The 57,671-nt window shown below is 44.5% G+C and carries 41 protein-coding genes and 1 tRNA gene (2 of these 42 only partly in view); 18 read left to right on the forward strand and 24 right to left on the reverse strand.

All coding sequences use genetic code 11. From position 1 onward, the window contains the following. The 7 genes from HYN49_RS04885 to HYN49_RS04915 form a co-directional block, all read right to left on the reverse strand. A protein-coding gene (locus HYN49_RS04885) for an RHS repeat-associated core domain-containing protein (RefSeq protein WP_108903079.1) crosses the window boundary here: on the reverse strand, positions 1-3,268 show its 5' portion. 1,382 nt of this gene lie to the left of the window's left edge; only the first 3,268 of its 4,650 coding nucleotides appear in the window; the start codon lies at positions 3,266-3,268; the stop codon falls past the left edge of the window. Positions 3,269-3,312: 44 nt separating this feature from the next. After that, on the reverse strand, positions 3,313-3,759 hold the full coding sequence (locus HYN49_RS04890) for a DUF2147 domain-containing protein (protein ID WP_108903080.1): 447 nt from the start codon (positions 3,757-3,759) through the stop codon (positions 3,313-3,315). 1 nt (position 3,760) lies between these two features. After that, positions 3,761-8,437 carry an RHS repeat-associated core domain-containing protein gene (locus HYN49_RS04895; RefSeq protein WP_108903081.1) on the reverse strand — a complete coding sequence of 1,559 codons (4,677 nt, stop codon included), beginning with the start codon at positions 8,435-8,437 and terminating at the stop codon, positions 3,761-3,763. A gap of 45 nt (positions 8,438-8,482) precedes the next feature. Continuing rightward, the gene (locus tag HYN49_RS04900) at positions 8,483-10,000 is read right to left on the reverse strand and encodes a hypothetical protein (RefSeq protein WP_108903082.1); all 1,518 of its coding nucleotides are present in this window, start codon (positions 9,998-10,000) and stop codon (positions 8,483-8,485) included. A gap of 152 nt (positions 10,001-10,152) precedes the next feature. Further along, the gene (locus HYN49_RS04905) at positions 10,153-15,081 is read right to left on the reverse strand and encodes a hypothetical protein (protein ID WP_146185054.1); all 4,929 of its coding nucleotides are present in this window, start codon (positions 15,079-15,081) and stop codon (positions 10,153-10,155) included. Between the two features lies 1 nt (position 15,082). Beyond that, entirely contained in the window at positions 15,083-15,697 is a 615-nt protein-coding gene (locus tag HYN49_RS04910) for a hypothetical protein (RefSeq protein WP_108903084.1), read from the reverse strand. Then, complete coding sequence (locus HYN49_RS04915; protein WP_108903085.1) at positions 15,681-16,217, reverse strand: OmpH family outer membrane protein; 537 nt, start codon at positions 16,215-16,217, stop codon at positions 15,681-15,683. The genes HYN49_RS04910 and HYN49_RS04915 overlap by 17 nt, the downstream gene beginning before the upstream one ends. A gap of 218 nt (positions 16,218-16,435) precedes the next feature. Between HYN49_RS04915 and HYN49_RS04920 the strand changes: the two genes are divergently transcribed. The 5 genes from HYN49_RS04920 (at position 16,436) to HYN49_RS04945 (ending at position 22,585) form a co-directional block, all read left to right on the forward strand. Continuing rightward, the gene (locus tag HYN49_RS04920; protein WP_317045870.1) at positions 16,436-16,741 is read left to right on the forward strand and encodes a type IV pilin protein; all 306 of its coding nucleotides are present in this window, start codon (positions 16,436-16,438) and stop codon (positions 16,739-16,741) included. Positions 16,742-17,261: 520 nt separating this feature from the next. Next, positions 17,262-18,668 carry a GspE/PulE family protein gene (locus HYN49_RS04930; protein ID WP_108903088.1) on the forward strand — a complete coding sequence of 469 codons (1,407 nt, stop codon included), beginning with the start codon at positions 17,262-17,264 and terminating at the stop codon, positions 18,666-18,668. Between the two features lie 30 nt (positions 18,669-18,698). Then, complete coding sequence (locus tag HYN49_RS04935) at positions 18,699-20,852, forward strand: type II secretion system protein GspD (RefSeq protein ID WP_108903089.1); 2,154 nt, start codon at positions 18,699-18,701, stop codon at positions 20,850-20,852. Continuing rightward, the gene (locus tag HYN49_RS04940; protein WP_108903090.1) at positions 20,853-22,046 is read left to right on the forward strand and encodes a hypothetical protein; all 1,194 of its coding nucleotides are present in this window, start codon (positions 20,853-20,855) and stop codon (positions 22,044-22,046) included. 29 nt (positions 22,047-22,075) lie between these two features. After that, on the forward strand, positions 22,076-22,585 hold the full coding sequence (locus HYN49_RS04945; RefSeq protein WP_146185055.1) for a general secretion pathway protein: 510 nt from the start codon (positions 22,076-22,078) through the stop codon (positions 22,583-22,585). A 361-nt stretch (positions 22,586-22,946) separates the two neighbouring features. Here HYN49_RS04945 and HYN49_RS04950 read toward each other — a convergent pair whose 3' ends face one another. From HYN49_RS04950 to rseP, 3 genes are all read right to left on the reverse strand, one after another. Then, the gene (locus HYN49_RS04950; RefSeq protein ID WP_108903092.1) at positions 22,947-24,530 is read right to left on the reverse strand and encodes an ice-binding family protein; all 1,584 of its coding nucleotides are present in this window, start codon (positions 24,528-24,530) and stop codon (positions 22,947-22,949) included. A 545-nt stretch (positions 24,531-25,075) separates the two neighbouring features. Then, positions 25,076-25,149, reverse strand: a tRNA-Asn gene (locus HYN49_RS04955). Between the two features lie 85 nt (positions 25,150-25,234). Continuing rightward, entirely contained in the window at positions 25,235-26,578 is a 1,344-nt protein-coding gene (gene rseP, locus HYN49_RS04960) for an RIP metalloprotease RseP (protein ID WP_108903093.1), read from the reverse strand. 160 nt (positions 26,579-26,738) lie between these two features. Here rseP and HYN49_RS04965 point away from each other — a divergent pair, with 160 nt between their 5' ends. Further along, positions 26,739-27,779, forward strand: coding sequence for a Gfo/Idh/MocA family oxidoreductase (locus HYN49_RS04965; RefSeq protein ID WP_108904958.1), 1,041 nt, complete (start codon positions 26,739-26,741; stop codon positions 27,777-27,779). 94 nt (positions 27,780-27,873) lie between these two features. Continuing rightward, positions 27,874-29,085 carry an MFS transporter gene (locus HYN49_RS04970; protein WP_108903094.1) on the forward strand — a complete coding sequence of 404 codons (1,212 nt, stop codon included), beginning with the start codon at positions 27,874-27,876 and terminating at the stop codon, positions 29,083-29,085. Between the two features lie 137 nt (positions 29,086-29,222). Here HYN49_RS04970 and HYN49_RS04975 read toward each other — a convergent pair whose 3' ends face one another. Next, the gene (locus HYN49_RS04975; protein ID WP_108903095.1) at positions 29,223-31,136 is read right to left on the reverse strand and encodes a M1 family aminopeptidase; all 1,914 of its coding nucleotides are present in this window, start codon (positions 31,134-31,136) and stop codon (positions 29,223-29,225) included. Positions 31,137-31,367: 231 nt separating this feature from the next. On the opposite strand from HYN49_RS04975, the gene serS reads away from it, so the two are divergent. The 6 genes from serS (at position 31,368) to proC (ending at position 37,889) form a co-directional block, all read left to right on the forward strand. After that, positions 31,368-32,639, forward strand: coding sequence for a serine--tRNA ligase (serS, locus tag HYN49_RS04980; RefSeq protein ID WP_108903096.1), 1,272 nt, complete (start codon positions 31,368-31,370; stop codon positions 32,637-32,639). 78 nt (positions 32,640-32,717) lie between these two features. Further along, positions 32,718-34,496: a tetratricopeptide repeat protein gene (locus HYN49_RS04985; RefSeq protein WP_108903097.1), complete on the forward strand. Its 1,779-nt coding sequence runs from the start codon at positions 32,718-32,720 to the stop codon at positions 34,494-34,496. Positions 34,497-34,520: 24 nt separating this feature from the next. Then, positions 34,521-34,844 (forward strand): DUF4286 family protein, encoded by a 324-nt coding sequence (locus HYN49_RS04990; protein WP_108903098.1) that lies wholly within the window; start codon positions 34,521-34,523, stop codon positions 34,842-34,844. A 138-nt stretch (positions 34,845-34,982) separates the two neighbouring features. After that, positions 34,983-35,762, forward strand: coding sequence for a 16S rRNA (adenine(1518)-N(6)/adenine(1519)-N(6))-dimethyltransferase RsmA (rsmA, locus tag HYN49_RS04995; protein ID WP_108903099.1), 780 nt, complete (start codon positions 34,983-34,985; stop codon positions 35,760-35,762). After that, on the forward strand, positions 35,752-37,101 hold the full coding sequence (gene mgtE, locus HYN49_RS05000) for a magnesium transporter (protein WP_108903100.1): 1,350 nt from the start codon (positions 35,752-35,754) through the stop codon (positions 37,099-37,101). The genes rsmA and mgtE overlap by 11 nt, the downstream gene beginning before the upstream one ends. 11 nt (positions 37,102-37,112) lie before the next feature. Beyond that, positions 37,113-37,889, forward strand: a complete 777-nt coding sequence (gene proC / locus HYN49_RS05005) for a pyrroline-5-carboxylate reductase (RefSeq protein WP_108903101.1) — start codon at positions 37,113-37,115, stop codon at positions 37,887-37,889. 15 nt (positions 37,890-37,904) lie between these two features. Here proC and HYN49_RS05010 read toward each other — a convergent pair whose 3' ends face one another. From HYN49_RS05010 to HYN49_RS05040, 7 genes are all read right to left on the reverse strand, one after another. Then, positions 37,905-38,405 (reverse strand): anthrone oxygenase family protein, encoded by a 501-nt coding sequence (locus tag HYN49_RS05010; RefSeq protein ID WP_108903102.1) that lies wholly within the window; start codon positions 38,403-38,405, stop codon positions 37,905-37,907. Further along, a complete protein-coding gene (locus HYN49_RS05015; protein WP_108903103.1) occupies positions 38,402-38,692 on the reverse strand; it encodes a c-type cytochrome in 291 nt (96 codons plus the stop codon). Before HYN49_RS05015 ends, HYN49_RS05010 begins: the two co-directional genes overlap by 4 nt. Positions 38,693-38,801: 109 nt before the next feature. Then, positions 38,802-39,605 carry a helix-turn-helix transcriptional regulator gene (locus HYN49_RS05020; RefSeq protein ID WP_108903104.1) on the reverse strand — a complete coding sequence of 268 codons (804 nt, stop codon included), beginning with the start codon at positions 39,603-39,605 and terminating at the stop codon, positions 38,802-38,804. A gap of 162 nt (positions 39,606-39,767) precedes the next feature. Then, the gene (gene lepA, locus HYN49_RS05025) at positions 39,768-41,564 is read right to left on the reverse strand and encodes a translation elongation factor 4 (RefSeq protein WP_108903105.1); all 1,797 of its coding nucleotides are present in this window, start codon (positions 41,562-41,564) and stop codon (positions 39,768-39,770) included. Positions 41,565-41,616: 52 nt separating this feature from the next. Continuing rightward, a complete protein-coding gene (locus HYN49_RS05030) occupies positions 41,617-43,500 on the reverse strand; it encodes a hypothetical protein (protein WP_108903106.1) in 1,884 nt (627 codons plus the stop codon). Positions 43,501-43,671: 171 nt separating this feature from the next. Continuing rightward, complete coding sequence (locus HYN49_RS05035; RefSeq protein WP_108904959.1) at positions 43,672-43,896, reverse strand: CDGSH iron-sulfur domain-containing protein; 225 nt, start codon at positions 43,894-43,896, stop codon at positions 43,672-43,674. Positions 43,897-43,906: 10 nt separating this feature from the next. After that, a complete protein-coding gene (locus HYN49_RS05040; protein ID WP_108904960.1) occupies positions 43,907-44,386 on the reverse strand; it encodes a CYTH domain-containing protein in 480 nt (159 codons plus the stop codon). An 81-nt stretch (positions 44,387-44,467) separates the two neighbouring features. Between HYN49_RS05040 and dinB the strand changes: the two genes are divergently transcribed. The 3 genes from dinB (at position 44,468) to HYN49_RS05055 (ending at position 47,209) form a co-directional block, all read left to right on the forward strand. Then, positions 44,468-45,550, forward strand: a complete 1,083-nt coding sequence (dinB, locus tag HYN49_RS05045; protein ID WP_108903107.1) for a DNA polymerase IV — start codon at positions 44,468-44,470, stop codon at positions 45,548-45,550. A gap of 76 nt (positions 45,551-45,626) precedes the next feature. Continuing rightward, a complete protein-coding gene (locus HYN49_RS05050; protein ID WP_108903108.1) occupies positions 45,627-46,142 on the forward strand; it encodes a PAS domain-containing protein in 516 nt (171 codons plus the stop codon). Between the two features lie 29 nt (positions 46,143-46,171). Next, positions 46,172-47,209, forward strand: coding sequence for an aldo/keto reductase (locus HYN49_RS05055; protein ID WP_108903109.1), 1,038 nt, complete (start codon positions 46,172-46,174; stop codon positions 47,207-47,209). Here HYN49_RS05055 and HYN49_RS05060 read toward each other — a convergent pair whose 3' ends face one another. The 4 genes from HYN49_RS05060 to HYN49_RS05075 all read right to left on the reverse strand — a co-directional run bounded on the left by HYN49_RS05060 (position 47,210) and on the right by HYN49_RS05075 (position 52,293). Continuing rightward, the gene (locus tag HYN49_RS05060) at positions 47,210-48,577 is read right to left on the reverse strand and encodes a PQQ-dependent sugar dehydrogenase (protein WP_108903110.1); all 1,368 of its coding nucleotides are present in this window, start codon (positions 48,575-48,577) and stop codon (positions 47,210-47,212) included. 168 nt (positions 48,578-48,745) lie between these two features. Then, on the reverse strand, positions 48,746-50,359 hold the full coding sequence (locus HYN49_RS05065) for a DUF4139 domain-containing protein (RefSeq protein WP_108903111.1): 1,614 nt from the start codon (positions 50,357-50,359) through the stop codon (positions 48,746-48,748). A gap of 59 nt (positions 50,360-50,418) precedes the next feature. Further along, entirely contained in the window at positions 50,419-51,579 is a 1,161-nt protein-coding gene (locus HYN49_RS05070; RefSeq protein ID WP_108903112.1) for a vWA domain-containing protein, read from the reverse strand. 18 nt (positions 51,580-51,597) lie between these two features. After that, a complete protein-coding gene (locus tag HYN49_RS05075) occupies positions 51,598-52,293 on the reverse strand; it encodes an SIMPL domain-containing protein (protein WP_108903113.1) in 696 nt (231 codons plus the stop codon). Positions 52,294-52,439: 146 nt separating this feature from the next. On the opposite strand from HYN49_RS05075, the gene HYN49_RS05080 reads away from it, so the two are divergent. After that, positions 52,440-54,272 carry a tetratricopeptide repeat-containing sensor histidine kinase gene (locus HYN49_RS05080; protein WP_108904961.1) on the forward strand — a complete coding sequence of 611 codons (1,833 nt, stop codon included), beginning with the start codon at positions 52,440-52,442 and terminating at the stop codon, positions 54,270-54,272. Further along, positions 54,269-55,018 carry a LytR/AlgR family response regulator transcription factor gene (locus HYN49_RS05085; protein ID WP_108903114.1) on the forward strand — a complete coding sequence of 250 codons (750 nt, stop codon included), beginning with the start codon at positions 54,269-54,271 and terminating at the stop codon, positions 55,016-55,018. The genes HYN49_RS05080 and HYN49_RS05085 overlap by 4 nt, the downstream gene beginning before the upstream one ends. On the opposite strand, the gene HYN49_RS05090 is transcribed toward HYN49_RS05085, so the two are convergent. Together HYN49_RS05090 and radA are read right to left on the reverse strand one after the other, a co-directional pair. Further along, entirely contained in the window at positions 55,015-56,979 is a 1,965-nt protein-coding gene (locus tag HYN49_RS05090) for a transglycosylase domain-containing protein (protein ID WP_108903115.1), read from the reverse strand. The two genes, HYN49_RS05085 and HYN49_RS05090, sit on opposite strands and share 4 nt — an antisense overlap. 12 nt (positions 56,980-56,991) lie before the next feature. Next, a protein-coding gene (radA, locus tag HYN49_RS05095) for a DNA repair protein RadA (RefSeq protein WP_108903116.1) crosses the window boundary here: on the reverse strand, positions 56,992-57,671 show its 3' portion. It continues 679 nt past the right edge of the window; the window shows 680 of its 1,359 coding nt (coding positions 680-1,359); its start codon lies beyond the right edge, outside the window — the gene reads right to left on this strand; the stop codon is at positions 56,992-56,994.

The following is a 57,671-nucleotide window of genomic DNA, read 5'->3' on the forward strand; positions in this document are numbered from 1 at the left end:
CTGCGGCCTGCGGATTGATGTCGTTGACATAGGAGGTGCTGGTTACTGCATCTGTGACGCTGGCGAGCTGGTTGGTCCCTGTGGTGGGGTAGTTGTATGTCAGGTTGTCGACGACCACTGCGGTACTGTTGGTGCGCTGGAGCTTTGTTATGTTGCCGTTTGGATCGTACTCGAGGGCTTTTTCCTGATATTGGTCCGGGTATGTCGGGTTGGGCGTGATGACCCCCGAGGCATTGGTGAGCCCGAAGGCTGACGAGGTGAGGTAATTGTTCTTGTCGTAGTTGTAAAGGTACGCCTTCTGCTGTGCCGTTACGGACCCTGTCTGCCAGTCCATCAGCGAATTCTTTGTGGCCGATCTGGTGGCCTTGATGTTGCCGTTGTAATCAGGGGTTATGCTTGGCGAGGTGATGATGTTTGTACCTGCCCTGTTGTAGTCACCGGCATAGTAATCGATGGACATCCCGAAGAGGTCCGGTACGACATTGGCATTTGGTGTGCCCGGAACCCCGTCCCGTCCGGGATCCTTTAGTTGCTCAAGGCTGGGGTGGTTGATGCTCTTTAGGCTTCCCCCGAGGGTATAGACATAATCCATCCCCTGTGCGCCCTGTGCGATATTTACCCTCTTGAGCTCCCCCGTTTTGTAATAGGTGTATTCAGCCTCCGTGGAAAGGGGGTTGTTGCCCGAGGCGGTTTCTACTTTGGAAAGCAGGCCGTTCACGGTGTAGGTGTATTGATGTGTAAAACGTTCCCCGGTATTGTTTTTCTGGTAGGTCACTTTTGCGATATTCCCTTTATGGTCAAATTCGTAGTCGATTGTTTTTACGACAGGAACATTTCCGCTGCCTTCAATGCCTCGGATATATTTCGCCATCCATTCTTTCCTGTTAAAAATATCATAGCTAAACCAACTGATGGCATCGACAGTTCCCGGAATTGTGCTGGACTCATCATATATCACGGCGACCATACCCGTTACATTATGCTGTGTGTAACTTGGTGCCAACGCCGCTAAAGTGAGATTGGACGGTATCTGAATTGATGCTAACGCATTATTATCAGCATAGTCATAAATTACAAATGACCTCTCGCTTCTTGTTGTTCCGCTTAAAGAAGCTGTATTGTCAGCATTTGCCTCAGCGTCTGTCCATATTGTTGCATTGCCTGATAGCACGCCGCTTTCGACGGGCCTTCCGTAATCGTCATAGTTGGTGTAGGAGACCTGGTTGGATGCTGCCTGCAGCGCATTTTGGGAATACCTGATGAGTCCGTCCCTGCGGTAGGCGTATCTAGTGGTTCCCTTGTCCGGATTGACGGATTGTATGACCTTTCCGGCGGTGTTGTAGGTGTAGCTTGTGGCAAAATTGGGTGACCCCATATAGGAAGGCACCGCCGATATGGCCACCGTTGCTGGGTTTGCCGGGTATGCTGCCTTAAACCCGTTAGGCTGTATTGTTTTCCTGAGCCGCCCGACCTTGTCGTATATATTTAGCGCATAGTCATAATAATTGACCTTGTAGGCTATGCCCTTTGCCCCGTATGAGGTGGTTACGATGCTACCCGATGTACCTACATATGTCTTTGCGTCCGTGGTTGGGATTGCCTTTGCCGCCACGCGGTATGCATGCCCGCCAGTGAGCGGAGTCGCTGCAATACTGCCTGTCTTAAGGTCATATACGTCGTATAGGGCATCGCCTCCCAGCAGGGTGATGTCCGAGGGCTGTATGCCTGAAGGGATGTGCACATCTATATATCCCTGTGTACCGATTACTGATATTACCGGATATGGATTGACTGAATTTGAGGCCCCGGCCCTTGCACTGGCCAACACCTTGCCTTCCCCATCGGTGAATGACACCGACTCGTTGCCGTTGGCATCTACCTTTACGGCTTTATAAAAACGTGTAACGACCTCTTCATATCCGCTGTTCACGGGGCCGTCGAAAAAGTCCCTCCCGAAGGCATAGTACATCTCCTGGGCTGCAGGGACGGTATAGGAGTAGCCGGTCTTCCATTCCCCTGCGACCTGGTTTCCGCCCACCGTGCTGATGATCTTGCCGGGGTTGAGCTTGTCGTAATTGGCTTCGCTGTAAGGCTGCTGGGCCGTTGGCTGGTATGGCTCGATGGTATTGCTGTTGGCGTAATAGGTGTCCAGTGCGACGGACTTCACGATGGGGTTTGAAAGGAAGTTCATCTTCTCGAACTCAAAACAGGAGATCGCCGGATAGGATTCCCTGTATTTGCGTCCCATGCCGTCATAAATGGTTTCGGTTCCCCATATGATGTTGTTGTTGAAGTCCTGGGTCAGTGAAACGGAGGGCTTGCCCAGGGCATCGAAATAATTCCTGGATTGCCCGTCGAGATCTCCGGTCTTGATGTCAAACGACATCGATTCCTTATAGTTCTGCTCATTGGAGTAGTTATGCACATAATACAGGTACGGGTCTATAGGATGTAACGGAACGTTCAAGCCTGCGGGCAGCGCCATCGGTGTGGCGAGCCCTACCCCGAAGGATACGCCGCTGTTGGTGTAAAAACTGTTCGGGTCGTTGCGGTAGATCACGTTGCGGAACTGGTTTGTCTGCACCTCTACCCATGCACCCGGCGCAGGCCATGACATAAATATATATATATACCCAATCTCGCCATTGAAGAAATATCCGTTGGCATTGTCTATCTTAGGCTGTATCTCGATCGTGTATCCCCCGACATCCATGTAATCAAGGGCATGTTCACGGCTGGTGCTGCCGTTAAGGTACGATACCTCGTCAGCGATTTTTCCCTGTGGGGTGACCAGTGTGACCTTGTCGACCTCGTTGAAGAGTACCATACGGTTTTGCAGGATGATGTCCTGCTCCGGATTGGTTATGTTTGGCAGTGGGAAGAGTTCCAGGAATTTCTGCCGGCCTCCGATGACGCTCTGGGTCCCGAATCCCGGTGCATAAAACCCATTGTAGGTGATGATCTTGAAGCCCCCGGGCTGTATGATCAGGTTGTTGCCCTGCCCGTCGGTGGTGTTGAATGTGTAGGAGGTGTGGTTGTCATCTATGCGCCAGCCGTTCAGGTCGATGGGCGTATCGGAGGAATTGTAAAGCTCGATGTATTCGCCGAAGGAATGGAAACGGGCCTCGATGTCCTCACAATAGTGGGTGTCGAAATAAATCTCTGAGACCACGACCCCGCCATAGCCTGAGGTAAGGCATTGCTGTCCATGGGACCTAAGGCCAAGGAACAACGCCAGTAAAAATATTATCTGAAACTTATTTTTCATTATCTCCGGATTATTAACAGAAACATGGATTTAATATATTTATGCTATTCTGCTTTTATGAATTCGTATTTATGCATATCATCAGGATCTCCAATCCAAGTAAACACCTGCAAGGGTTTCTCTCGCGTGCCACCTTGGATTTCGAAAGTGATATCAATCTTATGGCTGCGTCGCTTTCCGTCTTCAATATAGGTTTTATCGATGCCAAAATTACTGTAAAGCGCTTCGCTGTGTAATCGTAAACTGTAATCCCCGTCGTTTTTTACTAACTGCCATTTGCCGCTAAAATCAATGGCTTTCCCGTTATCTTCATTTGAATCTAACTTTCCGATATCTACCTGTTTGGCAATATAGGTGCCGTCAGTATTTAGTTTTATTACAGCATTGTCGGATGAAGATTTCCAGATTCCCACAAAATCTGCCTTTGCCATAACTCCGGTGCAGGCTGATAGGATTGAAAATAAAAAACCGGCAATTATGATTTTCTTCATTTTACAATTTCAGGTTTTCTGTCCAATTAAAATGCTGGCTTGTTTTAGATCCCCAACCTTTCGAAAATGCATCGTTTATGTATTTACCCGCCGTTTCTTTCCAAATAGGCAGATATCCAAGCACAGGAGGCCTCGAAGCTGACTGCATAGTAGAGGAATTGTCCACTGTAAATTGTACCGTTGCAATACCGGTACTTCTATTTATGCTGGTAACTTCCCAATGTAAGGAATAGGAACCGAGATAAGTAACCGCTAAATTCCCCGTAAGTCCCCCGGTTGCCAAAGTTGAATAATCTTTGATGTATAATCCGACACCTCTTATTCCCCCAAGTTCATAATTGTTTTTACCTGTTAATGCTCCTCCATTGTCAATATTCTGCAATATTTCCCTTCTTGCTTTTTCAACATTATCATGCTTTCTTAACATTTCTGTGAAAACATCACCATTTGTAAAATACCGATCTCTTGGGCCTTTGCCTGTTAGCCATTCTACGCCTACCCTGAATGGGGTTATTGTATGGCTTGATTCAAATTTATAAAGGTCATATCGTTTTCCTCCGAATGTTGTAGTTAGTTCTACTCCATCAGAAATTTCATTTCCAAGTGCCTTAGAATATCGTATTCCCCAGTCACCTTTAGTTTCAGATTGGAAAATTGTTCCATCCTTACCATCAAAAAGCCCATGGAGCCAAGCTCCGAATCGTGTTTTCCAGCCTCCATCCGGATCGATATTCGCAGCAGGGTTGTTGCCCATACCGAGGTAAGGGGAGAAGTGCTGCCCATACGGGTCAGGCGACATCCACCTTCCGAGCCTTCCGTCCCAGAGCCTTAGCTTGAAGGCCTCCATTTCGGTTGACTGGTCGATTTCCTGTCCCTGGAATGCATACCTGTATGCATTGGCCGAATTCCTTCCGGCAAGTTGCTCCCCGAACGGGTAGTAATCGGCGAAGGCGTTCATTGCCACGTTGTTTGGATATGGGTTGCCTGTTTTTTGTATTACTGCCCTGACGTTGCCCAGATGGTCCGTGATTTCGTAATTCCTTACCTCAGGGTTCGGCGATACGGCCTTCATGCATATCCCCAGCCTTGAGATACCATAGATGGGCATCTCCTTCTGTACGACCGACGATGGGCTCGATGCGAGGCTGGTATAGAGTGCCATGAGGTTCCCGCTGAGGTCCGATACGTAATAGTCGGTGCTGTATAGGTTGGCCGTCCCTGTTGTGAAGTTCTCCTTTTTGATGCGCTGCCCCTGCTCGTTGTAATAGATCCGCATTACGGGGAATGCCGATGCGAAGGACAGGTTGCCTTTCCTTACTTCGGTGACCAGGCCCTGTGTGTTGTAGGTGTAATGGGTGGTCTCGCTTTTGTCGAGTGTCATCTGCCCGAGGGCATTGTATACATAATTGCCTGCGGCCTGCGGATTGATGTCGTTGACATAGGAGGTGCTGGTTACTGCATCTGTGACGCTGGCGAGCTGGTTGGTCCCTGTGGTGGGGTAGTTGTATGTCAGGTTGTCGACGACCACTGCGGTACTGTTGGTGCGCTGGAGCTTTGTTATGTTGCCGTTTGGATCGTACTCGAGGGCTTTTTCCTGATATTGGTCCGGGTATGTCGGGTTGGGCGTGATGACCCCCGAGGCATTGGTGAGCCCGAAGGCGGACGAGGTGAGGTAATTGTTCTTGTCGTAGTTGTAAAGGTACGCCTTCTGCTGTGCCGTTACGGACCCTGTCTGCCAGTCCATCAGCGAATTCTTTGTGGCCGATCTGGTGGCCTTGATGTTGCCGTTGTAATCAGGGGTTATGCTTGGCGAGGTGATGATGTTTGTACCTGCCCTGTTGTAGTCACCGGCATAGTAATCGATGGACATCCCGAAGAGGTCCGGTACGACATTGGCATTTGGTGTGCCCGGAACCCCGTCCCGTCCGGGATCCTTTAGTTGCTCAAGGCTGGGGTGGTTGATGCTCTTTAGGCTTCCCCCGAGGGTATAGACATAATCCATCCCCTGTGCGCCCTGTGCGATATTTACCCTCTTGAGCTCCCCCGTTTTGTAATAGGTGTATTCAGCCTCCGTGGAAAGGGGGTTGTTGCCAGATGCAGTTTCTACTTTGGTAGTAATCCCATTTATATCATAAGTATATTGATGCGTAAAACGTTCCCCGGTATTGTTTTTCTGATAAATCACTTTTACGATATTCCCTTTATGGTCAAATTCGTAGTCGATTGTTTTTACGACAGGAGTATTTCCGCTGCCTTCAATGCCACTAATATATTGAACGATCCATTGTAGCCTGCTATAAGCATCATAACTGTACCAGGTAATTGAGTTTATTGTATTGGGTATACTAGTGGATTCCTTATAGGTTATTGACACATTAGCAGAAGTATTACTTTGCTGATATGAAGGCAACAGTGTTGAAAGTGCAAGCGAGTTCGGGATAGGAATTGATAATTGACTACTATTTTGTGTTAAATCAAAAATATTAAAAACCCTCTCGCTTCTTGTTGTTCCGCTTAAAGAAGCTGTATTGTCAGCATTTGCCTCAGCGTCTGTCCATATTGTTGCATTGCCTGATAGCACGCCGCTTTCGACGGGCCTTCCGTAATCGTCATAGTTGGTGTAGGAGACCTGGTTGGATGCTGCCTGCAGCGCATTTTGGGAATACCTGATGAGTCCGTCCCTGCGGTAGGCATATCTAGTGGTTCCCTTGTCCGGATTGACGGATTGTATGACCTTTCCGGCGGTGTTGTAGGTGTAGCTTGTGGCAAAATTGGGTGACCCCATATAGGAAGGCACCGCCGATATGGCCACCGTTGCTGGGTTTGCCGGGTATGCTGCCTTAAACCCGTTAGGCTGTATTGTTTTCCTGAGCCGCCCGACCTTGTCGTATATATTTAGCGCATAGTCATAATAATTGACCTTGTAGGCTATGCCCTTTGCCCCGTATGAGGTGGTTACGATGCTACCCGATGTACCTACATATGTCTTTGCGTCCGTGGTTGGGATTGCCTTTGCCGCCACGCGGTATGCATGCCCGCCAGTGAGCGGAGTCGCTGCAATACTGCCTGTCTTAAGGTCATATACGTCGTATAGGGTATCGCCTCCCAGCAGGGTGATGTCCGAGGGCTGTATGCCTGAAGGGATGTGCACATCTATATATCCCTGTGTACCGATTACTGATATTACCGGATATGGATTGACTGAATTTGAGGCCCCGGCCCTTGCACTGGCCAACACCTTGCCTTCCCCATCGGTGAATGACACCGACTCGTTGCCGTTGGCATCTACCTTTACGGCTTTATAAAAACGTGTAACGACCTCTTCATATCCGCTGTTCACGGGGCCGTCGAAAAAGTCCCTCCCGAAGGCATAGTACATCTCCTGGGCTGCAGGGACGGTATAGGAGTAGCCGGTCTTCCATTCCCCTGCGACCTGGTTTCCGCCCACCGTGCTGATGATCTTGCCGGGGTTGAGCTTGTCGTAATTGGCTTCGCTGTAAGGCTGCTGGGCCGTTGGCTGGTATGGCTCGATGGTATTGCTGTTGGCGTAATAGGTGTCCAGTGCGACGGACTTCACGATGGGGTTTGAAAGGAAGTTCATCTTCTCGAACTCAAAACAGGAGATCGCCGGATAGGATTCCCTGTATTTGCGTCCCATGCCGTCATAAATGGTTTCGGTTCCCCATATGATGTTGTTGTTGAAGTCCTGGGTCAGTGAAACGGAGGGCTTGCCCAGGGCATCGAAATAATTCCTGGATTGCCCGTCGAGATCTCCGGTCTTGATGTCAAACGACATCGATTCCTTATAGTTCTGCTCATTGGAGTAGTTATGCACATAATACAGGTACGGGTCTATAGGATGTAACGGAACGTTCAAGCCTGCGGGCAGCGCCATCGGTGTGGCGAGCCCTACCCCGAAGGATACGCCGCTGTTGGTGTAAAAACTGTTCGGGTCGTTGCGGTAGATCACGTTGCGGAACTGGTTTGTCTGCACCTCTACCCATGCACCCGGCGCAGGCCATGACATAAATATATATATATACCCAATCTCGCCATTGAAGAAATATCCGTTGGCATTGTCTATCTTAGGCTGTATCTCGATCGTGTATCCCCCGACATCCATGTAATCCAGGGCATGTTCACGGCTGGTGCTGCCGTTAAGGTACGATACCTCGTCAGCGATTTTTCCCTGTGGGGTGACCAGTGTGACCTTGTCGACCTCGTTGAAGAGTACCATACGGTTTTGCAGGATGATGTCCTGCTCCGGATTGGTTATGTTTGGCAGTGGGAAGAGTTCCAGGAATTTCTGCCGGCCTCCGATGACGCTCTGGGTCCCGAATCCCGGTGCATAAAACCCATTGTAGGTGATGATCTTGAAGCCTCCGGGCTGTATGATCAGGTTGTTGCCCTGCCCGTCGGTGGTGTTGAATGTGTAGGAGGTGTGGTTGTCATCTATGCGCCAGCCGTTCAGGTCGATGGGCGTATCGGAGGAATTGTAAAGCTCGATGTATTCGCCGAAGGAATGGAAACGGGCCTCGATGTCCTCACAATAGTGGGTGTCGAAATAGATCTCTGAGACCACGACCCCGCCATAGCCTGAGGTAAGGCATTGCTGTCCATGGGACCTAAGGCCAAGGAACAACGCCAGTAAAAATATTATCTGAAACTTATTTTTCATTATCTCCGGATTTTTCTTAGTTAGCACTTTTACTTATAAAGTACGCTAGGCTCTGGTAAGCACAAAACTGTCTAAAGGATTGTTTACCAGTAATCTGTCAAGAATGTCGGTCGCACTGGTGACATCTCCCAAAGCCATGTGTGCGAAGAAAAGCTGATAATAAAGGGAGATATTATCCTTAAATTTGTCTTTAGATTTATTGTCTGCTAACTGTCCTACCAAGCCAAGATTAGGATCCTTCGACTCCATTTCCATTCTTTCTATTTCACTCACTTCTTTAGCTCCAATCAGTAAAATATTTTTTGACATTGCAGGATTTTGTTCCATAAATATCTTAGAATAAAAGAGAATGAGTTTATTGTTGACACTTATTGTCGGGGTCTTGACTTTCATCATCAATCCCTCAATCATTAACTGTGCCTCAGACGACCTTGAAAGAAGGAGTAGGATTTTTACGATTTTGATAACCACTTCGGTCTCGTTCTGGAAGGAAAGCGACCAGTTTTCTTTAATGTCCAAACCTATTAAAAGCGCTTCATCCAAAACTTCTGTTCCGGCCTGCTGTTTTTTATATGAAAGTTCCATAGTATCCATAACGCCGAGGTAACCATGAAACGTCCCGGAGGCTGCAGCAAATCTTTTGCGGACATCGATAAAATCGAAAAACCTGTTGTTAGAATAGTAAAGCAACCTGAGTTTCCTCAGTGAATTAGGGTCTTTATAATCTATCTCAAATAGTTTCACCGCATTGTCGAATTCTTCGACGGTGGTTAAAGTGCCTCTTTTTTGCAGGATATCGTAGTATTTCTTTTTCTGCAACAGCATATTTATCGTTCGCTCTTCAATTTCCTTGTTTTTGAAAAGTTCACGTCGTTGCTTAGTGTCGATTTTTTTGATAAGCGCATTTATTTCTTCATCTGTTTTTTGATTGATGGCCGCTTTATATGTATTCCTGTTTGCATTTTTAAGATTTTTGAATACGCGGTTTACTTTATAGCCGGGTATGAGGGGCGCAATGGCTATTTTAGCAAGTACTTTTTCATATCCGACGGACAGGTATTTTTTGGTATTGTCAATGCTAATCGCCCTTTCGTATAACTTTGCCGCATCCTGCAACAACGATGGCGAACTTATTTTAGCCTGATAATCAAGCGCCAATAGCTTGTTCCCAAGCTCCAATCTCATCAAGGAACGGGCGGCCCTGTCATAAAAAGCTATGACCCCAGGGTTTAGGGCCATTCCATTTTTGAATAATTCTACACTCAACAACGGAAGCCCTTGTGCGCAGTAAACGTTATCAAGGCCGTCATAAAAGCGAATAGCGCGTGGCGCAAGACTGATACAGCGTAGGTATTGGGATTCTGCATCAACAAAATTCTTGTTGTAAAAATTTTGTTTAGCTGTTTTAGCAAGTAAGAAAGCAGTTTGAAAATCATCATCGGTTGTTTTACCTTTGATTTTTGCTAAAGAAGATATCGCATTGATTTTCTGGACGGGCAGGAGCGTAGCCGCTATTCCCAAAGAAGTTAATCTGATAAAATCTTTCCTAGTAAAATTATCCATTTTAAACTAAAATAAGGAAAGAAAAGGAGAAGGGTTGATTATTTAGAATAGCCAAACCAAACGTACATGCTCATCGCATAACTTCTTTAATTAAGATACTTCTCCTTATGCTTTCAAAGTTAATATTTTTTTTTTAACGTGCAACTTTTTTTTTAATTTCCTTTATAGTTAATCCTGTTTTCGGATTTTAATTTAAAACCTCCGGTTAATCCATTTGTAGCGTCATCAGCCACCTCAACGTATGTTCTGAATAATCTTCCTGCATTGTCATATTCGAAGCGGGTTGCCAGGCCGTTATTATTTATTATGTAAGAAAGTTCATCCCACTGGTTGTAGACATATCCCGAAATTGTTGAAGCAATAGGGCGAATCATCAAATCGTCGTAATACACTACTGCTCCTGTATCAGATGTAAAATATATCCAGGTTTCGCTCGCTGGGACATCGATAATCTTGGTAAGTAATACCCAATCTCCCGCTTTTACCTGTTGTGATAGTGGGAATGTAAAGGAATTGGTGTTGTTTTCTGAAACTACCAGTTTGGCGCTGCTCACCTGGTCCTTATGAACCCAGACTGATACTTTATATTTTCCGGGTTTGTGATTATTATTTGGCTCATTACGCATCACTACACCAAATTTTTGGCCGGACGAAGTGGTAACTGCGTATGTTCCGGTGTGTGCCAGGCCAGGAACCCTTGAGGCCCCATCCTGTATCCTTACTTCAGGATCCAGATAAAAGTTGTACTTGATGTATTCGGCTCCGGAATAGAACATTTCATGATATCCCGCGTTACCCACGGCAACAACTTTAGAATCATTATCACCCATTTTGGTCGCCGCCTTATTTCCGTTCATATCTTTAAGCTCAAGAGATTGTGAGAAATGATCGTAAAGCGTAATCTGGGAGGTAAGTTTCCATTTTGAATTTGAAGGTTGTCCTACACCGACAGTCCAGTCAAAATTGTCATCAGTGGCACTGTCATAATTGGCAAACATTCCGTTGGAATCCAATACACCGTCCCATACATAAGATTTGTCTTTTCTCCAGATCGGTTTCTCGTTGGCTGGGTTTGAAGAATCTCCGCCAATGTCTTTATAGGTCCAGATGTTGCTCCAGGTCGTGATGCCAACTCCGGTCTCCTTCCATGTTCCGTTGTCGAAAATGTAAGAATATTGGGCCGCACTCTGCGACAGCATATTTGTATTATCAATATTATCGACCTTGCTTCCCATTTGCTGATATTTGGAATAAGCGGGGAGGATTCTGGTCCTTAGCGATTTTCCATCGCTGGAAGTTGATAATTGTTCTTTTGAAACACCTGATATAAGGTCATAATCCTTAAACTCTGTGGTATAAGTATAGCTGTCTTTCTGTTCTGTAGAGGATTTCAATATACTTGGATATTTGATCCTTGTTGAAGAATTGACAATCCACTTATCCTGCAATGTTGCACTTACATAATCCACAGTTTTATAGGTTTGGTATGACTGTTGGGTTATACCCATGTTGTTAGGGATTGCATCGGTTGTTTTATAATAGGAATTGGAGATTTTGTTCAGCATGTGTCCCTGGGAATTAAAGGTTTTCACCTCTAACAGTTGTCCTATAGAAGCAAGATTGTCCTTTACAGTAAATGCTGCTACACTTACACCCTTGTTAGCTGTGGTGTTGGTGTGCCCGCTAACCGTTTTGGCAATTTCGTAGATGTCGTCATACTTGATTTGGTTCGGTGCTTTGGTCTTGATGATGTTAAACTTATATTGCACCTTGCCTTCAGGCTGTTCCCCTTCTTTGTGGTTTTTTATGCTCACGTATTCATACATAATCCTTGGAGCAGGCAGTTCTGAACTATATGGCAATTCCTTGGCAAGATTCTGTGCAAATGGAATATAGCTGGTGTAGCCTATGCCGTCTTCGTTTTCACCATATTTATAGTCGGTGATGTAATTGTTCGTGCCGTCAGAAACTTTCAGGCTGGCCACCCTTACGCCACCCGCAGCAAACACGCTTGTCGAAGGAAGGTCAAGCTTGACTTTTATCTGATGGTAGTAATAATCATTGCCGGCATATGCGATCGCGGCATTTACATTATTCATATTACATCCATGCTGGCCGGATTGCGTGTAACCATGGTGGTCGGCTCCCCAGTATATGTCATCGTCAAATTGTACACGATATTTACCATTGCCGTAGGATAAATCTATATGTCCCGTGCTTTCATACCTGAAATAATAAAACAGGTTGTTGAAACAGACATAGTCTCTTAATAGCGAGATGTTTACAGTTTGGCCTAAAAGATTCGGGAAAACATTTGCACTGCCTATATCTATGATAACACTCTTATTTGAAAAATCGGTCGCAGACGCATAAGTTGGCATAGTACATTTAAACCTCACCGGATTCATATTTGAAAATTCCAGCTTATTCGGAGTGACACTCCTGAAAGTATTATTTTCATAGTTGATCCCAATAGTGCCCCCTTCAGGAGTGGTTATCCTTTTGAGTGAATATTCCTTCGGGCTTGTGCTCAGATAACCCCAGCCATCATCTTTTTCATAATTATGGTAATTGTTGTAAATGTCATTTATATAGTCGAATTTATATGGAGGGAGGGCATAATTCCCACCTTTACCCATGAACGTTACCTGTTTCAGCAATAGGGCCGCCTCGCCTACGAGGCTGAATTGGTACCCCATATTAACAACCTTAATGGCTTTTGGCATGAGTGCCATATAACCGTCGTTTACATCAATGACATTGTCGTAACAATTATAAGTTGCAGTTTCGGTTTTGTCAGAATGATTGTTGCTTTCATATTTAATCTCAACACTCTGGTTCGCATCGGGTCCTGCTGCTTTGTCAAGGGTACAGTCCTCGTTTTTAAGTAGGATTATTTTGTTGAGCTTGAGCTGGGCTTGTGCCGGGACGGTAAATCGCGGAAGGACCGAATTGTTCTGCAAATCATCCACGTGTGATGCTGCATTATAAGTAAAGGCCTCAGACATCGCATCGGCTCTTGTGCTTTTTACAAATAAGGCGGTGTGGGTCCTGGTTTTGACTTTATCGAGATAATAAATCTCCTTGCGACCCCTGATCCATGTCTTTACTTCAGGTGATTCATCATCAGTGATATATTCTTTCTTGTATGGCGCTTTCCAGATAAACGCGTCGGTCCATTTGCCGTACTCGAAACTGGTCCAATAACCCAAATCGCCTTCTCCGGCTACGCCATCTCCGTTGTCGACATAGTCAGGGCCTGTAACAGATGTAAGCAGCCAGTGCGTCGCATAAGGCTCCAGCTGGCGTTTTTCGAAATAAGACTGGGTTTCTGCCGGGCTGTCTTCGATAACCCCGAATGTCCTGGTGATGATTTCCTCGTTGTAAACAGGTAATGAATAGTGGTATGTCTTGCCGTCAACGGTAGTGATCTTAAATGCCCCGATTCCTTCTTTCGGCGCGCCAGAACGGTCAAAGCCTGATGCGGTAGGCTGCAGATAACCTTGCTGCTTGAGTGCGGCATAATTGTTGTTGATCTGGTCGTTCGTGTAATATTCAATAAAATTAGAGGTTTTTCGCCTGTTCTTCGCAGCCAGTTCTACAGAGCCAGAATTGTAATAATTCAGGATGTCGGCATTTGTCGTAGTCGTATTGAAAGCGGCGGACTGTACGTTGATGTACGTACTGATCTCGTTTTCCATGTAGAAGTTCGGCCTTCCGTCAAATTTGGCATAATCAGGTATATTGGTGCTTGCGGAATTAATATTATAGTTCAGTTTATAACCCGCTTTGTTTTCTTTGCCGGTAAGCCCAAATAATACGCCGTTTTCAAAGATTGTCGAAGTCATGCTTCCGGACAATCCCTGAGCCTGAACATTATAATTGTCATAATTTGGCTGGGTGATATTGTTCGCAGCAGGATCTGAGGTGCTCGAAAACGAATTATTTGAGATCGGGATTTCATTGATATCCATGAACGCCTGTCCTACTATACTTACTACCCAGTGTCCAGGTATGTGCTCCTGTTGACCTTGTCCTGCGGTAATGGTTCTAGGAGGGACCCAGGTTGATTTTGTAATGTCTTTGACGCCATTTTGGAAATATAACGGGCCAGTTACAAAATTCTCGTCGTTGTCACCTAACCAATACTTAAATTCCTGTTTTCCGAAAGACAAACTGAAAACCCCGATAGGCGTAGGTACTACAATTGGAATACTCCAGCTGCTCGAGCTTGTGCAATAGTCGCCCATGCTGACCGTATTGTTGAATGATGAACTTATGCCCGTGCCGGCCACCGTTGCCGTAACCTGTGTGCCGGATTTTGAAGTAGACATTGAAATCCCTGTGCCTTCAGCTGCATTAGCTTCAAAGGACATGCTTCCGGATGTATTATAGCCGATGCTGAATCCGGCACCATTGCTGTTGAAACCAGCATTTACACCTACGTCTCCATTAGTAGAGGCACTTACTCCGACCGACATGCCACCTGCAAACTGTGCGCCGACACCGATGGAAGCGCCATTTGAACCTGCCGTCACGCTCACGCCAATACTGTTGCCACCTCCGACATCAAAACCTACCCCTACGCTTACATACCCGCCTAGCGCTTGATTGCTGCCCCAGTTAAAGCCCAATCCGACGGAAGCAAATCCGCAGGTATATCCAATAGATGCCGAATAAGTGGATACGGTATGGGTACGGTCCCAAAAATATTCATTAAGGTGCGAAGCATTGTAATCATCCGGATAACCGTTGACGCCGCGGTCAATCGCTCCCGGATTCAGGTTCCAGCCAAGACCGGTCCAAGAAGATTCCTGGTCGATGGCAATACCCGCGTGATAAGCAAGTGATATCGGATAGCCGCCCTCAGGGCTGGGAACGTTCATCACGGGTAATACATAGCTGTATTGCCCGGTGATCAAATTTACCATGTCCGTTGCATCTACCGGCTCAAAACTTGATGCCTCGGGAGACTTGGGCCCGTTGTTGGATGCGAATGCATTCATCGGGATCAGCGTCGGAAAAAATATAAGGAAGAAAAAAGTAGCTATCAGCCGGTGGGATTTTTTTTGCTTTATCATGCTAATTGAATCTTAAGTACGGTTGGTCTAATATTGCTTTTGTGTCTATTTTGAATTTTATTTCTCCGGTATTGAACCCCAAATCCTCAATGGCCAGGGTCAGGTAATCTTCTGAAAGGAATTTCTCGTCCTTCGGATAAACCAACAGGATGTTCGTACTGCCTGACATCCCATACATTCTGGGATAAATGAAGTCAGTCATCGCAAGAGTATCCTTTTGTTTTGTATATACATGCACTTTTTGGTCCATGCCGAAAGCAAGCTCATTTACCATGGCGCCAAACCTGGCCTTATTGCCGGCCACGTTGCTCAGCAGCTCTTTGCCGTTAAGCGACATGGAAAGGGTGAAATACATATATTGTCCATATTTGTTTCGTAAAACTTGTAATTTCTTCTCATCCGGTTTCGCATCACCAAGTTCCTGTCTCACCAGCAAATCGGTTGGCTTGTAAAGGAGTGAATATTCGGTACCTCCGATAATCTTTGTGTATTTATAACCGTTGTCCTCGTCATTGATAAATGCCCTGAGTTCTTTTTCGGTCTCAAAGGACTTGCCTGTACATGCAACGAATAACGAACACAGGAGCAATAATACAAATCTATTTTTTCGGCTCATATTCCTCGTTCAAACCTTTTAATATCTCGGCTGTCAGGTCTGAAGATTCTTCTGCATACATGATATTTCCTCCGCCACTTGCTCCAAAAATGATCTGATAGCTATGTTTTTTACCGTATTCCTTGACATAATCGTTTATGTCATTAATCACAGTCTGCGTTACTTTTTTGTCCTCATCCTGCATTTGCTTTTGCATCGCCTGTTGGTAACCGTTTATTTGCTGTTGCCTGGTTTGTAACAACTCCTGCTTTAATTTCAGTTCATTTGCACTCAGCGTTAACCGTTCTTTTTCGTACTTACCGAGTTCTTTTTGCCAACCGGCAGTGAGTGAATCCATGTTGCTCTTCATGACCGTAGCTTTCTTGTCGAATTCTGCTTTTGCAACCTTTGTACGTTTATAGCCTTCAATCAGTTTATTGACGTCAACATACACCAATTGTGTTTGTGATTTTACGTAATATAGGCAAAGTGCGGCAATAACGAGGGCGACCGCTGACAGGACAGTAGGAATTTTGTTCATTTTTGTTATTGGGTTATTTGACTACAATCTTAAAAAAAATTTTTCATATTTTAACATATTTTTCATAAGAATTTTTCAGAAAAAAAAATATATATTTGCGGATGCCTGCGTCACAAACGGAAAAACAAATAAAAAAACTTCCATCGTATAACCTACAGGAGACCCTGATAGTGCTTGCGATAATAGGAATTCTGCTATTAATAGCGCTCCCCAACTTGATGCCTCTCATTACAAAGGCAAAAAGCATAGAGGCACAAACTCAGCTTAAGGCTGTTTTCAATTCCGAACAGCAATACTATTTCATGAATTCCAAGTACAGTGCGAGCCTTGAAGAATTGGATTTCGAAAGGCCTAAGACAGTAAAGGAAAATGGTTCGGCGAATTACAATTACGAAATAATCCAAGCCAGTTCCGGAGGTTTTAAGGCAAGAGCGACTGCTGTTGTCGATTTTAACGGTAATGGAACATTTAATGTTTGGGAAATAAATCAAAACGGCAACCCGATCCAGATTACTAAAGACTAGATCCGCCATAATCATCCCGCTTTTGTTAACAGTTGTACTTAAAATCTGCATTATTGCCATTTTCATTTTGATTTTCTGGCAGGATTACCGGGACCGAATGGTGTATTGGTTCTTCTACCCGGCTGTCGGCATAATGGGATTCCTTATTCAATTGTCGCTCAATGATTTTCCCACGGCCGTTATCGGTGCTGTTATTAATTTATGCTATGTGGTCAGCATGCTTTGCATCTTATGGGTATATTATATTTTAATCAAAAAAAAAAAGTGCTTGATCATCTCGGGACCGGGGATATGCTGATGTTCCTGTTTCTGTGTTTCTGTTTTTCAGTGGTTTCCTTTTTTATATTGTTTGTGTTTTCACTCGTGTTCTCGTTAGTGCTCCACCTGGTACTGAAAACAAAATATCCGCGACATCAAAGCGTTCCCCTTGCAGGGTACATGTCAGTTTATTTTTCGGCAGTTTATGCCATTTCGCTCATCATGCATTATAATTCTATATTTATCAATTAACCAGTTTCCGATGAATAACCAGTTTGAGATACCGGTGGCACTAAAGCAATTGATCGGGGCTGATATGGCTTATAGTTACCGCATCATACCGATAGAAAATGAACATGGGAAAGTGCGTTTCAAAACTGATAATCCAGATTTGGAGGCATTATTGAAGGAGCTGACAATCGTTCTCGGATATCCCCTTGAACTGATTTCCGATAGCCGGGAAAGTATTGAACGGTTTTTAAGTTTTAATTACAGGAAATCCCAAAACCAGCTTTCGGCAATTCATTATTCCAATGATTTTCTTGAAAAGATATTAATCACGGCCCAGGAAATCGGGAGCAGCGACATCCATTTTGAGCCTTTCGAAAGCAAGGCGCGCATACGGCTGCGGCTTGACGGTAAGCTAAAAGAGCAATTTTATCTTTCCCGAGAGGAATATCCTGCCATCATCAATAAAATAAAGATACGGGCACAGCTCGATATTTCCGAAAAAAGGCTGCCTCAGGATGGGCGTATTTCTGTGACGACCGATTGGGAGGATTTTGACATCCGTGTGTCAACTATGCCCACACTTCATGGTGAGAAGTTGGTATTGAGGATATTAAGTAAAGATACCGATGCCGTCGATCTAGAAACCCTGGGGTTCCAAAAGGATGAATTGCGGATTTTTATGGAAAACATCAAAAAGCCAAATGGGATAGTGCTTATCTCAGGCCCTACGGGATCCGGAAAAACCACTACGCTTTACGCTACCTTGAAAAAACTTAACCGTCCCAATACCAACATCCTAACCGTTGAGGACCCGATAGAATATACTCTTGAAGGGATTAACCAGGTACAGTTGAAGGAAAGCATCGGACTTGATTTTGCCTCAACCCTGCGCACTTTTTTAAGGCAGGATCCTGATATCATTATGGTTGGGGAAATACGCGATGTGGATACGGCAAATATGACAATCAGGGCCGCGCTTACGGGGCATTTGGTCTTGTCGACCATCCATACGAACTCGGCCTGGGCAACCGTGTCACGCCTTATCGACATGGGCGTTCCTGCATTCCTGATAGCCAATACGTTAAATATTAGTGTAGCGCAGCGCCTGGTCAGGAAATTATGCAATAGCTGCAAACTGAAAACAGACATTTCCCAGGCAGCCTTTCCTTCCGGATTTCAAATTCCACCCACGCTCGAGTACCATTTTGAGCCCGTCGGATGCAATGAATGTTACCAGACAGGATATTCAGGGAGAAAAGCGATTTATGAAATCCTGCCCATCACCAAAACGTTGATGGGTTTTATAAAGAACAACCAGCTTAATATCGATGATTATCTCGAAGAGCACAACATCGCCACACTTAAAACCAACGCCATTAAACTTATAGAAGAGGGTATCACTTCAGTTGAAGATGTTTTTTCTTTACTAATGGATTAAAAAAATTATATTTGGATTTTGAACAGGTATATGAAAAAAATTATCGTTTTAATATTGCTTCTTTTTAGTTCACTGGTTTTTTGCCAGGAAAACCGCATACAGCAGTTAAAGTACAATCTCGATAATTTATCAGCAGATGTCCCTGGTTTAAGCCAAAAATTAAATGTAAACGTCAAAGAGAGTACCCTGCCCAGTTTCCTTTTGGCAGTTTCTGAGATACACAAAGTAAATATCAGTGTTGATACGTCTCTAAACAGCATCCTGATCATCAACAATTTTACAGATGTGACCGTGGCGGATATGCTGCTTTTTTTATGTAAGGAATATAGCTTAAGCATTGATTTTACGGGAAATATCATCGCCATAAAAAGGTATGAAAAACCTGCGGAGAAGGCATTAGAGAAAATTATCGATGTAAGATACTCCATCGATGACGAATTGCTGTCCCTGAACCTCAAAGACGACAAGCTTTATGAGGTTTTTAAAAGGATTACCGACGAAAGCGGCAAGAATATCGTTTTTTCTCCAGGTCTGGACAGTAAGCCCCTGTCTGTTTACCTGAAAAGTATCCCTTTTGATGACGCAATGAATAAGCTCGCGTTTGCCAATAACCTCTCGGTAACAAAAACTAAAGACAATTTTTATCTTTTTGAGGCGCTCGAGTCTGATGCTCCCGCCGCTACAAATTCTGTCAGCGGTACGAACACGCAAAAACCGTCAAGACCCGTGCGTTCAAGGAAATCCAATTTTTATTTTAACGTAATCGACAATAAGAAAAAGCTCCTTGACGTGGATTTCGAAAATACACCAATCTCAAATATAGTGTATGACATTGGGAATGAGTTGAATATAGACATGTTCATTTCAAATCCGCTGGAGAATGCCGGGGTGGCATCTGTGAAAGCCAAAAACATCACATTCGATGAACTTTTAGATAAGATATTTGAATCTAAAAATAATTTTGGAGCAGCAGCAACTCCGCCAGTATCGCAACCGCTGCAGGGGGGATATGTACCTAATGACAGCCAAAGTGCTGATACGTACACTTATTTCAGGAAAAACGACATCTATTTTTTCGGGTTAAAAAATCAGCTCACCCTCAGGACGATAAAGACCATACAACTGATGCGCAGGTCTATAGAACTCCTCAACGATCCGTCACAGGAAGGAAGGAGCTCCGGAAGGACCGCCTACAGCCAGAATAATTTTTATGGAAACGGAAGTTACGAGAATACTCGCAATACCAATACAAACAGCCTTAACCAGGACAATTCGGAAACCAATAAAAAGCAGCAAGGCGACATCCTAAGCCTGCTGCCGAATGAAATCAAGACAGGCCTCGATATCAAGATTGATACTGAACTGAACAGTTTTATCGTTAGCGGCCCTGCAGAAAATATTCAGAGGTTCGAGTCTTTTATCAAATACATCGATAAGGAAATTCCGGTCATTTTGATTGAAGTGATGATCTTAGACGTAAATCGGTCAGCTACTGTGGAAACCGGAATAAAGGCAGGCATAGGCGATAAGCCAGTAAAAACGAACGGAACGGTTTTTCCAACAGCGGATATCAATCTTGGTGCGACAACAATAAACAATATCATAAATCATTTTGACGGATTTGGGTCGCTCAACATTGGCAAAGTAGTGCCGAATTTCTATCTCAGCCTGAAAGCCCTTGAAACCAATGGGAATGTTAACATCCGATCCACCCCAAGGCTTTCCACGCTCAACGGTCACAAAGCATACCTTTCCATAGGCGAAACGACTTATTATGTAGTGACGAACCAAAATTTCTACGGATCGCAGATTCCGCAAACCTCTGAAATAAAGAACTACCAGCCCATCGATGCGGAACTGTCACTTTCAATCAAACCCCTGGTGTCCGGAGACGGTGAAATCACTATGGATATCAAGGTGATACAATCTAGTTTTAATGGACAAAAGATAGACAAGGATGCTCCTCCGGGAATAAATTCCAGGGAATTCAACTCCATTCTCAGGGTACATGACCAGGACATCATCATCTTAGGGGGCTTAGAAGAAAAGACCAGAAATGATTCAGGCACAGGTGTACCGCTTTTGGCCAGGATTCCTGTGATAAAATGGCTTTTCAGTTCTAGAAAAAGAGAAAATTCAAAGAAAAAGCTGTCCATATTAATTAAACCAACAGTGATTTATTAGATGTCGCGTTCCAGGCTTGAAAGAATCCTTATCGGCAACAAATTTGTGGGCATGGAATTGTTTTCGCAGAATGGCAGCGATGCGTTTACAACTGTATGGATTGAAAATAAAGCGGAAGAGCTTAACATAACAAATGCGGAACAAGGGAATAACCTGGAAGACCTCAGCATTCAGCTTGCCGGCGATTTACCTATTTCACTGGTCATCAATGACAGCCAGATTATACATAAAGAAATCAATGACGCTGAACAAAACGGCCAGCGCTTATTTTATAAAGCCTTCCCAAATGCAAAGATTGAGGATTTCCATTATGAAATCTGGAGACTGCATTCAAAGGCGATTGTCGCGATTTGCAGGAAAGAGCATATCGATAATGTTTTGGGCAGATGCGCAGCCCTCAAACTAAACATAGTAAGTGTCAGCCTTGGGATTTGCGTGCTCTCACAGCTTGAGGAATTCATAGCCGATAAGGAAATATCGGTTCGCAACCAATCGATAAATTTGGACAATGACGGAAAGATAATGGAAACCCGTGAATCCTCGGCACAAAGTTTTGACATCAATGGCCTGCAGATACAATCGGGCCACCTCCCTGCGTTTGCAGCCGTACTCGGATTTTATGTAAACAACAGGAAGAATTCAGGATCAACACACGATTACAATGCCCTTCTGACCGAAAATTACCAACAAAACCGCTTCTTTAAGAAAGCTTCCCGCTTCATGGCCTTATTTTTGCTGGTATTGCTATCCATAAATTTTGTTGTTTTCAATTACTATTATACCAAAGCCGAAGAGACATCTTCAGAAATAAACGCTAACGGCAACAACCTTAAAAAGGTAAACCTTATCAAGGAACGAATCCGTGACAAAGAGTTAAGGTTAAGTAATGTAAGGAATTTTTCTAATTCAAAAAGTTCTTATTATATCAATGAAATTGTAAAGATAATCCCGCCTGCCCTCTTGTTGGACGAACTTACTTATGGCCCGCTCGAAAAAAGCATCAGGCCTGGTGAAGATGTCACGGTGCAGTCCAATACGATATTGGTGTCAGGCAAGTTAACTGACGGCGCTTCATTTACCTCATGGATTGAAAAAATCTCCGGATATAAATGGGTTAAGTCCACTACCATACTGTCTTATGGAAAGAATGAAACCGGGGAGTCTGTTTTCAAGATAAAAATAAACATCATATGAAACGGCTGGACCGAAGAAATAAAATCCTAGTGGCAGTATTCTTATTGATGCTTTACATCAGTTATGAATTTTCATTTGCCAACACGATTGTAAATTACCGGCACTATCAGGAGAATAAAAAAGTTATTGAAAATGATTCATATGATCCAAGATTGATAAAGCAGCTTTCCATAAAAGAAAAACAAATTGACAGCTGGATTGCAGATAACAACGTTGCGGCACCCTCATTTCAAAATTTATTGCTCAGGGAGTTGAATGAATATTGTGATGGATTAGGGCTAAAGATTGTTGATTTCCAAGAGCCTCACGAAGTCATAAAAAAAAATATCAAAACGTCAAGCTACATTTTCTCAATCGAAGGCAGCTTCAATAAAGCACTTGCTTTTATCAATAAAATTGAAAACCGCAATGATTTGGGAGTTGTCAAGCACCTGGGCTCGATAAAGAAAACAGACTATAATAGTAATCGCGATTTTTTGATCAGCACGATAATCATTCAGAAAACCAGCTATTCCGCTATTCATGATAACGACCGTTAGAACCAACGTACACACGTCCTTCAGAACATGAAGCCTAAGGATTTTAAAGTTTTCTGTGGTCATAACTTGTGGTTTAAGTCAGGTACACAATCCAGTTTCAAAAATATGTTACCTTTTCAAAAATGTATGTTACCCACTGACCAACCTTTTTTAGTGAAAAAGTGTCGTTTAGGTAGTGATTTGTACCGAAGAAGGATTTTGAAAATCTTCAAAAAATCAACGAATACCCCCAAAGTAAAAAGAGCAACATTTTCATGTTACTCTTTTTTTATGATTCACCTTTTCGGGCTCCCAGAAGAGGTAACCAAAACGGACATTTACTGATTTGGTAATCCGAGCTTGGTTTTAAAAACGAATTTATTTATTCGGAGATGAGCCTGCCAGATTGTATATATCCTTTATCATCTTCCACTTTGTAAAAATAAACACCTGCCGGAACATTTATATAAATCGTATTTTGCTCTTGATGCAACGCTGCGCGGTATACTTCCATACCTGTTACATTGTAAATAACGATGTTGCTGCTGCCGGAATCGACTGTGACGTTAAGAACACTAGAAAATGGGTTAGGATATAATTTTACCGGTTGTTTCACCGGTACATCAATCGCTAAAGCATTGCAACCCGATGTCATTTGCGCGTTGATGCCGAAGGTGCTTACGCCACCCGATGTTGCTAATGCCCTGCCTTCAATTGTTACCCCTGTGTTCACTATGATAGCGCCATTGTTAACGATCATAGTACCTTTGAAATCGGCATAATCATTCAGGTTTACTGCTCCATCTACTTTCCAGAACACATTTTTTGCCTGGGCGCCGTTCTGCAGGACAATCGTAGCATAAGTACTCGTTGAGAAAGCACCGCTTACTTTAAGGACAAATACTGCGTCCGTATTTCCCTGTGCGTTTAAATATAATATTCCTGTCAAAACCGTTGCCCCGTTTAGCAGGTAGGTATGCGGGGTAAGTACGAGGCTGTTACCCAACGTTGCAGGATACAGTAATTCGATATCTGTGGGCAGTGTACTGATGTATCCGGAAGCCGTATTCAGGTCTGCCGCCGCTGTAGCGGTCGACACATCAGGATTGGGATGGATGGTGCCTGTTACGTTTTCTGCCTGGAAGCCGGTAGTGATTCCTGAATTAGTCCCTACATCGCCGGTAATGAAAGTGATGCCGGTGTTGGTTACCTGTCCGTTCCCCGAGAAAATAGTATAACAGGCAACCGACGCAAGTGGCGCGGCTACCGGCCCATTGAGTGTGGGCGTATTGCATCCCAACGGCGTCGTTACTGTAATGCCTGATCCTGTCACAGCGCCTGTTGTGGAGAGTGCACGCCCCTCAAGCGTGACGCCTGTATTAAGGATTATCGCTGCGTTAACGGCTACAATTGTGCCTTTAATTGACGTATTGGTGGCGAGGTCAACCAATCCTTCAATCCGCCAGAAAACATTGCAGGCCATAGCTCCGTTGACAAGTAATACCTGTGCGTTGGCAGCAGATGAGAAAGCGCCCCCAATCTGGAAAATAAATACCGCGTTCGGATCGTTTTGTGCGTCGAGCGTCAGCATACCATTTAGGGAAGCCGTCTGGCCGATTGCATAAGTGCCTTCCGTAAGCACCTGACCATTGCCTAATAATGGGGCTGGAAAATAACCTGGGATTGCGGCACCGAGCTGTGCACTGATTAATGACAAGTCGGCTGATGCCGCGGCAGTCGTACCATCACCGTCATGCATATTGCCATCGACATTCCCGAAGTTCGTGCTTGAACCGTTGTTGGTACCCACATTTCCTGTTATATGGCTGAGACCAGTATTGCTGACTGCCCCATTTGACGTAAATAGCGCGAACGTTCCAGCTGGACCGACCGCAGGTGCCTGTGCATAAATAGGAGAACCCAATAGCAGGATTGCTGCCGTGGTAAAAAGTAATTTAATAGTCATGTGAGTTATTTGATTTTACGGCTTATTTACCGTATTCTGGTAAAGGTGACGCTAATAAACGCAATGTTATTACAATTTAACTTTTCGTGTTGATTTACAGGGTAGGGCAATGGATGTTTGCGACGCGGAAATAATTTCAAGCAGGGCAAATTTCTAATGCCGGCCGCCTTTAATTTCTTAAAGTGGTAAATAGCCTTTTTTATAAGTTGCAAAAGAAATTATGTCAATACAGCATCACAAAATAATGCCACGACATTTCAAACGGCAGTAAATTGATGATTGATCGGATTTGTTTGCCCCGTTTTTTGCCTGGACAAATAAGGTTTTAAAGTTTTCTGTGGTCATAACTTGTGGTTTAAGTCAGACACAATCCAGTTTCAAAAATATGTTACCTTTTCAAAAATATATGTTACCGAATATGCTCCCTTTTTTGAGTGAAGAAGCGGAGTTTAATTCTTATCAGAAAAGTATTTTGAAATCTCCAATAAGATTACGGAATATCCTAAAATAAAAAAAGAGCAACATTTTCATGTTACTCTTTTCTGCTCCCCCTCTTGGGCTCGAACCAAGGACCCTCTGATTAACAGTCAGATGCTCTAACCAACTGAGCTAAGGAGGAAGGCGTATTGCCTTTTAAAGCGGTGCAAATATACTATGAAAATCTTCTTTTGCAAATCTTTTTGCAGAAAATTTTAAAAAATTATTTACTTCGTAATCCATTTGTAGATGTCGTTCCCGTTGGCAAATAAAAGCAAAGCCAGTAGAAGGAAGATTCCGACCATCTGTGCGCGCTCCAGGAACTTGTCGCTCGGTTTGCGGCCACTGATCATTTCGTATAGTAAAAACATCACATGCCCACCGTCAAGCGCCGGAATCGGCAGCAGGTTCATCACGCCCAGCATGATCGATAAAAGGGCAGTAATGCTCCAGAACATTTCCCAGCTCCATGATTCAGGAAAGATGTCAAAAATGGCTTTAAACCCGCCCACGCCTTTGTAGGCACCTGTTTTCGGCGAGAAAATGGCTTTAAGCTGACGGCCGTATTTAGCCAGTTGGTCCGCACCTCTTTCAAGTCCCACCGGAATCGATTCAAAAAAACCATATTCCTCGCGGCTGATCTTGTAAATGCCCAGTTTCTCGAGGTTGTCGACTGGCAACCTGTTCGGGTATTGAATCCCGAGTTTGCCGCTGTCAGAAACCTTCAGGCTGATGGCCACTTCTTTTCCGTCGCGTTTTACCGTTGCAGGCACCGTCTGCCCTTTAAGCGCATTCAGGCGTGATTCCATTTCGTCAGCATAATGCAACGGCTGGTTGTTTAACGAGGTAACGATGTCTTTTGATTTAAGTGCCTCTTTATTGGCTGATGTGCCTGAAACATCCGAAATTACGAATGGGATACGCAATTCTACCGTCGATTTTTTATCCTGGTCCAGGACATTGGCGATGAAATTATCCGGAAGTGCCACAGTTTGCATGCTGCCGTTCCGCTCCACTTCAACATTTTTACCCATGATAATGGCTTCGCTCAAATCATGGAAATGTTCGATCTTCCTGCCATCAACAGCAATAATCTTATCTCCCGTATGGATGCCGGCTTTTTCAAGGACCGGATTCGTAACCCAAATGCCGTCTTTGGCCTCCGAATTCTTGATATACATATCGCCATAAGCATAGGCCATCCCGATGTAAATGATAAACGCCAATATAAAATTCACGGTCACTCCACCAAGCATGATGATGAGTCGTTGCCAAGCCGGTTTGGAGCGGAATTCCCAGGGCTGTGGCGGCAAAGCCATCTGCTCGGTATCCATGCTCTCGTCGATCATCCCCGAAATTTTCACATAACCACCAAGCGGCAGCCATCCGATTCCGTAGACTGTTTCCCCGATTTGTTTTTTCAGCAGCGAAAACTTGATGTCAAAGAACAGATAAAATTTTTCTACGCGGGTCTTGAATAATTTGGCGGGAATAAAATGCCCCAATTCGTGAAGTATGATCAGTAAAGATAAGCTTAATAAGAACTGTGAAAGCTTGATGAGTATTTCCATGTTATGTAAATCCGTTTTTTAATACCGCACAAAAGTAACGTTTTCTGTTTATTAATCTCATTTTTATCCGTGGCGCCGATTTAAATGTTTGTTAATTATCAGGAACATGATCTATAATCCGCGATTGTGGGCTAAATTTACGTTCCTTAAAAAAACAATGATGCGTAAGATTAAAACAGCGTTGCTCTCCTATGGCATGTCCGGTAAGGTTTTCCACGCGCCTTTCCTTAGTGACCATCCGGGTTTTGAACTGCTTGGAAGCTGGGAAAGATCCCATAAGCACATCCATGCTGATTATCCGGAAACCAAAAGCTATGCCACACCGGAAGCACTTCTGGAAGACCATCCCGATTTGGTTGTCGTAAACACACCGGTCGCGACCCATTTCGAATATGCTAAAAAAATGCTTCTCGCCGGAAAACATGTTTTAGTCGAGAAGTCATTCACTGCAACCGTCGCCGAAGCAAAGGAACTGCAGCTGATTGCGAAAGAAAAAGGCTTAAAACTCGCCGTGTTCCACAACCGTCGCTGGGACAGCGATTTCCTGACGGTAAAAGATGTTGTTTCTAAAAATATGCTCGGCGATATTGTGGAAGCCGAATTTCATTTCGACCGATACAATCCGACCTTAAGCCCGAAGTTGCACAAGGAAACCGTAAATTCCGGTTCCGGTGTGCTCAAGGATCTGGGTTCGCATTTGATTGACCAGGCATTGTTTTTATTCGGGATGCCGAATGCCGTGTTTTCCGACATCAGGATTACACGCCCGAAATCCCTTGTTGATGACTGTTTTGACCTTTTATTGTATTATGAAAACCTGCGCGTCCGACTCAAAGCAGGTTTTTTTGTACGCGAAATGGTACCCTCTTTTGTGGTTCATGGTAAAAATGGCTCGTTCCTGAAACCGCGCGGCGACGTCCAGGAAGAGGATTTGAAACTCGGGAAGCACGTCAGCGCAAGGGATTGGGGAACCGAGCCGAGAAGTAAGGAAGGCTTGCTCCACACTGAATTCGACGGCAAAATCATCCGCGAATTCCTGCCTACGCTGCATGGGAATTATTATGATTTCTTCGCTGCGTTATATGAATCGATTACGGAAGACAAACCCGAACCTGTTACGGCTCAGGATGGCGTTAACGTCATGATTATTATAGAAGCGGCGATCAAAAGCAGCGAAACCGGAGCGATTGTCAATGTCTGACCATGCTGTAATTCTGGAAAATCAGTAACTGCTGTACCGGAAATAAATTTCGTTATTTTGTAGTTCCTAAGGAATTTTACACAAACAGCAAACCGTGGCAGATTTCAATTTTATAACGCGTTTCAGGGCTAAAGATGACTTTCGGAAAAGTTATAAAGATGCCAAAGCGTCCTACCTGAACAGGATCCGGTGGACCGTAGCGTCGTTCTATTTTGCGATGGGCATCACTTTCGCTTCCTGGGCGAGCCGTATCCCCGATATCAAAACCGCATTGCACCTCAGTGACGGCGAACTCGGGACCATACTTTTTTCGATACCGATGGGACAACTGCTCATCATGCCGTTTTCAGGCAAACTTGTCACCCGTTTCACCAGTTACCGCGTCTTAATCCTCTCTTTATTTTGCTATGCTTTGGCACTGGCAAATGTCGGTTTCGCCGATAGATCCTGGCAACTTGCCATCGCGTTGTTTCTTTTTGGCATGGCGGGAAATGTCTGCAACATCGCCGTGAATACACAAGGCGTTTATACAGAAATGCTTTTCCGCAGGACCATCATGGGCTCGTTTCACGGGACATGGAGTTTCGCCGGATTCACAGGTGCGCTCGTCGGATTGGGAATGATGGCTTTGAAATTATCACCCTTAAACCACTTCCTGATTATTTTAGGGCTGGTAACGGTTGTCATTCTTTTCGGGTACAAATTCCTGATTAAGACGCAAGAAGTGGTAAAAAAAGAAAAGAAAAAACGATTTTCCAAACCCGATTCCGTCTTGCTGTGGCTTGGTGTCATCGGTTTTTGCTGCATGGCCAGTGAAGGCGTCATGTTTGACTGGAGCGGCGTGTATTTCAAGGATATTGTCAAAGCGCCGGAAGCTTTGGTTGTCCTCGGTTACACCTCGTTTATGATCATGATGGCGGGCGGGCGGTTTTTAGGCGATAAGATCATCCACCGTTTCGGACGCAAAAAAGTAATGCAGATCAGTGGGGCAGTCATTTCGACCGGACTGTTTTTATCGGTTTTCCTGCCCTATATTATACCGTGTACGATCGCGTTCCTGATGGTGGGGCTCGGTGTTTCCACCATTGTGCCGACGGTGTACAGCCTCGCCGGAAAAAACAGCACAGTTCCACCGGGTGAAGCGCTCACGATCGTATCCAGCGTCAGTTTTTTCGGGTTTTTGATGGGTCCGCCGGTAATAGGCTATATCGCAGAAATCTCCAGCCTCCGCGTCTCGTTTGCAGTGATTGGCATTTTCGGTTTCCTGATTGCCGTAATGGCGTCAAGGATCCGTGCTATGGAATGATTTCCGACCTTACTGCCACTGCGGCTGCCCGCTGAATACTGATTATGGCGCGCCCCTTCGTTGCACTCCGGGTCCGGCTTTCCGCAGCGCACGGCGCTTTGCTGCAATCCGTCGCGCGGCATCCCATAAACCGGAAATTATTTCTTCACAAAACGGATCGTCTTGCTTCCTGCATCTGTGGTAACGCAGATGAAATAAACACCCGCAGCAAATGAGGAAACGTCCCAGTGGGTTTCCGCCGTAGTCGATTTTACGGTTTGGCCCAACGCGTTGTAAAAAACAGTCTGTGTCACATTAATTCCTTCGGGAACATCAAGCCTGAGTTGACTTTCAGCAGGATTCGGATACAATTGCACTGCGGCAGTCCCGAAATCCTCCATGCCCAGCGCCACCACATTCCCGGCAGATATGATATCCTTATTCACATCAAAAGCTACGGATGTGACAGCAAACGGTACGTTTTCAAAAAACACCTGATTGTTTGAAGTATTGTCCAATATAAAATCCATCTGCTGGCCGGCCGCACCATACACCCTGATCGGTAAAGGCATCTCAAAATAAGTGACCGATGCATGCGATTGTGTCTGGTTTACCGTGAATTTCACAACACCCGGACTCTCGTTATAGGCGGTGATGTTATAGGACGGATATCCTTGCTTATACACCCAGTCATTGAAAAACTCTGTCAAGTTTTGGCCGTAGGTGGCGTCAAGATGTGCCTGTAAATCGGCAGTCGTCGCGTAAGCATAAGCCAGATCCGGATCGGCGAGGTAATTCTTGAGCCCTTGAAAAAATGCGGTGTCACCCAATTTCAGCCGGAGCATATTGACAACCATAGCGCCTTTGTTATAGCTCAGCCTTCCACTGAAAATGCGGTTCACACTATTCAGGTCAGAATCACTAAGGTATACCGCACCTCCGGGCTGTGAGGTGATACTGTTGATCATATTCGATTTTTCGTTCGTAAAAGCCGCTTCACCATCAAAATCCTTAATCACCAAAGCGGCAAGGTAAGTGGCAAAACCTTCATTGAGCCAAATGTCCTTCCAGGTGCCGCAGGTCACTTTGTCGCCAAACCACTGGTGCCCCAGCTCATGCGCTATCAGCCCCCTCCCGAAACTGACCATGAACGAAACCGTCGTATGCTCCATACCGCCGCCCCAGCCAAATTGTGCATGGCCGTATTTTTCATCGGCAAAAGGATAGGTTTCGAAAAGCTGCTCGTACAGGTTCATAATCGGCACGGTCTGCGCAAGGTTGTTCATGTTTGCAGCAAGATTTTCCGGATAAATATAATTTACGATCGGGAAAACATTTGGCGTGCTTCCCGCCATCTGGGTATAAATGCTGTAATTGGTTACCGCAATCGCAACCAGGTATGCCGGAATGGGATGGCCGTGGTGGAAATGCGTTGTCTTGTAGGCTCCGTTGATCGTTTCTTCCAGCTGTTTTCCATTCGATACGCTCACATACTGTGAAGGGGCGGTGATGTAGACATCGATGTTGTTGATTTTATCGTTCAAATCCTGTTTGCACGGCCACCAATCCTGCGCGCCGTATGGCTCTGACAAGGTATATAATACCGGAGCGCCGTCATGTTCCTCTGTGGTAAAAGCCTCATTGTTAGTTGAAGGCTGGCCGGAATACGTGATTTCCACCGTGGTGGAAGCGCCCGCTGCAAGTCCGCCAGGCAAGGCAATCACCACTTCATTGTTATTGTTTTGGGTAAATGACAATGTGACATTATTCCTTTTCACCGTACTTACCGTCAATTCGTTTGTCAGGTCAAAAACTACCGTTGCCATTTGGGAAAGGGCCGTAAATGTCGTAGTGACTTTTCCGGAAATAAAATATACGGCGGGATCTACGGTAAATTCCAGTTTCTGGTAAGTGATGTCATAGTTGGTGGTGTTTGGATTTACGACGAAATTCATCACATTGGCCGCCGATTTCATTTCAGCTTCCGCAATGCCTCCCAATCCGTCGCCGACCTTCTGTGCGCTCAGGATCTGCATCGCAAACAATATGAAAAATGTGTAATAATATTTCATTTTAAGCCATTTTCTGCCAAAGATAAAAACAAATTCCTGATTTTGTTTGATATGGGATTTTAAGACTCAATCCTTATCTTATAATTTTACGGTTTTATAATCCATTTGGATTTCAAAACTACTTCGCTTTAAGATTTTGAGACTAGTCGCTTATCTTATAATCTTAAAGTCTTACAATCCTGTATAATCTAAAACATTTGATTAAATTTGCGCGCACATAAAAATAAAGGTATGTTACAGATCGCATTTATCAGGGAAAATCAGGAGAAAGTCGTAAAGGCATTGGCAAAAAGGAATATCGATATGGCTTCGGTCGTTGCTGATGTCATCCAGCTGGATGAAAAACGCCGCGCTACCCAGGTCGAGTTGGACAACACTTTGGCAGAATCCAATAAATTATCCCGTGATATCGGCGAACTGATGAAAAGCGGTGAAAAGGCAAAAGCCGCCATATTGAAAGAAAAAACCGTGTCATTGAAGGAAAGCAGCAAAGAACTTTCGGAAAAACTGGAAGTGTATGCTTCTGAACTGACCGAAAAATTATACACCATCCCAAACCTTCCTGCTGATTTGGTCCCTGAAGGCAAAACCCCGGACGACAACCTGAACGTATTTCAGGAAGGCGATATCCCTGTATTGCATGAAGGAGCGCAGCCGCATTGGGAATTGGTAAAAAAGTACGACATCATCGATTTTGAGCTTGGAAATAAAATTACTGGCGCAGGATTCCCTGTATACAAAGGCAAAGGTGCCAGACTGCAACGCGCGCTGATCACGTATTTCCTTGACAAAAACACCGCCGCCGGTTATGAAGAATACCAGGTGCCGCATCTGGTAAACGAAGCTTCCGGTTACGGGACAGGACAGCTTCCTGATAAAGAAGGGCAGATGTACCATGATAAAACCGACGATTTATACCTGATACCCACTGCTGAGGTTCCGGTAACGAACCTGTTCCGCGATGTGATTTTAAGCGAAAACGAATTACCGGTTCTTGCCACTGCTTATACGCCCTGCTTCCGTCGTGAAGCCGGTTCTTACGGTGCGCACGTTCGTGGGTTAAACCGCCTGCACCAATTTGACAAAGTGGAAATCGTACGCGTCGAGCATCCTGAAAAATCTTACGAAGCTTTGGAAGGTATGGTGGAACATGTAAAAATGTTGCTTCAGGAATTGAAATTGCCTTATAGGATTTTGCGTCTTTGTGGTGGCGATATGGGTTTTGCTTCTGCAATGACGTATGATTTTGAAGTGTTCTCGACAGCGCAGGACCGTTGGCTGGAAATCAGTTCAGTGTCTAATTTCGAAACGTTCCAGTCCAATCGCCTGAAATTGCGTTACCGCGATAAGGACGGCAAAAACCACCTGGCACACACCCTAAACGGAAGTTCATTAGCCTTGCCGCGTGTGTTGGCCGGGATACTTGAAAACTATCAGACACCGGAAGGAATTGTAATTCCCGAAGTGCTTCGCCCTTACACCGGATTTGACATCATCGATTAACATTACTTTATGTTGCGGCAATGTACTCCCGCGCGAAAGTTATCGTTATATTAGTCGTTCCATTCGACATTGTTATTTATGAAAAAGCTGTTTTTGTTTCTTGTACTGTTTGCAATGTGTTCCGTTTTTGCGCAGAACGAGCAATTGGCGCAGAATTATTTCGATAAAGGCGATTATGAAAAGGCCGTCATCAGTTATGAGGAGCTTTTGAAAAACCAGCCCAGCAATGGTTTGTATTTCCAAAAAGTAATCGATTGCTACCAGCAACTGGCACAATATGATAAGGCTGAAAAGGCATTGACGGCACGTTTCGAGAAATTCAGGCAATACAATCTCCTCGTGGAAATTGGGTATAACTACCAATTGCAAAAGAACGAACCCGAAGCCAAGAAATATTACGAAAAGGCGCTGGAAACCATAAAGGAAAATCCATCCAATGTGTACATGGTCGCTTCTGTGTTCGAACGCAAAGTGGTTTTGGATTATGCGCTGAAAGCTTACGAACTGGCCACTTCTTTAGACCCGAAACTCGTGTTCAATTACCAGACGGCGCTGATTTACGGACAACTCGGAAATACGGACATGATGATTGAAAGGTTTTTGGAAGAGGCTTATAAAAATCCGCAGAACAACATCGGCATACAAAACCAACTTGCGCGATTCATGACTGAGGACGCGGAGGAATCCTTCAACGCCGACCTGAAAAAGGCCTTGTTGCTTCGCGCACAAAAAAGCCAGGACGTGTTCTGGAACCAATATTTAAGCTGGTTTTACCTGCAGCAAAAGGATTATGCCAAAGCATTTATACAGGAAAAAGCCATTTACAAAAGAAATCCCGAAACGTTTTCCAGCATTGTCAACCTCGCGCAAATGGCGATGGATGATAATGAGGATGAAACCGCGGGTGAAATTTTTGCTTTCGTGCTTGAAAATACCCAGGATATCCAGTTGCAAATCCAGGCGAATACGTTCCTGATGACGATGAAAACGGAGAAAAGCCAGCCGAAGGATTATCCGTTGGTGAATGCAGAACTCGATGCTTTGTTACAGCAATACGGCGTAATCCCGTTCTCATTGCCGCTGCAATTGCTTCAGGCGCATTTCCTGACCTTCAGCCAGAACAATCCCGAAGCAGGAAAAAAAGTCCTTCAAAATGCACTGGCACTGCAGCTGAACAAATACCAGGAAGCCGACGTGAAGATGGAATTGGCCGATATTTTGCTTTTTGAAGAGAAATACAACCAGGCCCTGATTTACTATTCGCAGATTGAAGACGACCTGAAAAACGATGAAGTAGGTCACGAAGCCAGCCTCAAAGCGGCCAAGACAAGCTATTTCAAATCTGATTTCGAATGGGCGCAAAAGCAATTCAAGGAACTCAAATCGGCTTCGTCACAATTGATTGCGAATGACGCTTTGGAGTATTTCCTTTTGATTAATGACAATACCGTTTCGGATTCCACACAAACGGACCTGAAGAAATTCGCACGTGCCGATTACCTGTTGTACCAACACAAAACCGCGGAATCCCTGGCGTTATTCCAGGAAATCCTGAAGAGCCATAAAACCCAGGAAATTGAAGACGTAACGCTTTTAAGGCTTGGCAGGATTTATGAAAAGAATGGCGATTATGCTTTGGCTTTACAGCAATACCAAACCATCATCGATAAGTTTGCCGAAGGCATTTACATAGACGAGGCGCTTTATTTTTCAGCCGAGATTTATAACAAACAGCTGAAAGATCCCGAAAAGGCAAAGCCGTTGTATGAGAAAATACTTTTCAGCCACCAGGACAGTATTTATTTCATCGATGCGCGGGCCAAATTCAGGCAACTGCGCGGCGATACGAATTCCTGAAACCGTTCCCCAAAAACATTTGACATGATTATCTACAACGTAACATTAAACCTGGACGAAACGATTCACGAGCAATGGCTTCGCTGGATGCAGGAAAAACACATCACCGAAGTACTGGCTACCGGAAAATTCACATCCGCAAGGCTGATCAGGGTTTTAGTCGAGGAGGAAATGGGCGGCGTGACATACGCAATCCAGTACACCACCGACTGCCGCGAAACATTACAGCGTTATTATGACGAAGATGCGCCGAGGCTCCGCGAGGAAGGTCAGCGTCTTTTCGGTGACAAAATGATTGCGTTCCGCACTGAATTGGAAGTGATGAGCGATCATTATAGTGTGGAGTAATTTGGGTTTTTAGACTCGTTGCGCTCTTGGATTATTAGATATCTTAGACTTAGCCTAAAACCAATTTCAATTCAAGCCAGCCTGAGAACTCCAAAAGCGCAGCGCGTCTGAGAATCTAACAATCTAATAATCCTTTCCATGGACCACGTAAGAGCAAAAAAACACCTCGGCCAGCATTTCCTCAAAGATGAAAGCGTAGCGGCTGATATTGCGGCAGCATTAAGCGGTGCCGGGTATGAAAATGTACTTGAAATAGGGCCGGGAATGGGCGTGCTTACAAAATACCTGCTGCAGCAGCCTTATACGACTTACGTCATCGAAATTGATACCGAATCCGTGGCATACCTGAATGAAAATTATCCGAAATTACACGGCAAAATCATCGGTGAGGATTTCCTGAAATACAACATCAACAAGACTTTCGACGGAAAACCTTTTGCCATTATCGGCAATTTCCCGTACAATATCTCTACGCAGATCGTGTTCCGTGCATTGGAATTCCGCGACCAGATTCCGGAGTTTGCCGGGATGTTCCAAAAGGAAGTCGCTGAGCGCATTTGTGAGAAAAAGGGAAGCAAAGCCTACGGGATCTTATCCGTTCTCGCACAGGCATTTTACGATGCCGAGTATTTATTTACAGTTCCGGAACATGTATTTAACCCACCGCCAAAAGTAAAATCAGGTGTGCTACGCCTCCGCAGAAAAGCAGATTACGCGCTTCCGTGCAGTGAAAAACTGTTTTTTACCGTCGTGAAAACCGCGTTCCAGCAGCGCCGCAAGACATTAAGAAATAGTTTAAAAACCTTAAATTTGTCGGATAGTTTGCGGGAAGATACTATCTTTGACCTCCGCCCGGAACAACTCTCCGTGGAAGCCTTTATCGCTTTGACACAAAAAATAGAAGCCGATGGAATTTAAAATCAGCAAGGAACTTATCACGCAGCTTGAGGAACTGATCCGGTCAGGAGACGACCATCAGCTCGAAACCTTGCTGAATGACCTGCACCACGCTGATATCGCTGAAATCCTTGACGAGCTTGATTTCGACGATGCCACTTACATCTTTAAAGTCCTCGATAGTGAAAAAACTGCTGAAATCCTCCTTGAGATGGAGGATGACGTGCGCGAAAATATCTTAAAAAGGCTTTCGCCAAAAGAGATCGCTGAAGAACTTGACGAACTCGAAACCAACGATGCCGCCGACATCATCGCGGAACTTTCCAAAGACCGTAAGGAAGAGGTGATTTCCGAACTCCAGGATGTTGAACACGCAAAGGACATTGTCGATTTATTACGTTATAACGAGAATACCGCCGGTGGAATCATGCACAAGGAATTGGTGAAAGTCAATGAGAACTGGAGTGTTTTGACTTGTGTAAAGGAAATGCGCATTCAGGCCGAGAATATTTCCCGCGTGCATTCTATTTATGTAGTGGATGACGAGGACCGACTCAAAGGGCGTTTGTCGCTGAAGGATTTATTGATCACTTCCACACGCCAGCAGATCAATGACATTTACATCCGCAAGCTCAATTCGGTGAAAGTCGATACCGAAGACGTCGAAGTCGCTCGGATCATGCAGAAATACGATTTGGAGGCCATTCCCGTTGTGGACGAACTGGGCAGGCTTGTTGGCCGCATCACCATTGATGATATCGTGGACGTCATCCGTGACGAAGCTGAGAAGGATTACCAACTTGCAGCGGGTATCACCCAGGACGTGGAGGCCAGTGACAGCGTTTTGGAACTTACCAAAGCAAGGCTTCCGTGGCTGCTGATCGGTTTTTTCATCGAACTCGTGGCCTCGGTAGTGTTGGATGGCAATGAAAAGGCATTTGACCAATATAAAACCCTGATCATATTTGTACCGCTGCTTTCCGCGACTGCTGGAAATATAGGCGTTCAGGCTTCCGCTATTGTGGTACAGGGCCTTGCAAACGGCACGTTGAAGGAATTCAGCCGTAAATACCTGAGTAAGGAATTGTCGGTAGCCATGATCTCGGGAACCATCATCTCCGTCCTGTTGCTCATTTACCATTCCCTGGTGTTTCAGCAATACCTCGTGGGTTTCGCCATTTCGATTTCCATGATCGTCGTGATCCTGTTTGCGGGAACGCTCGGGACCATGGTGCCTTTGTTTTTGCACAAGAACAAGATTGACCCGGCTATCGCGACAGGACCTTTTATCACGACGTCAAACGACGTTTTCGGGATAATTTTGTACTTTACCATCGCCAAACTTATTTTAGGGCTTTAACCAAAAACATTATGAAAGTACACATCATCGGCGGGGGAAACCTTGGCGTCGCCATTGCGCTTGGATTTTCAGCATTTGCCCCGGACGTAAAACTTACCATAACCCGCAGGAATACGAAATCCATCGAATACCTTAACGACAAAGGCATTACGGTATCTGGTGATAATTGCCACGATATCGCCTCCGCAGATGTGATCCTGCTCACCATCAAACCTTACCAGGCCGAAACCGTAATCTGTGAAATTTTGCCGCACATTTCGGGAAAAACCGTGGCTTCTGCCGTCAGCGGATTGACTTTGGAAACGCTTCGGGAATTTACCGGAGACCACCAGCCTTTGGTCCGGATCATGCCTAATATAGCAGCACAATTCGGAGCTTCGGCCACCTGCATCGCTTTTGATGCAAAATTCAAAACGCAGGCCGATGAAGTGATCAACCTGTTTCAGAAAGTAGGTACGGCACCGGTAATCGATGAAAAACTGATGGATGCCGCCACGGTTCTCGGTGCTTGCGGAACCGCTTATGCGTTGCGCTACATCCGCGCGTCAATGCAGGCCGGGATTGAAATCGGGTTTGATTCGCAGACGGCACTCGCCATTGCATCGCAAACCGTAAAAGGTGCGGCGCAAATGTTGTTGGAAGAAAACGTGCATCCGGAACAATTGATTGACCGTGTTACAACTCCCCAGGGCTGCACCATCGTCGGGCTGAATGAAATGGAGCATGAGGGTTTCAGTTCTTCGTTAATTAAAGGGATTAAGACATCGCTCCAGAAAATCAAAGGATAGTTTTCGGTCGCAGTTTCAGTTTTCAGTCGCGTGGGCGTTATTTAGAAAACAGGCAGTGGCTACCATTATCAATGATACAAATGTTGCGATACTCCTGATGCGGTGGTAAAAATTCCAGGGATTTTCAAAATGCATCCTCATTTGCCGGATCTCATCTGCGGAAGCGCTACTGATATGAAACGCATCCAAAGCGTCATTCAAAGGAACATTTCCTGATATGGTCACACCAAAAGAACCTATAATGTATATCACGGCAGCAGCCAAAAGCCATACAAATTTTTGGGTATTATAATGCGCAAAAGTGGTTAATCCCAAAAAAACCAGCGTCCCGAAAAAACTCGCAAAGAATAATCCATTCACGATGGCACGGTTTATCGATTGCATAGCCGACAGGTATTCGGCATCCGGGAGCCGGCCCAATCCCGGATTTACAGAACAGGAATACGCATAATAAAGTCCGGAGATTAACGCCGTGCAAAGCAATGCCGGGATTAACGTGATGTTTTGTAGATTCATGATTTCAGTGTTTTTACATAGTCGGCTACGCGTTTGATTTCTTTATCCGTCAGGCGGCTTTTCCAGGAAGGCATGATGCGTCGCCCGTTGGAAATTGTTGCAATCCTTTCGTTATCACCAACCTGGCTCCCTTTGAGATTTGTAGCGCCCCAAAGCCCTTTAGTGCCGTCTTTGCCGTGGCATTTGGCGCAACGGCTTTCAAAAATTTCCTTGCCGGTCTTTTCCGTTTTTTGGGCTTTTGCCGAAAGGCTGATCAGCAGTACAGCCAAAATCATTCGTTTGTTCATGGGTTACTTTTTCAGCAAATTTGCGATCTGGTGTGTTGCTGAAATTGTAAGAAAACGACATTTAATCAAAGTAAAAAGATACCTGATAAATTTCCTGTTTGCCAATTATTTAATATAAAATAGGTGCTTCGGATTTACCGGAAAAATAATGCTTCGGATGGTATCCTGAAAATTCCCTGAAATCATGAATGAAATGCGATTGGTCATAATAGCCGCAATCGTAAGCAATCTGCGTCAGCGAACGGCTTTGGTTTTTAGCTTCAGCAATGGCCGACTGGAAGCGGATGATCCTTGTAAAAAGTTTCGGGCTGAAACCCGACAGTGTCTTAAACTGCCGTTCAAACTGCCGTAACGAAAGAAATTGTTTCCCTGCAAGGGTTTCCACGTTGTGAATGCCTTTTGAAGCAATGATGTGGCGTATGGTTTGTGTAATTTCCGGGCGTACTGTTTTTGCTTTGGCAACCTTCATTTCAAGGAATCGGGAGATAATGTTGATCCGCTGTTTATTGTCGGTGGCAAGCATCATCTGCTCTTCGAGCATATCGGCTTCGATGCCTAAAACAGTCTGCAAATCCGGCATGCCATTCGTCAAATCCGTTGCGGCAAAATGGAATAATTCGAGCAGCGCATTTGGATATAAATACACGCCAAACAACCCGAAATCCCGTTTGATGATAAAGCGTTTAAAATGCCGTGATTGCGCCTGAAGCCCGGAACTGAAGCAATTTTCCACCTGATTATCCCCGTTAAGTTTGTCAAATTTACCTTTATAATGAAATAGCAATTCAGGACAGCCGTCAGCCATGCACCGATGCACATAAGGCATTCCAGCAGGAACCTCACACTCGAGTGTCCAGAAAAACCGCACGTATGGTGCAAGATGGGCAGGCGGCGCAAAGGTTTGGTAATTCATCTTTTATGCTTAAGCGATTCAAAGATACTATTTTACACCTTAAATAATCAATAAAAAGCCCTGACAACAATTTGCTGCCAGGGTCATATATTTAATTTTGCACTCAGCAACTCAGCAACTCAGCAACTCAGCAACTCAGCAACTCAGCAACTCAGCAACTCATTAATCATTCAATTTCAAAACCGCCATAAACGCTTCCTGCGGAATCTCCACATTTCCTACCTGGCGCATGCGTTTTTTACCTTTTTTCTGTTTTTCAAGCAGTTTACGCTTACGCGAAATATCCCCTCCGTAACATTTGGCGGTCACGTCTTTTCTTAATGCTTTCACGGTTTCACGCGCGATGATTTTTGCACCGATTGCGGCCTGGATCGGAATGTCGAATTGCTGGCGCGGAATTAACTCCTTCAGTTTTTCAGTCATTTTCTTACCGATGTGGTACGCGTTATCAGCGTGGATCAAAGCAGAAAGTGCATCAACAGGATTTGCGTTCAATAAAACGTCCACTTTTACCAAATTCGAAGTACGCATCCCGATCGGGTGGTAATCGAACGAAGCATATCCTTTCGAAACGGTTTTCAAGCGGTCGTAGAAATCAAATACGATTTCAGCCAAAGGCATGTCGAAATTCAGTTCGACACGCTCCGTTGTCAAATAAGTCTGGTTCGTAATGACACCCCGTTTTTCGATACACAACGACATCACGTTCCCAACGAAATCAGACTTGGTAATGATGGTCGCCTTAATATAAGGTTCCTCTACACGATCCATCCTTGAAGGTTCAGGAAGGTCGGAAGGATTGTTTACGATAATCGGCGTTTCGGGATCTTTTTTGGTATACGCATTATAAGATACGTTCGGAACCGTCGTGATTACCGTCATGTCGAACTCGCGCTCGAGCCTTTCCTGGATGATTTCCATGTGCAGCATCCCAAGGAATCCACAACGGAAACCGAAGCCCAATGCCGCGGAACTCTCTGCAGAAAACACCAGCGATGCATCATTCAGCTGTAGTTTTTCCATCGAGTTGCGGAGTTCTTCATAATCTTCTGTATCCACTGGGTAAATTCCGGCGAAAACCATCGGTTTCACATCCTCGAAACCAGTAATCATATTCGTGGTTGGGACTTTGGCATCGGTCAGGGTATCACCCACTTTCACTTCTTTGGCTTCCTTGATTCCGGAAATCAGGTAACCCACATCGCCTGCAGATATGACCTGCTTCGGCACCTGGTTTAGTTTTAAAGTCCCGATTTCATCCGCAAAATATTCATTGCCGGTTGCCATGAACTTAATTTTCTGGCCTTTTTTTATCTCACCGTTTTTCACACGGAAAATAACCTCAATCCCACGGAATGGATTATAAACTGAGTCAAAAATCAAAGCCTGCAATGGCTCTGCAGGATCGCCTTTGGGCGCTGGGATTTTTTCAATAATTGCCGAAAGGATGTTTTCCACGCCAAAACCGGTTTTACCAGATGCATGGATAATGTCTTCCAGTTTGCAACCCAAAAGGTCAATAATATCGTCACTTACTTCCTCCGGATTCGCGCTTGGCAAATCCACTTTGTTCAGTACGGGAATGATTTCAAGATCATTTTCCAAAGCCAGGTATAAATTCGAAATCGTCTGCGCCTGAATGCTTTGTGCCGCATCCACAATCAAAAGTGCGCCTTCACAAGCGGCAATCGAACGAGAAACCTCATACGAAAAATCGACGTGCCCCGGCGTGTCGATCAAATTCAGGATGTATTGCTCGCCTTTATAAGTGTACTCCATCTGGATCGCGTGGCTCTTGATCGTAATCCCGCGCTCGCGCTCCAGATCCATGTTGTCTAGCAACTGCGCCTTTTCTTCACGCGCAGTCACGGTTTGCGTGGCACCTAAAAGTCGGTCGGCCAGCGTGCTTTTCCCGTGGTCAATGTGTGCGATGATACAAAAATTCCTAATGTGCTTCATATGCTGTTTAATCGTGATTTTAATCTAAATATTGGACCTAATGTAACAATTCCTATTTAATCTGAAAGATGTCGAGGTTGTTTTTGTTGATATAAAATACCCTGTTTTCCTCGTTATCAATGATGTATTTCGGACTGTTGTTTTCAAATTTAAGTTTGTCGATTTCCTTACCTGAGGTTTTTTCAACCTGTACCAGGAATTTATTCCCGGCTTTGTCTTTGGTGAAATAAAACGCATAATTGCTGTTCATTGTGAAGGAATTCAGTCTTTCGGGGTTGTAAAGCATATCGGCTGCTTCGGCGTAATAGGCTGCCCTTTCAAGTTTTTTAGCCCCTTTTTCAACCTGGGCCGTTGAAGTTCCCGGTACACCGTATTGGCTTCCCAGTGCAGATGGCGATCCAGCCACAACATCAGCGGCACCGTCAACGGTAGAGGCGGCACTTGCGACATCCAATATCCCTGACGCGACATTCATCAGCTGCCTTCCTGTTTCGCCCGGAGTGGAATAATATTTTTGTGCCGTGATCTTGCCTTTTTCATCTAAGATCACATATTCCCACGGATTTGAAATAAAATATCCGGTCGCTGATTTTTCGAAGACATTCAGGTATCCGGGTTTCTTGATATTAAGGGACTGCCCGGTTTTTGGCAACAACCCTTTGTCAGGATTGTAGAGGTACAATGATTCCCTTCCCGTGCCGCATTCTACGACCAATACGCTTTTTGAGACTTCATCATACGCTACGAGATTGGTGCTGTAACTGATGGTTCTTCTGAAGCTTTTCGCCTTGTCTTTGTTATCGATGTATCGGATAACCTGACTTGTAATGTACAGGTTTCCTGCTTCGTAAGGGTATTTTACATAACCCTGGCTTTCAAGAAAATCATAGTCTTCCTGCTCATAATTTGAGACAACGGCTTCCCCTTTTTTCCAGACTTTCTTGCCTTCATTGTCAAGCAGCATCCTTTCGGCACCGTAATAAACCATGTAGCCATCTGCGGTTTTCTCGATATCATAAATTACTTTGGCCTGGAAATTATCCTTCCATATTTTCTTTCCGCCGTAATCATAAGCCGCAATGCTTCCTTTACTTTTGATGAACAGTTTTCCGTCGATATCTTCTACCCACGCAAATTTATCAGCCAGTTTTATCTTGCCGTTTTCTTTTCCGGTGTTGAAATCGTACAGCGTGATGCCATCGCCAAAAGTGCCCAATTCAGCCACGATGCCTTTGGTACCATCTACGATAAAAAGGTTTTTGCTTTGGGAATCGGTAAATAGAAGCCCTGATTTCATGTTTTCGTTCATCAGCACTTTTCCATTGTTACCGTCAATCATAATGATCGATTTACCGTACATCAATGCGATTTTATAGTCTTTGGTGAAAATCAGGTTCCTAAAACTTTCCGGGGGATTGTCCGCGCTCAGTGCCATGGCCTTATCCATCAGGCTGGTCTTGATTTTTAAAGGGGTTGTCCACAATACTTTGGACGATCTCATGTCGAGAAGCGATAGGTTTTTTTCGCCTTTTTCGCCCTTGGTCATCACCAGGACGGCATAAAAATCAGGAAGCAATTCGAACGTTTCAATCTTATTCCCTTTTAGAAGTATATTGCCGTTACGGGTGTCAATCAGGGTTTTATATTCCAGGATGATAAACGGCGTATCTGCAATATTGTTGACAACTGAACCACCGTCGCCGCCGAAAGCAGAAAGTGAGCCCAATGAACCCATCGGCTGTCTCCAGATCACTTTGCTTTGATAGGGATCTATCCCGATTAATTCTTTGTTGGTTTGTACAACTGGTATTCCTGAAAAATCATTAAAGTAAACTTCTTTAAGGTTGTTTTCCAAAGTGACCGAACTGTCTGGCTTTCGCTGGGAATAGATTGATATTGAAACCAATAAAATACAATACGCGGTAATCTTCTTCATTATTTTATTCATTAAAATGGACTGCAAAGCTAATCATAATACGCAAAGTATAAGGGTATTTGTGAAAATTTATGAGGTCGCTGAAATCATGTCATGATCTGCAGGTTTTCATTCTTTTTCCCCGCCAGGACATGCCCGCCTCCGCAGAAAATAAATAATGATGTGTGCCCGTTATGATTTCATCGGCGGCAGGTCAAATGCTTTGGCATCATGTTCAAAATGATTGCGGTGCGATCCGTCACAAAACGGTTTGTTCGCCGACAAGCCACAACGGCAAATGCTTAGTGTTGTCCTGCCCTGAAGGCCGTATACATTGCCGTCTTTGTCGACAATTTCGAAATCGCCTTCCACTTTTACCGAACCGTTACTGTTGATGGTTAATTTTGTTTTATTCATATGTTCTTTTTTAGTGTTTATTTTTCCATTCGGCATAAGGGTTTTTGCTTAAGTAAGCATTGTAATATTTTTCATCTCCGGTCACTTCTTTTCCGAGCCAATCCGGTTTTTCGAAAAGCTCATTTTCGTTGCGGAGTTCAATTTCCGCAATAAGCAAACCGTCGTTTTCGCCGTGGAATTCATCCACTTCAAAAATGTGTTTGCCGATGTTGACTTCATACCTTGTCTTGTCGATCATGCCATTTTCACACAGTGCCAAAAGTGGTTTGGCATCCATCAGTGACAATTCGGTTTCCCATTCCAGCCGTGTCGTGCCGCTTTCATTTCCTTTCCCCTTGATTGTCAGAAAACCGATTTCGCCCTTAATCCGGATCCTGACGGTGCGTTCCGGATGCGAATTCAGGTAGCCTTGCGCAATATGGTTTTTGGCGAAAGCCTGCTCCTTAAATTCATCAGAAATAACGAGAAATTTGCGTTCAATTTCTATCATTTGGAAATGTATTTTGTTCAAAAGTATCACAATTTTATCCATTAGGATAGCTTTTTTTCAAAACGTATTTAAATTTGTGGTATGGATGATTTCAACCGGGACCGCAAGATTATTCACGTCGATATGGATGCGTTTTATGCATCGGTCGAGCAGATGGACAATCCTGAGTTACGCGGAAAACCAGTAGCTGTAGGCGGAAGCGAGACACGTGGAGTAGTGTCGGCGGCAAGTTATGAAGCGCGGAAATTCGGCGTGCGAAGTGCCTTAAGCGGCGCATTGGCAAAAAAATATTGTCCTGAAATCATTTTTGTACGCCCGAGATTTGACCGGTATAAGGAGATTTCGCAGAAAATCCGAAAAATTTTCCTCGATTACACGGATTTGGTCGAGCCGTTATCATTAGATGAAGCCTATCTCGACGTGACACAAAACAAGAAAGGGAATCCGAGTGCGACGCTGATTGCGCAGGAAATCCGCCGCAGGATTTATGAAGAAACAGGACTGACGGCTTCTGCCGGAATTTCAATCAATAAATTCATTGCCAAGGTCGCTTCGGATTATAACAAGCCAAACGGGCAGAAAACCGTAACGCCTGATGAGGTGATTCTTTTTTTAGAAGCACTGCCTATCGGTAAGTTCTACGGTGTTGGAAAAGTGACCCGTGATAAAATGTACCAGCTTGGGATTTTTACCGGATTGGACCTGAAACAGAAATCGGTGGAATTCCTTGAAAAGAATTTCGGGAAATCGGGCGTGTATTATTATCACATCGTACGAGGCATCCACAACAGTGAAGTGAAGCCGGAACGCGTGGCAAAATCTGTCGCTACGGAACATACTTTCAATGAAAACCTGACTTCCGAGATTTTTATGGAAGAGAAGCTGCAGACCATTGCAGGCGAATTGGAGCGCCGCCTCAAACGCTATAACATTGCAGGAAAAACCGTCACGTTGAAAATAAAATACAGCGATTTTACGTTGCAAACCAGAAGTAAGACGCTTCCTTATTTTATTTCAGATAAATCATTATTGTATGATACCGCAAAAGAATTGCTTTACCAGGAGCGCATGAAAGATTCCGTAAGGCTGCTCGGTATCTCACTAAACAACCTGAACACGGAAGTGAAAAAAACCGTTGTCGTACAACTAAGGTTTGATTTCTAATGGCTAAACAACCGTTAAACTGTTGTTTTTTAACTTTTTTATGTCGTAATACCTTAAATTTGTTTTTTTACTTTAGATGAAAGAACTTAAGGTATATGACGAAAGTGTTGCCCGTTTCGGTGAAAGCCAGAAATCGGCAAAAGGACTGTTGCTCAGCTGGGACATTTTTTCGGTTCACCTTCAAAAGATCTATGGAAATACTTCCGACGTAAAGCAATTGGAAAGCCTGGCGAAACAAAACCGTTGGGATTTTGATTTGAAGAATGTCCGCGGAATTACCTATGACACCGTCATTGTAGTCACCGACCCGGATATAAAAATTGTGTTCTCCACTACAAATATCGCCGCCATGACCGGTTATGAGCCTTCGGAAATGATGGGGCAGAGCCCGAAAATGCTACAGGGCAAATCGACTTCAAAATCCGTGGCCAGGACCATACGTAAAGCGATCAACAACCAGCAGCCATTTGAAGCAACAGTTGTCAATTACAGAAAAGACGGCACACCTTATGACTGCGTCATCACGAGTTTTCCCATATTCGATTCCAAGGGAAGGCTTTCGAATTTTATCGCATTTGAGAACGCGGCCTGATCCTTATCTTTGCGGTCCAAATACCGATTATGAATTACACTTTTTTACCGGGAACCAATATAAAAGTCAGTACGCTATGCCTGGGAACGATGACTTTCGGCAGGCAAAATACCGAGCCTGAAGGGCACCAGCAGATTGAAATGGCGCTGGAACACGGCATTAATTTTATAGATACTGCTGAAATGTATCCGGTGCCGGCGCTCGAAAAAAATTATGGTTCGACCGAAAACATCATCGGTTCCTGGATAAAAAATACGGGAAAAAGAAATGAAATTGTTTTGGCTACAAAAATCGCCGGTGCAAATCGCGGGCTGCCCTACATCCGTGAAGACTTGAGATATACTCCTCAAACGGTAAGGGAATCTGTCGAGAAAAGCCTCAGGCGGCTGCAAACAGATTACATTGATTTGTACCAATTGCACTGGCCGGAACGAAAATCCAATATGTTCGGGCAATTGGGATTTTCGATAACAGATGATGCATGGGAAGACAATACCCAGATCGTTGTTGAAACGATGTCGGCGTTAATTGCTGAAGGGAAGATCAGGCATTTCGGGATTTCAAATGAAACGCCGTGGGGATTGATGCGTTTTCTCGAGGAAGGTAAAAAGCACCGTTTGACTAAAACTATTACAGTTCAAAACCCGTATTCACTCGTCAACCGATCTTTGGAAACCGGATTGTCCGAAGTACTGTTCAGGGAGAATGTCGGGTTGCTGGCTTATTCTCCGCTTGGTTTCGGAATATTGACAGGGAAATACGGGCAAAGGCAAAACCATCCTGAGGCACGATTGAACCAGTTCCCGAATTTCACGAGGTATAACAGTGAAGAAGCACGTAAAGCTGCAGCCTCATATGTTGATCTTGCAAAGCAAAACGGAGTAAGTCCGTCGCAAATGGCTTTGGCGTTTGTACAGGCTCAGCCTTTTGTCAGCAGCACAATTATTGGTGCGACTTCATTGGCACAATTAAAAGAAAATATCGGTTCAATCCATGTGATAATCACTCCTGAAATACTGTCCGGAATTGAAAAAATCCACAGGAAATTTCCAAATCCCGCACCCTGATTATTGGATTACCAGCCTGGAAACAGATTGCATTCCCATGTCGTCTTTGGTATTTACAAGATATAAACCGGTGCTGAATCCGCTGATGTTAATGTTTTCATTGCCACTGCCAATGGTTTTCTCCAAAAGTTTTTTACCGCTGATATCAAATACGGTAAGCTGTAAAGGGAACCTTGCGTTTTCGGAATGGATTGAAAAGGAGCCGGAAGCAGGATTCGGGTAAACCGAAAAAGTGTTTTTACTGACATCATCCACGCCAAGCGAAGTATCGACGACTTTATAAATGACACCGTTCCCCTGTGAACCGACAAATAAGTCGTTTGCAGCATTGACACCGAATGTCGTAAAACTGCCTCCTGTCAGTACCCCAGAATATGATATTGTCCCGTTATCGGCAACCATCCCTATTTTATCGGAACAATAATCGGCAAAGAAATATTTCCCTACGAAATTAGGGTAAGCGCTTCCTCTATAAACATAACCGCCTGTTATGGAGCAATTCCCGCTTCCGTCGGCAGAAGAATAAGTGACAAAAGGGAATGTCATGGTGTTTTGCGGCTCACATCCTTCGGTGATATGCGCATCATTGCCTTCGTAGCATCGCCATCCGAAATTATAACCGCCATCACCAACAGGCACTTTGTTGATTTCCTCTACATTGAACTGGCCCACATCACCAATCCACAAATTCCCGTCAACGGTATCAAATGAAAATTTCCAGGGATTGCGCATCCCGGTGGCCCATATCTCATCGGCACCGTCTGCAGCGGCATATGGATTTGTAGGCGGAATGGCATAAGGTGCGCCGTTGTCTACATCGATACGAAGGATTTTTCCAAGCAGCAAATCCTTGTTCTGGGCCCTGTTGCCTGGATCATCCTGGCCTCCGCCGTCACCCATCCCAATGTAGAGGTACCCGTCCGGCCCAAATCGCAATGTGCCGCCATTATGATTTGCAAAAGGCTGCGAAATCGTGAGCAGGATGGTCGCGCTGGCAGTGTTTGCAAGATTCGGGTTGGAAGTATTGACGGAATAGCGCGCAATTACCGTATTGCCGGCAGTGTTGGTATAATTGACATAAAAATAACCGTTCGTAGCATAATTCGGGTGAAATGCCAATCCGAGAAGACCGCGTTCGCCGCCCGTGCTGATCAGTGCGGAAATATTCAGGAAAGCGGATGGGTTCGTAACCTGGTTTGCATTCAGGATTTTGATTACCCCGGTTTGCTGTACCACAAATAAACGGTCGTCACCAGCGTTTACGATCTCAACAATACTGCTGAAGCCGGTGGCGAAGGATTGTATCCCGATGGTTTGCGAAAAACCGGATAAGGAAAACAATGTGATTAAAAAGTATAGGTATTTCATAGCGAGTGTTTTACATCATTTGGATTATCGTAAAAGTAGGAATTTTTCTCAAGGATTTTGCCTTAAAACCTTATGAGGTTTGTTTCGGAGTTTACAAATAACCAATATCCGAAAAATAAAATGTTCCCAAAGTTTGGTACCATGGGAACATTTGCAATTGGAGTTAGTTTACAAATTATCAATCACCCGGTCTTTTGGATAACGGATTTTATAGCTGATCCGGATTTTCCTGGTTTCATTCGGTTTAAGGCCCAGCTGCCAGGTGAGGATGCCGGTTTCAGTGTTTACCTTAGCGCCGTCACTTTCTTTCAGTTCGATTTCGATGTCCTTGTCCGGGCTCAGCGGATATTGGTCTTTCAGCATTAAATCGACCGCTTCTTTTTTATTATTCCGTATCGTAATATCATAAGTAAAAGTCTGTTCTTTTTTCGAAGACAAAAACTTCGTGCCCGATTTATCGACAATCTTCTCGCGCTTGATGCTGATTTTCTTGTCACGGCCCATACTGAGGTTCAGCGTGTCTGAAGTCTGGTTTGGATTGATGAATGTTTTGCCTACATACATCCCCTCAAAAATGATATTAGCTTCACCCGGAAGTAGATTATACTTCGAATAATCGCTGATCTCCGCCAAAAGGAACACTTCTTTTTCCACACGCGGCGCACTGTAATATTTGTATGATGCAGGCAATTCGATTTCCTTCAGCGATACGCTGTGCGCTTTACCGTTCGATAAAATATCGTATGGAATGTCGATGTCAAAAGAAACGCTGAGCTGGTTTTCGTTGATTGTGGTGTAACTGGAAATATTTGCTGGCTTGATCGCCCGGTATCCTGTATTAATTGCAGCGTCATTTTGTATGGTATTAAGTGCATATTCTTTTTTATCATAAACACCATCTTTATCATAACCTAAAGAAGCATACCTCAAAAACCAGGCCTGCAATAACGGCGCCTGATTGTTCTGTGTCGGATTGCCGCTGGATAAAGTGAGCTTTACCTTTTTCCAGTCGATGCCGGTATTCTGCGTTACACGTGCCTTGTACATCATATGGATAGGCTCTGAAATGCTGTTCGCACGCAAATCGTAAAACGGCTCCCACGACGCGTTTGGGGTCAGGTAGTTGATGTCGAGATCAACATTACCGGCGACATCGTTCATTACCTGCAGGATCAGTTTGCCGTTTGAGGTTTTTTCCTGGTTCTTGGTATTGATTTCGAGTTTGGTGTTGAGCCGCACCAGGCTTTCGTTCCATTTTTTTATCTTTTCTTCCAAAGCATCATAATTGTCGCTGATTTCGGTGCGTTTGGCTTTATAATATTCTACGACTTTGGCCAGCTCTGCAAGATTCAGGCCGGTATTGGTGCCGGAAACCTGTTGGTTTTTATCCAGTAATTCGAGGGTTTTGGCTTCGGAATTCAGCGCATTCGTAAGCCGCCCGATTTCCTTTTCCACGATGTTGATGCTGTCGCGCACTTTTTTGACTTCCGTCGAATTTTCATCGATCTTATATTCACTCATATAATTGTTCGTGAATTGTACCGAAAGTACCGTAACGGTTGATGGCGCGCCAATCTGTACGGAACTTTCGTTGAGATAATCGGCAACATTTTTTACGACAATTTCACTGGTGCCCTTCGGAAGGACTACTGAGGTGCTTTGGAATATTTCAGCCGAATTCGAATATACCGTGGCCGCTTTGACTTTGGCGGTCACAAACAACGGTTTCTGCGCCAAAGCCATACCGCCAATTAAAAGCAAAAGAAAGGGGAGTTTTTTCATAAAGGAGTTTTTATTTTTTAATGAGTATCAAAAAAGGGAAAGGTTTGGGGCATCCACCATTATTTTTCAACGGTGTATCCTTTTGTTTCAGCAATAGCAATAATCGATGTGCTGATGGCTTTGCCTAAATCATCCTGGCTTTTTGTTTTTTTGCTTTCGGTATCGATAAATTCCTGGCGTTTTCTGCCCAGTTCGGTGATTTCTTTCTGGATGGTTTCGCGTTCTTTGGTCTTCTGGTCAACATACGCCTGGATTTCAGTCTTGCTTTTGCCTTTCAGCTCCTCAGGAAGCTCCTCTTTTTTCATATTGGAAAGGGCCTGTTTGTCTTCCTTAACCTTATCAACCAAATCCCAGTTGGTATTTTTGTAAACTTCTTTCGATTTGCTGACGGTGCGCTCGGCATAATTCGCTTTGGAAACCGTTTCCGCATTTGCATCCTGGACTTCCTGTGCCATTTTCTTGTCTTTTCCGGTTTTTCCGTACCCGATGTACGTCGAATTCAGGCGCTCGTTGCATTTGTAAATCCGATCGTCATAAGGCGTGGCGATATACTGGATTTTTTCGTTGGAATTGATGTTGAAATATTTTCCGTTTCCGCGGTCTGCGCCGTCTTTCCAGTGTGTATTGATGCCTTCATAAGCGTTTCCGCAGAAAATCGTATTTACATAAATGTCGTTTTTCAGGGCATCGCCAACGCTTTCCTTATAACTGATGACGCCCTGGTCAAAAGCTTCGTTTCCCGCAATGTAAAGCAGTTTCATATTCGTTTTTCCTTTAGACCATTCCAGTTTTTTGGTCGCATCGCTGATCACGGCCCCGCAGTATTCCGAACCGCCATTGGTGCGCAGGGCAAACAATTTTTCAGAAATCAGGTCCAAATCGGTGGTTAAAGGCGTCACCTGCCGGATGTAATTCGCCTCCGCAGAAAGGCCATCGTTGCCATATTCATAAAGGCTGATTTCAATGTCCGGTGTTTTCCCTGAATATTTTAGAGTGGTCAGTGTGTTCACGATATTCCAAAGCCTGGATTTCGCCTGGTCTATCAAACCGTCCATACTGTTGGAAGTGTCGAGTAAAAGCGCCACCTGGATTTTGGTGTTTTCGGCTTTAACAGGCGCTTCGGTAATCGCAGCTATAGGTTTTACGTTGTCATTTTTACATCCGGCGAAGCAGAGTGAAGTCGCCATGAGCAATACAGAAAATGAGAGTGAAGTTTTCATAATATTTATTTAAAAAGGTTATTGAATTTCGAATTTTGCCTGGATTTCGTAGCGTAGTTTTATAGCATTGGCACCTTCAACACCTGTATTGGTACTGGTGCTTTGCATCACGGAATTACTGGCAAGATTTCCGCGGTCAAAAAACGGATAATAATTATTGTCGCTTTCCGGCACTTCGACAACAGACAGCAAACTGCCGACTTCTTCCCCGACGCTTTCCAGCAAATAAGACGCTTTCTCCTTTGCGGCTTTCATAGCCTGGATTTTAACTTCTTTTCGCAGTCGGGTGATTTCCCTGGCGGTAGTTTCAGCAATGCGGATGCTTTGCACCCAATTGGTATTGAGGTCTTCAACAAGTTTCAGGAAATTGGTTTTGGCGTCCAGTTTTAAGCGGACCACTTTCACGGGATTGCTGTTGTAGCGGTCATTCCACCAATACCACCAATACCAGTAAGAAGTGTTCTGGAATGTGACGGTTTCGGTTTTAATATTGTTTTTCTTCAGTACGGCATAGAAGGCGGATTCCGTATTGCTGAGGTCTGCTTTCCTGTCACTATCGGATCGCCTTAATACAATTTCCAGTTCGATGTCATCGGGTTGCACTGACATTTCAGCACTGCCTTTCACTTCAATAAATTTCCTCTGATCAGGCTGGATTTGTGCAGTTATCGTAAGGCTGCAGCATAACATCAGTTGTAATAATATTCTTTTCATGGTTCTGGTTTTAAAAGATTTAGGCCAAAATTATCCAGGCCATCAAAATGATTTTCAGACAGATGGTGAAACACGGTTTTGACTTGGTGAAAAGAATAGGAAAAGCGTATCGGATTCATTTACTTTACATTCCGAAAATTGCCGTTATGCGTTTATTGAAAGTCATTTCCTTTTTTATCTTATTGTCAATGCCGATGCCATCCGCATGGGCGCAGGACACGATTAAAAAAGTGCCCAAACAGGAGCAGAAACGCAAAGCCACGAAAATCAAGACGATAAGCGAAGCCGCCACCGATCTGGAAACGTCATTAAAAAAAGGCGACAATATTGGTATCGCCAAAAATTATGAATCGCTTGCGGAAACTTTTATTAAAAAAGGCGATTTCAAAAAAGCCGAAGAATACCTTCAAAAAGCATTGCTATACACCAAATCCGACCAGGCAGAAGACCAGGCGCGTTTGCGTCGGAGTATTGCAAAAGTCCAGGAAAACCAAAACAAACTCGGAGCAGCTTCCTTAAACTATAAAAAAGCGGCTGAGGTTACCGATGATAAAGTCACTGAAAAACTCAACTCGAATGACTTTAGCAGGTTGAGCAATGCAAACAGCCCCCAGGCTCAAATGGATTACAATATTTCAAATGCCGCACTTGCAAAAGAATCGGACAAAAAAGACGAAGTTGCGGATGCTTACATGCAAAATGCCGAACTGAATCTTAAAGAAAAGAAGCCAAAAGCAGCCATCAGGAATTATGAGGAAGCCATTACCTTCTCTAAAGACAGGCCGGAAGAAGTGATCAAAATAAAAAGCAAAATCGCAAAGGTTTACACAGCAGAAAATCAATTTGAAAAAGCCATCGGGATCCATCAGAAACTGCTTGCCGACGCGCAAAAAAATAATGATACCGATACTGAAATTACACAACTGCAATTGCTGTCGTCAGTGTATTTTAAAAATAATCAAGCCGAGAAAGGTGTTGACCTACTGAAGGAATCCTATAGGATCGCGAAACAATCCGGCCACACTGCAGAAGCAAAGAAAGGCCTGGCAAAGTTGCTCCAATACTACCGTGCCAAAGGTGATGACAAGGAAAGCATGAGGCTTTACGAACAGTTTTTTGAGGATTTCGATGCATTGATCCGCGCGGATACTTCGTTAATTGATGCCAAGACCTTCCAGGTTACTGAGGAGAAAATCAGGCAGCTTGAAAAGGAAAAAGCATTGAAGGATGAATTGATTTCAAAAAAAAATACGTTCAATTACTTTTTGATTGGGTCGGTGTTATTGTTGTTTTTGCTTTTTATTTTCATAGCCAAAGCGTTGTATTCGATCAAAATCAAGAATAAGGAAATCGCGCTGCAATCGTTGCGCCGGGAAATGAATCCGCATTTTATCTTCAACAGCCTCAATAGCGTAAATCAGTTTATTTCGCAGAATAAGGAACTCGAAGCCAACAAATATTTATCATCATACTCCCATTTAATGCGCAATATGATGGAGCATTCGAACAAGGATTTTGTCACCGTAAGCAGTGAAATCGAACAATTGACAAAATATCTTGACCTGGAACATTTACGATTTTCGGATAAATTCGATTACAAAATAATTGTTGATGACAATATCGATGCCGACCAGACCTTCATCCCGAACATGATCCTGCAGCCGCATCTCGAAAATGCCATCTGGCACGGTATTCGTTACCGGGAATCCAAAGGTTTGCTGACATTATCCATTGCATTGGAAAATAAAAAAATCAAAATCACTATTGAAGACAACGGCATTGGTTTGACGAAAAGCGCTGAACTTAAAACCAAAAATCAAAAGGCTCACCACTCCCGCGGCATCACCAATACGAAAGAGCGCATTACACTGCTCAATGAACTGTATAAAAAAGGCATTACATTTTCAATTGCCGAAAAAAACCATCCTGAAACAGGAACCATTGTGCTGATATATTTCCCGATAATCCATAAAATATGATGACATTCCAGAAAATTTCGGCGGTTATTGTGGAAGATGAAACTGCGGCCAGGGAAGTGCTGCGCGTTTACATTTCGAAATATTGCCCGCAGGTAACCATCATCGGCGAAGCCCAGAATATTAAGGAAGCGGTGCCGTTGTTACACGAATTGCAGCCGCAATTGGTTTTCCTGGATGTTGAAATGCCATTCGGTAATGCTTTTGATGTTTTGGAAGCGTGCAGGGATTTACAGTTCGAAACCATTTTTGTCACCGCTTTTTCAGAATATTCGTTGAAGGCCTTAAACCAAAGCGCAGCCTATTACCTGCTTAAACCAATCAGCATCGAGGAATTGATTTTGGCCGTAAATAAGGTCCAGCACCAGATACAAAACCAGGAGATCCTGAACCGCAATAAAATCATCCTTGACAATTTCCGCGAGCCGAAACCTGAAAAGCAACAGGTCATTCTACCCACATTAGAGGGTTTCGAAGTGGTGAAAATGGAAGACATCGTCCGATTGCGTGGCAACGGGAATTTTACCGATTTATACCTTACCAATGGCCATAAAAAAATGGTTTGCCGTTTCCTGAAACATTTTTCCGAGATTTTACCGCTTCCTTTCTTACGGGTACACAAATCACATATCATCAACCTGCATTTCGTGAAATCATATAATAAAGGCGGTTTCCTGACGCTGCATGATGGTGCGGAGATTGAAGTGTCACCGACTTATAAAGATGAATTCCTAAAGCATTTCCGCTAAAATTCAAACTCCTCATCGATCCGCAACGAATCTGTTGCGGTGGAATCTTTTACCTTCAACCTGATGAAGTTTTTTGCGGGGCCGTTGATGATGACCGGTAGCGATTTATAGATGGTGTCATCGGCAGTCAACACGCCGCGTCTCAGCATCAGGTTGGTCAGGCCGGCATGGTTGTTTTTGACATAGGATCTTAAATTCCCATCGCCGTCAAACTGCCACATGAACCGTTTCGGGCTTGGAATGATGCCAGCCAGGAACAGGCATTCGTTTAATGACAATTCAGACGGGCTTTTCTGGAAATAAAAACGGCTAGCTTCCCCGATTCCATAAACATTAGGGCCCCATTCAATAATGTTGAAATAGACTTCAAGCATGCGTTCCTTGCTGGCAATACGATTGTTTTCAAGGATATAGACCAATAATATTTCTTCCAGTTTCCGCGAAAGCGTCTTTTCCCTTGTCAGGAATACGTTCTTGATCAATTGCATGCTGATGGTACTGGCGCCGCGCGAGAATTTTTTGGTCTTGATGTTCTTGATGATGGATTGCTTGAATGCTTCACTGATGAATCCGCGGTGCGAGAAAAATGACGGATCTTCGGTCGTCAACACCGATTTGCGCAGGTAAGGTGAAATCTGGCCCAAAGGCGTATAATTCGGGTTGGCCTGACCTACAAGGATGCCGCGTTGTTCCCGGCCGTTTTCAATGGCGTGGTATACGAAATCCCCGTTGAGCTTGTTGAGGTTGGCTTCGCCGTATTTGATGATTTTGAGGTTTTCCTTGTCGAGCTTGCTGTCAAAAACCAAAGCGCCAGGCTTGTTCTTGTTGAACATAAAATCGAGATTGTAACTGAAGCTGCCTTCGGTTTCCATACCCTGGAAATGCGTGAAAAGCCCGTCGGGTAGAGCGGAAATGAAATCCTGTGCTTTCATTTTTGGAATCGCAACTTTGAGCCTGTACACCGTATCCGATTCGGTGTCATAAGATAAAAACGGATGGAATTTCAGCGAATTCAGGCTGACTGTCGAAGTACTGTCAACCGAAACGAAATTTTCGCCCAGAAGGAATCGGTAATCGAAACGCGCGTTTTTAATAATCACATCCTTACTGGCAATCCTGCGGTGGTTTATTTTCAGGTTTGCAATGGATGCGAAACCGTCGAGGTGCAATTCACCGCCGTCCATATCGATATTATCCACTTTTACACGAATGGAGTCAAAACTCGATTTGAGGTTGTAGCGTTCGTCGAGGTAAGGCACACGGATGGCGCCGGTGTCAATATTGAAAAACCGGATGTCGGCCTTATTGTCCCGCGGATCTGCGAAACCGGTAATGCGCCAGTTTTGCGAGAAATTGTCGGTTTGTACATTGATCGCCGTTTCGAGTTGCTTGTCGATGAGGCTCAGTTTACGGAAATTTATATTGGCTTTTTTACCATTGTCATTGAGCCTGAAAGCGAGGTTTTCAAGTGTCATGTCGGTTGGGATCAGGTTCAGTGCTTTGGATATCAGGCGATAGGCGAATTCGGCATAATCCCTTTTCTCGCCCGGCAAATCTTCGGTTTTGTCTCTTTTGAGGAACGCGTCGAAGTTTTTTTCGTTGCCCTTTTTCACCAATTGGACAAAACCATCGTGGATTTCCAGTGTCCCGATCTGCACATTTCCGGTAAGGAGTTTCCAGAAGTTAACGCTGGTCCTTATTTTTTTAATATTGAACAGCGTGTCAGCATTTTTCGGGACCAAAGAAACTTCTTCTGCATTAATGCCGCAGAAACCCTCAAAAGCGGCCTTTTTTACAACAAAGGTGCTGTGGTATTCCGTATCCATTTTAACCGAAACCTTTTGAATCGCTTTTTGGAGCAGTGCGTCCCGGAAAATAAAAAAACACGCGATTACGACCAAAATGAGTGCGGCGATAATCTTTAAGGCTAAATATATTTTCTGTTTTCTGGTCCTTGCCATTTCAATTTAATTTTATCCGAACAATTCGCCGGCCACTTCTTCGATCCTGCCCACCATCATCACTTTAATGCCGAAATCCTTGATTGGGATCTTGTTGTGCTTAGATACAAAAATACTCGAAAATCCGAGTTTTTCCGCTTCCTGGATGCGTTGTTCGATACGATTTACGGGACGTATTTCCCCGGAAAGCCCCACTTCAGCGGCAAAACAGAAATCTTTTCCCACCGGAATATCCTCGTTTGAGGAAAGGATCGCTGCGACGACCGCCAAATCAATCGCCGGATCATCGACCGTGATTCCGCCTGTAATGTTCAGGAAAACGTCTTTTGTCCCGAGGCGGAAGCCTGCGCGTTTTTCCAAAACGGCCAAAATCATGTTCAGCCTTTTGGCATTATAACCTGTCGTGCTCCTCTGCGGCGTACCATAAACGGCGGTGCTTACCAGCGCCTGGATTTCAATCATCAGCGGGCGCATGCCTTCCATGGTGGAGGCGATTGCGGTGCCGGATAATTCCTCGCTTTTGGGTGAAATCAATATTTCCGACGGATTAGAAACTTCCCGTAGCCCGCTGCCCTGCATTTCGTAAATGCCCAATTCGGCGGTAGAACCAAAACGGTTTTTCAGCGACCGTAGTATGCGGTACACGTGGTTCCTGTCGCCTTCGAATTGCAGCACTGTATCGACCATGTGTT

Origin of the sequence: Flavobacterium pallidum (genome assembly GCF_003097535.1) — a bacterium.
Taxonomy (GTDB): Bacteria; Bacteroidota; Bacteroidia; order Flavobacteriales; family Flavobacteriaceae; genus Flavobacterium; species Flavobacterium pallidum.

Excerpts from the sequence above, each read along its gene's own strand:
- HYN49_RS04890 (WP_108903080.1), bottom strand. The coding sequence starts at position 3,759 with ATGAAGAAAATCATAATTGCCGGTTTTTTATTTTCAATCCTATCAGCC.
- HYN49_RS04895 (WP_108903081.1), bottom strand. The coding sequence starts at position 8,437 with ATGAAAAATAAGTTTCAGATAATATTTTTACTGGCGTTGTTCCTTGGC.
- HYN49_RS04900 (WP_108903082.1), bottom strand. The coding sequence starts at position 10,000 with ATGGATAATTTTACTAGGAAAGATTTTATCAGATTAACTTCTTTGGGA.
- HYN49_RS04905 (WP_146185054.1), bottom strand. The coding sequence starts at position 15,081 with ATGATAAAGCAAAAAAAATCCCACCGGCTGATAGCTACTTTTTTCTTC.
- HYN49_RS04910 (WP_108903084.1), bottom strand. The coding sequence starts at position 15,697 with ATGAGCCGAAAAAATAGATTTGTATTATTGCTCCTGTGTTCGTTATTC.
- HYN49_RS04915 (WP_108903085.1), bottom strand. The coding sequence starts at position 16,217 with ATGAACAAAATTCCTACTGTCCTGTCAGCGGTCGCCCTCGTTATTGCC.
- HYN49_RS04920 (WP_317045870.1), top strand. The coding sequence starts at position 16,436 with ATGCCTCTCATTACAAAGGCAAAAAGCATAGAGGCACAAACTCAGCTT.
- HYN49_RS04930 (WP_108903088.1), top strand. The coding sequence starts at position 17,262 with ATGAATAACCAGTTTGAGATACCGGTGGCACTAAAGCAATTGATCGGG.
- HYN49_RS04935 (WP_108903089.1), top strand. The coding sequence starts at position 18,699 with ATGAAAAAAATTATCGTTTTAATATTGCTTCTTTTTAGTTCACTGGTT.
- HYN49_RS04940 (WP_108903090.1), top strand. The coding sequence starts at position 20,853 with ATGTCGCGTTCCAGGCTTGAAAGAATCCTTATCGGCAACAAATTTGTG.
- HYN49_RS04950 (WP_108903092.1), bottom strand. The coding sequence starts at position 24,530 with ATGACTATTAAATTACTTTTTACCACGGCAGCAATCCTGCTATTGGGT.
- rseP (WP_108903093.1), bottom strand. The coding sequence starts at position 26,578 with ATGGAAATACTCATCAAGCTTTCACAGTTCTTATTAAGCTTATCTTTA.
- HYN49_RS04965 (WP_108904958.1), top strand. The coding sequence starts at position 26,739 with ATGCGTAAGATTAAAACAGCGTTGCTCTCCTATGGCATGTCCGGTAAG.
- HYN49_RS04975 (WP_108903095.1), bottom strand. The coding sequence starts at position 31,136 with ATGAAATATTATTACACATTTTTCATATTGTTTGCGATGCAGATCCTG.
- serS (WP_108903096.1), top strand. The coding sequence starts at position 31,368 with ATGTTACAGATCGCATTTATCAGGGAAAATCAGGAGAAAGTCGTAAAG.
- HYN49_RS04985 (WP_108903097.1), top strand. The coding sequence starts at position 32,718 with ATGAAAAAGCTGTTTTTGTTTCTTGTACTGTTTGCAATGTGTTCCGTT.
- HYN49_RS04990 (WP_108903098.1), top strand. The coding sequence starts at position 34,521 with ATGATTATCTACAACGTAACATTAAACCTGGACGAAACGATTCACGAG.
- rsmA (WP_108903099.1), top strand. The coding sequence starts at position 34,983 with ATGGACCACGTAAGAGCAAAAAAACACCTCGGCCAGCATTTCCTCAAA.
- mgtE (WP_108903100.1), top strand. The coding sequence starts at position 35,752 with ATGGAATTTAAAATCAGCAAGGAACTTATCACGCAGCTTGAGGAACTG.
- proC (WP_108903101.1), top strand. The coding sequence starts at position 37,113 with ATGAAAGTACACATCATCGGCGGGGGAAACCTTGGCGTCGCCATTGCG.
- HYN49_RS05010 (WP_108903102.1), bottom strand. The coding sequence starts at position 38,405 with ATGAATCTACAAAACATCACGTTAATCCCGGCATTGCTTTGCACGGCG.
- HYN49_RS05015 (WP_108903103.1), bottom strand. The coding sequence starts at position 38,692 with ATGAACAAACGAATGATTTTGGCTGTACTGCTGATCAGCCTTTCGGCA.
- HYN49_RS05020 (WP_108903104.1), bottom strand. The coding sequence starts at position 39,605 with ATGAATTACCAAACCTTTGCGCCGCCTGCCCATCTTGCACCATACGTG.
- lepA (WP_108903105.1), bottom strand. The coding sequence starts at position 41,564 with ATGAAGCACATTAGGAATTTTTGTATCATCGCACACATTGACCACGGG.
- HYN49_RS05030 (WP_108903106.1), bottom strand. The coding sequence starts at position 43,500 with ATGAAGAAGATTACCGCGTATTGTATTTTATTGGTTTCAATATCAATC.
- HYN49_RS05035 (WP_108904959.1), bottom strand. The coding sequence starts at position 43,896 with ATGAATAAAACAAAATTAACCATCAACAGTAACGGTTCGGTAAAAGTG.
- HYN49_RS05040 (WP_108904960.1), bottom strand. The coding sequence starts at position 44,386 with ATGATAGAAATTGAACGCAAATTTCTCGTTATTTCTGATGAATTTAAG.
- dinB (WP_108903107.1), top strand. The coding sequence starts at position 44,468 with ATGGATGATTTCAACCGGGACCGCAAGATTATTCACGTCGATATGGAT.
- HYN49_RS05050 (WP_108903108.1), top strand. The coding sequence starts at position 45,627 with ATGAAAGAACTTAAGGTATATGACGAAAGTGTTGCCCGTTTCGGTGAA.
- HYN49_RS05055 (WP_108903109.1), top strand. The coding sequence starts at position 46,172 with ATGAATTACACTTTTTTACCGGGAACCAATATAAAAGTCAGTACGCTA.
- HYN49_RS05060 (WP_108903110.1), bottom strand. The coding sequence starts at position 48,577 with ATGAAATACCTATACTTTTTAATCACATTGTTTTCCTTATCCGGTTTT.
- HYN49_RS05065 (WP_108903111.1), bottom strand. The coding sequence starts at position 50,359 with ATGAAAAAACTCCCCTTTCTTTTGCTTTTAATTGGCGGTATGGCTTTG.
- HYN49_RS05070 (WP_108903112.1), bottom strand. The coding sequence starts at position 51,579 with ATGAAAACTTCACTCTCATTTTCTGTATTGCTCATGGCGACTTCACTC.
- HYN49_RS05075 (WP_108903113.1), bottom strand. The coding sequence starts at position 52,293 with ATGAAAAGAATATTATTACAACTGATGTTATGCTGCAGCCTTACGATA.
- HYN49_RS05080 (WP_108904961.1), top strand. The coding sequence starts at position 52,440 with ATGCGTTTATTGAAAGTCATTTCCTTTTTTATCTTATTGTCAATGCCG.
- HYN49_RS05085 (WP_108903114.1), top strand. The coding sequence starts at position 54,269 with ATGATGACATTCCAGAAAATTTCGGCGGTTATTGTGGAAGATGAAACT.
- HYN49_RS05090 (WP_108903115.1), bottom strand. The coding sequence starts at position 56,979 with ATGGCAAGGACCAGAAAACAGAAAATATATTTAGCCTTAAAGATTATC.